This is a genomic window from Pseudomonas sp. RA_105y_Pfl2_P56, from assembly GCF_963970845.1.
GTDB lineage: Bacteria > Pseudomonadota > Gammaproteobacteria > Pseudomonadales > Pseudomonadaceae > Aquipseudomonas > Aquipseudomonas baetica_A.
This window is the reverse complement of the sequence record NZ_CAXAPL010000034.1, coordinates 1-57,671: the sequence shown is the minus strand read 5'-3', so window position 1 is coordinate 57,671 and position 57,671 is coordinate 1. Positions and strand designations below refer to the sequence as shown.

Sequence of the window (57,671 nt, the reverse complement as noted above, 5' to 3'; positions counted from 1 at the left end):
GGGGAGCAGGCTCTGGAACTGACGTCGTCCGGCACCAGCGGCCAGAAAAGTCGCATGCGCTATGACGAACGCAGCCTGTCTGCGGCCCAATTCATGGTCGCGCAGATCTTTCGTCACTACGGCTGGGACACCCCGAACACACCGTGCAACTACCTGCTGCTCAGTTATGAGCCGCAAGGTCGCATCACACTGGGCACCTCATTCACTGATCAGTTTCTATGCCGTTTCGCTCCAGCCAATCGCGTGGTCTACGCCCTGCGCAGCAGCGGGGACGGCCATCAGTTCGATCTGTTTGGTGTCATTGCCGCCTTGCAGGCGTTTGCCGAAGAAGGTCTGCCAGTTCGCATCCTCGGTTTCCCGGCATTTCTTTGGCAAGCCCTTCAACAGATGCAAGGCAGTGGTGCGGCAAATCTGCAACTGCCCATCGATTCGTTGGCATTTTTTGGTGGTGGCTGGAAAACCCAAGCGGCCCAAGAGATACCCAAACAGCAGTTATATGCGCGCATCCAACGGCAATTGGGCATCGCAACGTCGCGCTGTCGCGATGGTTATGGCGCTGTCGAACATGCAGTGCCTTATATCGAATGTGATCACCACCATTTCCATGTGCCGGTCTATTCAAAGGTGCTGATACGCAACCCGGCGGACTTTTCTCTTCAGCCTTATGGCCAGCAAGGTTTGCTGGGATTTGTCTCGCCCTATATCTCGTCCAGCCCCGCGCACGCAGTGGTCATGAGCGATCTGGCCACGCTGCACCCTGGCGCGAGTTGCGGCTGCTCACTGGCCACGGACTGGTTTGAATTACACGGCCGGGCAGGCACGTCGGCAAGCAGGAGCTGCGCCATGGCGGCCTCCGAATTACTGGGAAGTCACTGATATGTACTTGATCAACGGACAACTTCACGCCGATTGCAACCTCGACAGTGCTCTGCACTTGCTCCAGCGAACGCTGGCGCACCATCTCGATACGCCACTGGAAAGTGCCACCGTCATTACCGCTGCGCAGATTTTTGCCCAGCAGTTGGAAAGCAACACAGCAGCGGTGAATGTGGATGACGAACAACGCCGAGCGCTACGCGACTTCTGTCAGCCTCAAGCGTTACGAATAAAGCTTGAACGAGAACTCGGCAAACAACCCCATTCCTTGCGGCGCATCAACTATCGACAAGCACATTTTGAAAGCTGGCGCCCGTTGGGATTGGTCGTGCACATCACGCCCGCAAACGCACCACTATTGGGGTTCTGCGCAATGATCGAAAGCCTGTTGGCCGGTAACGTTAACTGGTTGCGTCCCAGCAGCAGCGACCAAGGCCTGACAGCGCACTTGCTCAACGCATTTCTGATGTGTGACCCCAGCGGTCAACTGTGTCACTACGTTGCGGTATTACCAGTGGCGACGTCGCAGATCGGTGTACTTTGCAGTTTGGCCAACGGCGTTGCGGCTTGGGGTGGAGAAACGGCGCTGCAAGCCATTCGCCAGCAGATCCCGCCCGGATGCCGCTGGATCGATTGGGGTCACCGCATCAGTTTTGTCTACCTGACACCGGATGCTGCATCGGACCAGGTTCTGGACGCGCTGGCCGATGAAGTCTGTCGCCTCGATCAGCAAGCGTGCTCCAGCCCGCAGTGGTTATTGGTGGACAGCGACAACCCGGCCATCCTCAGCGACATCGGAGCAGCCTTGGCTAACGCTTTCGAACGTCGGGCCGGGCAATGGCCTGCCCTGACGCCGACGCTACAGGAGTGGTCGCAAATCACCACGCATGTGGCGATGACACGTTTGGACAAGAGTTTTTCCGGACAGAGCGCAGAAATCTGGAGCGGCGCGCGATGGCGTGTAATCTGGAGCCACGACCAGGAACTGACGCCCTCGCCGCTGTTTCGCACGCTACTGCTCAAACCGCTGCCGCGTGCTCAGATCACCCAAACCCTGCTGCCGTGGCGCAACGTCCTGCAGAGCTGCGCACTGACATGTAGTGCATCGCAGACGGGCGAGCTGTCGCGAGCGCTGATCGCTGCGGGGGTTACGCGCATCGCGCCGCTGAATGCAATCCACTGCGGCTACGACGGCGAACCCCATGACGGGGTCTACGCGTTGCAACGCCTGAGCCGTCGCGTATCGGTGAGTGTCTCGGCGACACAATTGCACACCCACATGACGCTTGATCGACCGCGCTGCGCCCCGCCGCTGGCGGACCTTTCGATCATCGATAAGCAGACGCTTATCAAGCAGCCTGTCGCCCCGACGGCGCAGTTGTTTTTCCGCTCTGGTGGCAGCAGCGGCACACCGACACTGTCGGCCTTCAGCTATCACGACTTCGAGCGGCAGATGCGGGCAGCGGCCGATGGTTTGTTCGCCGCAGGCCTGAACCCGAATCGAGACAAGGTGATGAATCTGTTTTACAGCGGCGGGCTGTACGGCGGCTTCTTCAGCTTCTCCAAAGTACTGGAAATACTGGGCGCCACACACCTGCCAATGGGTGCACCCGGCGACGATGACTACAGCGAAATTACGAAAATGATCGTCGAACAACGCGTCAACGTACTGATCGGTATGCCGAGCACGCTGCATCGATTGTTCCTCAACGAACAGCAAACACTGCGCTGCTATGGGGGACTCGAGAAAGTCTTCCTCGGTGGCGAGCACCTCAGCGAACACACTCGCGAACTGCTGCAAAGTTGCGGCGTTACCTGCATTCGCTCGGCGCTTTACGGCAGCGTCGATGCAGGGCCGTTTGGGCATGCCTGCGCATCAACCGCCGATGGCGAGTTTCATTTGATGAGCGAAATCCAGCATCTGGAAATCGTCTCTTTCACGGCTGACATACCGGTCACAGGCCGTGAAGTCGGACGGCTGTTGTTCACCTCGACAGCACGCGAGGCCCAACAAATTCAGCGCTACGACGTCGGCGACAGCGGACGCTGGTTGACCGGTGAGTGTGCCTGCGGGCTGAAGACTCCGCGCTTTGAGTTACGGCAGCGGCACGGCAGGCTGGTGCGTATCGGCACTGACTTTATTTGTCTCGATGAACTGGCCCGGCACCTGCAAGTCCCGTTTCAGTTATTCCTTGATCACGCCGCCGATGGCTTGGAGCGCCTGCGATTGCGCACTCCCGATCAACCAATGCTGATCAATGCACGACTGCAGAACTATCCAAAGTTGGCCGAATTGATCCTGGCCCGGTTACTCACTATTGAAGTTGAAGTGTGCCAGCCCGCGCAGTTCTGCAAAAACAAGCACAGCGGAAAAACGCCACTGTTAATCGACTCCCGCCGTTGATCCCTGTCACATTTCAAGAGTTACGTATGAACATCACCCAAGAATTAAATAAGTTGGTCAGCTTTGTCCGACTGCACTCCAGTTATTACGCCAGGCTTTACCAGAACGTTGCACAACACCTAACAACACTTGAAGAACTGCCTTTGGTTGATCCGACAGCGTATTGGCAAACAAGCCAGAACATCAATCAATGGCCCGTACTCACCGCTGCGGTAGAGAGTGCACTGATATTTAAAACAGGTGGAACAACTACCGCCGGCAAACTCTCCGTCTTCACCCGTAAGGAGTGGCAGACATTCGTGAGCGACTTTGGAAGTTTTCTCACCACGCAACTCAATTCAGGAGATCGGTTCGCCAACCTTTTTTTTGTCGGGGATCTGTATGCCAGTTTCATATTCATACACGACGCATTGGCCCACGAAATAGCAGGCGTCACCGAGTTCCCTTTTACGGGCAATGTCGATTCTGCCGTATTGGCCGATTCGATCGTGCAGCACCAGATCAACGTTCTGGCCGGGGTGCCCGCGCATCTGCTGACGTTTGCCAATTGGCTGGAGAGCCAGTCACGCACCCTCGACGGTGTCGAAACCCTGCTTTATGGCGGTGAAAGCCTATTCAGCGGACAACTGCAGACGCTACGCCGGGTATTTCCCAATGCCCGGATCGCCTCAATCGGTTATGCCAGCGTCGACGCGGGGCTCATCGGAGGCACGGCTCGCGACTGTGCGCTGGGTGAACACCGCATGCTGGAACAGCACAGCGTGTTGGAGATCCTTGATGAGCACACCGGCAAAGTGATCGACGACTGCGGCCGTACCGGCCGGTTAGTGATCACCAACCTCACACGCTACCTCATGCCCCTGATCCGCTATCCGGTAGGCGACCTTGCCTGCTGGCAAGAACCCGACAAGACACCGATGCGCAAGTTTGCCCTGATGGGACGATGCGCGAACAGCCAACGTGTCCGGGTGGGCATTCTGACACTGATGATGGATGACATAGACGCGATCGTACAGCCCATCACTGGTAGCCATGACTGGCAATTGGTAATCGACCAGTCTGCAAGCCGGGACGTTTTGAACCTCAAATGGCTGCCTGATGCGCCAGACCGCGAGACAGCCCGGAAAAACACAACGCTGCGCGCGGCACTTGTCCGGCGCTACCCGTTGATCGAGCAACTCGCCGCTGATCACCTGCTCGATCTGCACGTTGTCGATTGCACGGCCGATGACCTGATCCGCCATCCGCGCTCCGGCAAGCGTCAGCGGATAGCGGACCTTCGCCGCTACGACATTCCCAACCCGGAGCAACGTCCATGGACGACCTGACGCTGCGCAGTTATCGCAATACCGATGCTGGCGCCGTCAGTCGTCTGTTCCGGGAAATCTACGGTGACCACTACGTTCAACCCCACGTGTATCTGCCGCTGATGATCAGCCAGAATCATCACGACGGCCGCTGGCACTCGCTGGTAGCCGTGTCGGGTAAAAAACTGGTAGGGCATGCGACACTGTTCAGGAGTGCGGGAGCAGACACCGCCGAGTTGGCGTTGAGCGTGGTTCATCCGACGACCCGAGGACAGAACGTCGCTACACGACTGGGCAGGCATTTGCTGATTCATGCGCAGGCACTGGGTTGCCGAGGTGTGACAATCAAGCAAGTCACGCAACACCCCTACACTCAGCGCATGGCAGACACGCTTGGTTTCTGTAGCACCGGTGTGTTGCTTGACTATGTGCCTTCACCTTTTGGCGAACCACTGCCCGAGTCGATCATCATCGGCTATACCCCCATCAATGACTACCATCGGCCACTTCCGGCTCTGGAATGGCCAGAGAGCAACCGCGTCTTCATGCAGCATTTGTGCAGTATTTTCGGAACCCAGGAAAAGGAAGTTCGCTGGATTGGCCCAGCGCTACGTTTTGAACACGTGATGGGACGTTATGACGTGGTTCTTGAGAAACTCGACAGGCAACTGGTAAGACAGCTGCGCCAATTGCCGCGACACTGGATGATTTCACTCAAGCTCAGGCTGGCTCAAGGTCTTGCGAGCGCGATGCAGGATTTGTCGACGATGGGGTTCGTCTTCACCGGCATTGCCCCGGATGACCGATGCGAAGGATGGGTGGCGCTGTTTCATCGGGGTTACCGCCCGCGCAAGCTGACATTGCACTGCCCACACATGCAGCGGCTGCATGATCAGGCTCAACAACATGAGCGTTGACTGAGTGCAACACTCAATCCCGTGCGACAAACGAATGTGGCCCGCTCGACTGTGTAGCGGGCCTCTATATCCGCCTCTCATCAAGCCTTGGTCTGGAAAGCGCCGTCGTTCGCAATCGGCGCGTTACCTTCGCCGTAAGTCTTCAGATTCTGAAGAACGTAAATGGCTTTTTTATATTCAGGGATCAAATTCTTGCCGTAAGCGTTGCCATTGAGGCCGTTATTCTGAATGGCGTCGAGTTGAGTGGCGAAGTACTCCAGTGCGTTGAATTTGGCATCAACGTCGTTTGTCACGCCAAAACGATCGAACTTGTCACCGGCATTCATCAGCGTGAAGGACGTGATCTCGGAGATCAATCCTCGACCGCGCAAGAAAGCGCTCAGGTTGCCCAACTGCTTCGCCGAAACGTTTGCAGGGTCGAAGCCCTTGATCTGCTTACGCAGATTCTGCTTGTCCATTTCAGCCGTGTTCAGCGCGTTCGGATCGTTGCCGACCATGGTCAACATCTGCTGCACCTTGACGCTCTGGGACACCTGCTTTTTTGCGCCCGTATTGCGTACCAGAACCCCAGCCTTACTTTCCCAGCCGCCGGCAAACCCGATTGTCATGAGAAAACTCCCTGCAAAATGACCATGAAATGTCCCTGTTGAACGATTTGAGTGGAGCAAGTATCCGCCTGACAACTAATGGCACCAAGCTTTTAAATCCATGCACTTACAATTTATGTACATTTTCGATACAACCCGGAATAGGCCTACAGCGATTTGACTTGGCTACGTACGTCGAATCTTGGCGAATGGTTTTTTGCTCGAATTATTAGGTTCGCCAGCTTCTTTGTATCTCACCTGATACTTGCCGCTGGTCGATTCAGGTTTTTCTTGCACGAAAGTACCTAAAGCTTCGCAACTCGCCGACGATACGCTGGAATAGCCCCGCCACTTTTCCGCCCCCACAACAAGAAACGCAGCTCAAGGACCGGTCTCCATGCCCGCATTGCGCACTATTCAGGCCCGCTACACACTGTTTCTGGTTCTATTCATTCTGGCGTTATCGATACTGACCGTGGTCGGCATCAGTCAACTGGTCGCCCCCAAACTGCGTCATACCGAAGAACAGGTTGTGCTCAACCGTATCGCCGAAGTCGCCGAGCAGATTCAGGGCGAGTTGAACAAGGTTCAGGCGCAACAGCGCAGCATCACCCAAACCATCCCGTTGCTCGACAGCGCTGCCATCGATACGGTATTGCCAGGCCTGGTGGATCAATACGGCGAGCCGAAAGTCTTCGGCGGCGGGATCTGGCCGCTGCCGGGGCTGCGTGAGGCCGCGCGCAACAAATTCAGCACCTTCTGGCACCGCGATGCCTCGGGCAAACTGGCGGTCAACACCTTCTGGAACAGCGACGCCGCGCCCAACTATTACGACCAGAGCTGGTACAAGGGCGGCATGCAGACCCCGCGCGGTCAGTGCGCCTGGGCCGCGGCCTATAAAGACGATGCCAGCGCCGAACCGCGCACCAACTGCGCCATGGCCATCCAGAAAAACGGCAGTGCCTGGGGCGTGTCGACCATCGACGTGACCCTCGGCTTCTTCAATGATCTGGTCGCCCGCAAGGAAAAAGACCTCAACGCCGAGATGCTCATCGTTGAGGCCGACGGCAAGATCATCAGCAACAGCTCGCGCATCAGCGGGCCGATCGTGCTGAAAAACATCAGTGAACTGGCCGCCAGTTCGACCTTCGCCAGCCAGGTCAAGGCTGGCCTGCAAAACCGCGATCAGGCGCAGAGCGTCGAGTTCGACAACAACGGTCAGGACAGCACCTTCTTCATGCGGCCGATCGAAGGCACCCCTTGGTTCCTCGCCACCGCCCTGCCGACCAAAATGCTGACCGCCCAGCGTGATGACGTACTCAGCACACTGAGCCTGCTGCAGATTCCGCTGGTGCTGCTGCTGGTGCTCTTGCAGGTTTATGCCATCCGCCAACTGGTTTCGCGCTTGAAGGCGTTGAAAGCCAACATCGACTTGCTGTCCAGCGGCGATGCCGACCTGACTCGCCGCATCACCATCCGCGCCGAAGACGAACTGGGTGCCATCGGCCACTCGGTCAACACCTTCATTGCCTATCTGCAAAACATGATCGGGGAAGTCACGCAGGCCACAGGGGCCATGGCCTCAAGCCTCGACAACCTGCAACGTACCTCGGCGCATACCAGCCAGATCCTGCTGCGCCATGCCTCGGAAACCGATCAAACCGTCACTGCTATCACCGAGATGAGTTCCACCGCGGAAAGCGTGGCGCAAAATGCCGCCGAAACCGCAGCGTTTACACAGCGTGCCAACGAAAACGCCGATCGCTCTCGCGTAGTGGTGGGCGAAGCGACCAACAGCGTGGTTGCACTGATTGACGAAGTGGCCAGTGCCACACACAAAGTTGAAAACATGCAGCAGGATGCTCAACGCATCACCGAGATTCTCGGGGTCATCGGAGCGATTGCCGGTCAGACCAACCTGCTGGCGCTAAACGCCGCGATTGAAGCGGCCCGCGCCGGCGAGCAGGGTCGTGGTTTTGCAGTGGTCGCTGACGAGGTACGCGCCCTCGCCGCCCGTACCCAAGCCAGTACCTCGGAAATCAACGAAATGTTGACCCGTCTGACCCAAGGGGTGAGCTCATCGGTCAGCGCGATGGAAAACACTCAGGCCAGTTGCCAGTCCGCCGCTGACGCTACGGCGCGGGTCAACTCCGGGCTGGACGAAATGGCTGGCTCGGTCAGCCACATCAACGGCCTCAGCACTCAGATCGCCACTGCCGCCGAACAGCAAAGCGCAGTGACCGAAGAGATCAACCGCAGCATGGTGCAGATCCGTCACATGGTCGATGAACTGGTGAAAAGCGGCCAGGCCAGCGAACTCAACACCCGTCAGTTGCTGGAAGCCAACAGCCAGGTGAGTGCGATCATGGGGCGGTTCAAGGTGCGCTGACAGGCCTGTGGCGAGGGCGATTGCGGCCTCGCCACCTCGGGTGTCTACCGCCCTTGCCCGGCGGCTCAACTGACAGATTTGTAATCTCTCGCTCATCGGGCTGTCAGCCTTGATCTACGATCATGCTGACGGTCTGCCTCGTAGCAACTGGAAACAATCCGTTGATGCCTGCCAGGAAAAACCGGTCAAAATGCGTTCTTTTTTGACCGTCAATCCGAGTCGAGAAGCCATCATGCGAACCCCTTTGCGTCTGGTCGCCCTGAGCGCCCTGTTCATCTCCTCCCTCGCCCAGGCTGGCGACCTGATCCCGATCGAAGTCCATCGCGACGCCAACTGTGGCTGCTGCAAAAAATGGATCAGCCACCTGGAAGCCAACGGCTTCAAGGTAGAAGATCACGTCGAAAGCGACATGAGCAGTTTCAAGCAACAGCATGGCGTGCCGCCGCGTCTGGCGTCGTGTCACACCGCGATCATCAACGGCAAGTTCGTCGAGGGCCATGTGCCGGCCGAACAAGTGCTGGCTCTGAGCAAGCGTGACGACTTGCTCGGTGTCGCTGCGCCGGGCATGCCGATGGGCTCGCCGGGCATGGAAATGGACGGCATGAGCGATGCTTATCAAATCATCGGCCTGAACAAGGACGGCGCTGACGTGGTGGTGGCAGACTACCCGGCCCATTGATGGGCGCGGCGTATATCGGGCTGTTCTTCGCCGCATTCGGCGCCGCAACATTGCTGCCGTTGCAGTCAGAGGCGTTACTGGTTGGCCTGATCGTCAGCGATCGTCATTGGCTCTGGGGGTTGCTGGCGGTCGCCACGCTGGGCAACGTCCTCGGTTCACTGGTCAACTGGTGGTTGGGATGTCGACTTGAACGGTTTGAGCATCGGCGCTGGTTTGCGGTCAGCCCCAAACACATGGCCACGGCGCGCAAGCACTACGAACGTTACGGGCATTGGTCGCTGTTGCTCAGTTGGCTGCCGATCATCGGTGATCCGTTGACCCTGATTGCCGGCGTGATGCGCGAGCCTCTGGGGCGGTTTCTGGTGATCGTCAGCCTCGCCAAGGGCGCCCGCTATGCCGTGCTGGCAATGCTGACACTGGGCTGGCTCGGTTGAACGTTCGGGCCTGGGCATTGCCTGTGTTTAACATCGCCCTAATCCGGTCGTTCCAGCATCAGCCGATTTTCACTGGAGTTTGCACCCATGTCCGTTACGTTTTCCCGCTGGCTGCCCAGCCTGCTTTTGAGCGCTGCGCTGCCACTGCTCGCCCAGGCCGAAACAGCACCTGCGCCAGAAGGCCCCGAATACGGCCCGCAACTGGAAGGCTTCGAATACCCTTACACGCTTAAACACTTCGCCTTCCAGTCCCAAGGTAAATCCCTGCAGATGGGATATATGGACGTCGCCGCCCACGGCAAGGCCAACGGTCGCACCGTGGTGTTGATGCACGGCAAGAATTTTTGCGGCGCCACCTGGGATAGCTCGATCAAGGCTTTGAGCGAGGCGGGTTATCGGGTGGTCGCGCCGGATCAGATCGGTTTCTGCACGTCCAGCAAACCCGACAACTATCAGTACAGTTTCCAGCAACTGGCGACCAACACTCACCAATTGCTCAAAGCGCTGGGCATCCAGAAAGCCACCCTGCTTGGCCATTCCACCGGCGGCATGCTCGCCACCCGTTATGCGCTGCAGTTCCCGGAACAGGTCGATCAACTGGCGCTGGTCAACCCGATTGGCCTGGAAGACTGGAAAGCCCTCGGCGTGCCCTATCGCACTGTAGATCAGTGGTACCAGCGCGAACTGAACGTCAGTGCCCAAGGCATCCGCGAGTACGAACGCAAGACCTATTACGAGGGTCGCTGGAAACCCGAGTTCGACCGTTGGGTGGACATGCTCGCCGGTCTGAACAAAGGCCCGGGCAAAACCCAAGTGGCGTGGAACTCGGCGCTGATCTACGACATGATTTTCACCCAGCCGGTGTACTACGAATTCAAAAACCTGAAGATGCCGACCCTGTTGCTGATCGGCACCAGCGACACCACCGCCATTGGCAAGGACATCGCGCCGCCCGAAGTGAAAGCGAAAATCGGCCACTATGACGTGCTCGGCAAACAGGTGGCCAAGCTGATCCCGCAGTCGACGCTGGTGGAGTTTCCCGGCATGGGCCACGCGCCGCAAATGGAAGAACCCGCGCAGTTTCACAAAGCGCTGTTGAGCTGGCTGGGCAAAAACAATCCCGTTCGTTGATGAGGTAAGGCTGATGGCGGTGCAGATTGCAGTGATCGATGACTGGCAGGACGTAGCCCGAGACGTGGTCGACTGGTCCGCCCTCGATAGCGTCGGTGAGGTGACGTTCGAGCATGAGTATCCGGCGGACAACGCCACGCTGGCCGAACGTCTGGGCAAGTACCAGGTGATTTGCGTGATGCGCGAACGCACCCGGTTCGACGAAGACTTGCTCAAGCGATTGCCCAAGCTCAAGTTGCTGGTCACTGGCGGCCTGCGCAACGCGGCGCTGGACATGCAGGCGGCAGCAAAACTGGGTATCAAGGTTTGTGGCACCGACAGCTATAAACACGCGGCACCGGAACTGACCTGGGCGCTGATCATGGCGGCGACCCGTAACCTGGTGAACGAGGCGAACTCGTTGCGCGCCGGCACCTGGCAAAAAGGGCTGGGTGGCGATCTGCATGGCAAGACCCTGGGCATTCTCGGCCTGGGCAGCATCGGCCTGCGTGTGGCGCAGTTCGGCCAGGTGTTTGGCATGCGGGTCATCGCCTGGAGCGAAAACCTCACCGCCGAGCGCGCCGAACAGGCGGGCGTGACGTATGTCAGCAAGCAGCAACTGTTCGAACAGGCCGATGTGCTGTCGGTGCACCTGGTGCTCAGCGACCGCAGTCGCGGGCTGGTCGATGCGCAAGCGTTGGCGTGGATGAAACCGACAGCACTGTTGGTGAACACCGCACGCGGGCCGATCGTCGACGAGTCAGCGTTGATCAAAGCCTTGCACAAGCGACAGATCGCCGGGGCCGCGCTGGATGTGTTCGAGCAAGAACCGTTACCGGCGTTGCACCCGTTTCGCACGCTGGACAATGTGCTCGCCACGCCCCATGTGGGGTATGTCAGTCGGCAGAACTATGAGCGGTTTTTTTCACAGATGATCGAGGATATTCAGGGCTGGGCGGCAGGAGCGCCCCTTCGATTACTGAATTGAGTCCGAGGGCTGCGTTGCTCCAGCCTGCGTCTTCGCGAGCAAGCCTGCGCCCACAATGATGCGTGTCCGACTGATCACCAGTGGAGCGCTTGCTCGCGAAGGGGCCATGAAAGCCCCTGCTACAAATTGCCCGCACCACAACAGTGCGTCCCGCCTTTCCGCTAGCACACATTCGTGACCGACCAGTCACTGCTTTGGCTCTTCCCCGCAAAAAAACCTGCACTTCGTCGGTGCGTTTACCCTGCCTGATCACGGTTTTCATTAAAGGAAACCGATTGTCGAACAATTTAGCCATTTGTTGTGGCCCGCTCTAGGATCTGGCCTAGACTGGTTTTCGCGGGTCAAAACCTGCCGGTCACACACCCGCAAAATAATCGAAACTTTTGCTGACGGCGGTGGGTCATCTGAAAGGCAGGGGAACGCGGCTGGTTCATTCCTTGCAATGGCCTCTTCACCCATTCTGCTTGCGCGTGTCGGGTAGCGTTTGCTCAGCGATGCGTGGTGCGTTTGCGCCCGGCCACAGGACGTTGGCCATGGACATCGCCTGCTAAAGACAAGAATCAGATCAACAAAACGGGAGTTTCATATGATCAGTGCGGCATTGGATATTCAGGGAGAACGTGCTCAGCAATCGATAGGTGAATCGAGCACCGTCAGCGTTCCCGGCAGCCGATCGATCAACGCCCCCGGCACCAAGACGCTGGCTCCGGTAGCGAGTCAGAATCCCAACAAGAAAAAAGTGTTGTTCGTGACCTCGGAAATCGCCGACCTGGTGAAGACCGGCGGTCTGGGTGACGTTTCCGCCGCCCTGCCCCGCGCCATGGCACATCTGCACGATGTGCGCGTGCTGATCCCCGGCTACCCGCAAGTGATGCACAGCGAAAACCCGATTCACATCATTGGCGAACTGGGTGGCCATGCCGCACTGCCACCGTGCAAGATCGGTCGCATGGACATGCCTGACGGGCTGGTGATCTATGTGTTGATCTGCCCCGAACTTTACGAGCGCGAAGGTTCGCCTTACGGCGCCAACAACGGCCGCGACTGGCCGGACAACCACATTCGCTTCGCCCGCTTGGGTCTGGCCGCTGCGGACATCGCCGCCAACCTCGCGCAAATCCACTGGCGCCCGGATCTGGTGCACGCCCATGACTGGCCGGCCGGACTGGCACCCGCTTATATGCATTGGCGCGGGCAACGCACGCCGACGCTGTTCACCATTCACAACCTTGCCTACCAAGGCGTAACCAGCCTGGGTTCCTGCCCGGAACTGGGCATTCCCAACCATGCCCTGCAACAGGAAGGCATGGAGTTCTACGGCAAGATGTCGTTCCTCAAGGCCGGTATGGCGTATTCGAGCCACATCACCACGGTCAGCGCCACTTACGCGCAGGAAATCACCACCCCGGATTTCGGTTGCGGTCTCGACGGATTTCTTGCCGCCAAGACCCAGCAAGGTTTGCTCAGCGGCATCCCCAACGGCATTGACGAGAGCTGGGATGCGGCCACCGATCCGCACCTGTTTGCACCTTTCGCCATTGGCGATTGGGAAGGCAAAGCGGTCAATGCCGCGCATGTTCGCGAGCTGTTCGGTCTGGACCACTCCGAAGGGCCGCTGTTCGCGGTCGTATCGCGCCTGGTTTACCAGAAAGGTCTGGACCTGACCGAAGCCGTCTCGGAGTTCATCGTGCAGAACGGCGGCCAGATCGCGATCATCGGTCGTGGCGAACCGGAGGAAGAACAAGCCATGCGCGAACTGGCACTGCGCTTTCCCGGCCAGATCGGCGTGCGGATCGGCTTTAACGAAACCGACGCCCGCCGGATGTTTGCCGGCAGTGATTTCCTGCTGATGCCATCACGGTACGAACCGTGCGGCCTGAGCCAGATGTACGCCCAACGCTTCGGCTCGCTGCCGGTGGCGCGCAACACTGGCGGACTGGCCGACACCATCGAGAACGGCGTCACCGGTTTCCTCTTCGACGAATCCACACCAGACAGCTATCGCGAGGCCCTGAGCCGCGCGTTCAAGGTGTTCGCCTTTCCGGAGCTGCTCAACGCCATGCGTTGCCGAGCCATGGCCGCGCCTTTCAACTGGTGCAAAGCGGTTGAACCCTACGCTGAACTGTATGAACAACTGGTCGCCAAGGCGCTGGGTAAAGCCGTCCACAAATAATCAGGGAGTTTCAACAATGCCGTTACGGACCCAAGAAACCTGGCCCCACGGCGCAATCATGCTGGATGCCGAACACACGCAGTTCGCGCTATGGGCGCCGGATGCGTTTTACGTCAGTGTCGAACTCGAAGACGGACGTTCTGTGCCGATGCTGCCTCAGGCCGATGGCTGGTTTGTGATCCAGACCCACTGCCCGGCAGGCAGCCGTTACCGCTACAACATCGATGGCGAACTGGAGGTGCCGGACCCGGCCTCCAGAGCGCAGGATGGCGACCTTGATCGCCAGAGCGTGGTAGTCGACCCCCTCGCCTACCCATGGCAACACAGTACCTGGCACGGCCGGCCCTGGAGCGAGGCGGTGATCTACGAGTTGCACGTCGGTGCGCTCGGGGGTTTCGCTGAAGTCGAGCAACATCTGGAGCGCCTCGCCGCGCTGGGCATCACGGCCATTGAACTGATGCCGCTGGCGCAATTCCCCGGTGCGCGAAACTGGGGGTATGACGGTGTCCTGCCCTACGCGCCGCAAGCCTCCTACGGCACCCCGGAACAACTCAAACATTTGATCGACAGCGCTCACGGCCATGGCTTGGCTGTGATTCTGGATGTGGTTTACAACCACTTTGGCCCTGACGGCAATTACCTGCACCGCTACGCCAAAGGATTCTTTCGCGAAGACAAACACACGCCATGGGGCGCAGCGATCGACTTTCGCCGTTCCGAGGTCCGTGATTTCTTTATCGAAAACGCCTTGATGTGGCTGCTCGAATACCGTTTCGACGGCTTGCGTCTGGACGCGGTACACGCCATAGACAGTCCGGATTTCCTCCCCGAACTGGCCCAGCAGGTACGCCAGCAAATCGACCCGAGTCGCCATGTCTGGCTGACCGTCGAAAACGAGCTGAATCAGTCCAGCCTGCTGGAAGAAAATTACGATGCGCAGTGGAATGACGACGGCCATAACGCCCTGCATGTGCTGCTGACCGGCGAAACCGACGCCTATTATGCCGACTACGCCCAACAACCCACCGAGCAACTGGTGCGTTGTCTGAGCCAGGGTTTCGTGTTCCAGGGGCATATCACTCGCCACGGCGAACCCCGGGGTGAGCCGAGCGAACATTTGCCTTCCACCGCATTCGTGCTGTTTTTGCAGAACCACGACCAGATCGGCAACCGCGCCTTCGGCGAACGCCTGCATCAGCTTGCTGATCCACGCGCGCTGCAAGCGGCAACGGTGTTGCTGCTGTTGTCACCGATGATTCCACTGATGTTCATGGGCGACGAGTTTGCCGCCGAGCAGCCGTTCCTGTTCTTTACCAGCCATCACGACGAACTCGCGCAGTTGGTGCGCGAAGGCCGGCGCAACGAGTTTGCCGCGTTCAGCGCCTTCACCGACCCACACAAGCGCGAGCAAATTCCCGATCCCAACGCCTTGCAAACCTTCCACGCTTCACAGCCACGTTTGACAGGCAACGGTACTGCCAAACAGCAGGAAACCCTCGCGCTGTATCGGCAACTCCTGCAATTGCGCCATCAGCACATCATTCCCCACCTTCCCGGGACGCAAGCGTTGGGCGCGCACCTGCTCGGCCACGGCGCCGTCAGCGCACGCTGGCGCCTGGGCAATGGCAGCGAACTGCGAATTGACCTGAACCTCAGCAATACGGCGGTGGTCAACCCTCCACGAACCGACGCAGTGTGGCTGTTTCAACAGCCCGGTGCCGTCGAGTTATCGGATGAGGGCCTGTTGCCCCCGTATTGCGCGCTCGTCAGCCTCACGGCCGCAACCCCTTTGCAACCTCTGGATGGAGAGCGCCTATGAGCGATGCGCAACTGGAAATTCTTGCAAGCCGCGCCGGCCTTGCCGTCGACTGGATCGACGCCAACGGCCGCCCGCAAAAAGTCGCTCCGGCGGTGTTGCGCAATGTCCTGATCGGGCTCGGCCACCCTGCCAGTACGACGCAGGAAATCGACGCCAGCCTGCTTGAACTGCAACAAGTCCAGCAAGACCGTCACCTGCCCCCGTTGCTGACCAGCGATGTCGGCGCTGGCGTTGATCTGGCGCGCTATTTCGCACCTTTAACGCCTTGTGAGATTCACCTCGAAGACGGTTCGCGACTGAACCTGAAACTGGATGCGCAAGCGATACTGCCCGGGCTGATTCCGGTCGGTTATCAGCAAGTGCACATCGGCGATCAATATTTCACGCTGGCCGTCGCCCCCGAACGCTGCTTCAGCGTCGGCGATGCGGTGGACAACCCGATCCCGCGTGTGTGGGGCCTGAGCGTGCAACTGTATTCGTTGCGCCGCCCAGGTGACGGCGGCTTCGGCGACACGCAAGCCTTGGAAGCACTCGCTCGCGTAGCCGGTGAACGGGGCGCCGAAGCCTTGGCGATCAGCCCGCTGCACGCGATGTTCAGCGCCGACACCGGACGCTACAGTCCTTATTCGCCATCCAGTCGCCTGTTCCTTAACGCCCTGTACGCCGCACCGGGGGCGATTCTCGGCGAGCGCGCCGTGCGTGATGCCATCGACGCCGCGGGTCTGGCAGAGCAATTTACGCAACTGCAAGACCTGAAACTGATCGACTGGCCAGCCGCCGCCGACGCCAAACAGCAATTGCTGCAAGCGCTGTACGAAGGCTTTGTCGCCGGCGAGCACCCCTTGCATCCGGACTTTGCCAGTTTCCGTCATGCCGGTGGCGAAGCGCTGGAAAACCACTGCCGCTTTGAAGCGATCCAGGAAATGCGCGCCGCCCGTGGCGAAAGCCTCGACTGGCGCGAATGGCCCGAGCACTGGCACGACCCGCGTGGCGCTGCCCTGGAAGCCTTTGCCGAGGAATACGCCGAACGCATCGCCTACTTCGCCTTCTGCCAATGGCTGATCCACCGCTCGCTTGAGCGCGCACAAAGCGCCGCCCGCAGCGCCGGTATGGGCATTGGCCTGATCGCTGACCTTGCGGTGGGTGCCGACGGCGCCGGCAGCCAAGCCTGGAGTTTTCAGGATGAACTGCTCGCTTCACTGACCGTGGGTGCGCCGCCCGATATCCTCAATCGCGCAGGACAAGGCTGGGGGATTTCCGCGTTTTCCCCCGAAGGCCTGATCCGCAATGGTTTTCGTGCGTTCATCGAAATGCTGCGCACCAACTTTGCCCACGCTGGCGGCCTGCGCATCGATCATGTCATGGGCCTGCAACGTCTTTGGGTCATCCCCAACGGCGCGGCGCCGGCCGACGGCGCGTACCTGTATTACCCAGTCGACGACCTGCTGCGCCTGCTAACCCTCGAATCCCATCGCCATCAAGCCATCGTGCTCGGTGAAGACCTCGGCACCGTACCGGAGGGGCTTCAGGAAAAACTCATTGCTCGCTCCATTCTGGGCATGCGCGTGCTGCTGTTCGAACAGGACAACACCCGTTTCAAACCGATCCTCGACTGGCCGGACAATGCGCTGGCCACTACCAGCACCCATGACCTGCCGACACTCAATGGCTGGTGGCATGGTCGCGACATCGACTGGAATGCGCGATTGGGTTTTGTCGATGCCAATGGCGAAATCGAATGGCGTCATCACCGTCAACGTGAACGCGAAGGCCTGCGCAGCGCGTTGAGCCAGGACCCGCAGAATTTTCGAGAGGAGTCCCACGAGGCCGACCAAGTGATCGATGCCAGTGTGCGTTTCCTCGGCCATACCCGCGCACCGCTGGTGTTGCTGCCTCTGGAAGATGCGCTGGGCATCAATGAGCAGGCGAACTTGCCCGGCACGATCGATACCCACCCCAACTGGTCGCGGCGCTTGCCGGGCAACAGCGAAACGTTGCTCGATGGCGCAGATGCCGCGCGACGTCTGGAACTCCTGGCGTGTGCACGTCTTCAGGCTGCCGAGCGTGACCAATGAATCAAACGCTCATCCAACCGCTACGCGCCACCCTGCGACTGCAATTTCACAAAGGTTTTACCCTTGAACAAGCGGTGCCCCTGGTGCCGTATTTCGCCCGGCTCGGCATCAGCCATATTTACGCTTCGCCGCTGCTCGCCGCGCGGGCAGGCTCCATGCACGGTTACGACGTGGTCGACCCGACTCAAGTGAACCCGGAACTGGGCGGCGAACCAGCCCTGCGGCACCTGGTCAGCACCTTGCGTGAACACAAGATGGGCTTGATCCTCGACATCGTGTCCAATCACATGGCCGTCGGTGGCAGCGACAACCCGTGGTGGCTCGACCTGCTGGAATGGGGGCGATTGAGTCCCTATGGGGAATTTTTCGACATTCAATGGCACTCGCCTGACCCGCTGATGGAAGGCCAGTTGCTGCTGCCGTTTCTGGGCAGTGATTACGGCGTCGCGTTGCAGGAAGGCACCCTGAAGCTGCATTTCAACGCACAAACCGGCAGCTTCCACGTCGAGCATTACGACCATCACTTCCCGATCTGCCCGAATGATTACGGCGAGCTGCTCAAGCCTGATGAAACACTGAAAACCCTCGCGGATCGTTTCAGTGCCCTCAGCTATCAAACCGACGCCCATTCGCTGGCGGCTCCACTCAAGGAAGAGTTGCAACAGCGAGCGAGTGATCCGCGGACACTGGCAGCGATCCACAGCCATCTGGCGCATTACGACTCCACCACCGAAGAAGGCTTTCACAAGCTGCATGAGTTGCTGGAGCGCCAGAGTTATCGCCTGGCCAGTTGGCGCACCGCCGCGGATGACATCAACTGGCGGCGTTTTTTCGACATCAACGAGCTCGGTGGTTTGCGTGTCGAACGGCCGGCCGTGTTCGAGGCCACCCACGGCAAAATCTTCCAGTTGGTCGCCGAGGGGTTGGTCGACGGCTTGCGCATCGACCACATCGACGGCCTCGCCGACCCACGCGGTTATTGCCGCAAGCTGCGCCGACGTCTGGATCGGTTGGCGCCGGGAAGGCATTTGCCAATCTACGTCGAGAAAATCCTGGGCGCCGGCGAAACCCTGCGCCGCGACTGGGCAGTGGACGGCACCACCGGTTATGAGTTCATGAATCAGTTGTCCCTGCTGCAACACGATCCGGATGGCGAACACGTGCTCGGTGAGCTGTGGCAGCGGCGCACCGAACGCCCGGCTGCGTTTATCGAAGAGGCGCAGCTTGCCCGTCAGCAGATCCTCAACGGTTCGCTGGCCAGCGATTGCGAAAGCGTCGCTCAGGCGTTGCTGCAAGTGGCCCGCGATGACCTGATGACCCGCGACTTGACCCTCGGCGCAATCCGCCGGGTCTTGCAGGCGTTGATCGTGCATTTCCCGGTGTATCGCACCTACATCAGCGCGATGGGTCGTTCGGCGCAAGACGATGAAATTTTCCAGCATGCCATGGACGGTGCCCGGCAGACGCTGGGCGAAGGCGACTGGCCGGTGCTCGACTGCGTGGCGGCCTGGCTCGGTGGCACGCCGTGGCGACGCAAGCCCCGCGGGCGCTCGCGCAAAATCCTAAAGCATGCCTGCGTACGCTTTCAGCAACTGACGTCACCGGCGGCCGCCAAAGCCGTGGAAGACACTGCGCTGTACCGCTCAGCCGTGCTGCTGTCGCGCAATGATGTGGGCTACAACACCGAACAGTTCAGCGCACCGGTCAGTGATTTCCATGCGATCAATCAGCAACGCCTGACCGAGTTTCCCGACAACCTGCTGGCCACCGCCACCCACGATCACAAACGCGGCGAAGACACCCGCGCACGCCTCGCGGTGCTGAGCGAGCGCAGCCACTGGTACGCCGAACAGATCGAGTTGTGGCGCGCCCTCGCCCGCCCGGTGCGCCTTGATGATCAAATGCCGTCGACCGGCGACGAACTGATCCTCTACCAGGCGCTGATCGGTAGCTGGCCGCTGGATTTACAGGATGACGATCAGGCCGGTTTCGCCGACTACGCCAAACGCATCTGGCAGTGGCAACAGAAAGCCCTGCGCGAGGCCAAGCTGCAAAGCAGTTGGAGCGCGCCCAACGAAGCCTATGAAAACGCCACGCAGGCGTTCACCGAAAAACTGCTGACCGGCGATGAAGGTGAGTTGCTGCGCGCTGCACTGAGCAAGACCGTCAACAGCATCGCTGCTGCTGCCGGCGCGCTCAACGGCTTGGCGCAAACCTTGCTGCACATGACGGTACCGGGGGTGCCGGATCTGTATCAAGGCAACGAGTTCTGGGACTTCAGCCTGGTTGATCCGGACAACCGCCGGCCGGTGGATTACGCCGCTCGCGAGCAGGCCTTGCCGGCACCCGCGCCGACCTCGGCGCTGCTGACCGATTGGCGTGACGGGCGTATCAAGCAAGCCTTGATCGCTCAAGTGCTGAACCTGCGCGCTGAACACGCGGAGCTGTTTCGGCGTGGCGCGTACCAGGCCCTTGAGGTACTGGGCAGCCAGGCGCACAACGTACTCGCGTTTGCCCGCGATCACGATGGCCTGCAGGCCATCGTGATCGTGCCGATCCGTTGCGCAACACTGCTGGAAAACAGTGCTGTACCTCAGGTCGATGCGCTGCGCTGGGGCGACACTCGGGTGGTTTTACCGTTCGCCGCCTCTGACGCAAACCTGAAGGGACTTTTTTCAAGCAGCGCAGTCACAAAAAACAGGGAGCTGAATGTCAGCGACGCGCTGGGGGATGTCCCGGTGAATCTCTTTATCCAACACTTAACGTAAGCACGAGTTCAGTTCAGGAGCATTACGATGAGCACCGACGATAAACGCATCCGCGAATTCGCCTATCAGATCTGGGAATCCGAAGGTAAACCCGAAGGTCATGAAGCGCGTCACTGGGAGATGGCGCGTAAATTGGCCGAGGCTGAAGCGCTGGCACCGAAGAAATCGCCGAAGGCTGCCGGCAGCAAGACTGCTGCCGAGACCGCCGAGGTGAAAGCGCCGGCAGCCAAGCCCAAAGCCCCGGCCAAAGCCAAGCCAGCGAGCGCCGCAAAAGTCGTCCCGCCGGGCGAAAAAACCGCCGAGAAAAAGCCGCGCGCACCACGCAAGCCTCCGGCGAACTGACACTCTCGCGATTATTGAACTCAATGATCCTGCGGCGGGCTTGCTCGCCACAGAGGGGGCGCTCGCCCTCAAGAAACATGCACAACCCCGCGTGTCAGCCCAGAATTCATCCGTTTTGCAGGAGCAATCATGACCCATCCAAAGAAAGCCGAGCCCACACAGCACGCCGAACCCTCGAGAATCCGCGAAGGCCTGCCCTTCCCGCTCGGCGCGACCTGGGATGGTTTGGGGGTGAACTTTGCCCTGTTCTCCGCCAACGCCACCAAAGTTGAACTGTGCATTTTCGATGATGCCGGTGAAGTCGAGCTCGAACGCATCGAACTGCCGGAATACACCGACGAGATCTACCACGGCTACCTGCCCGACGCACATCCGGGGCTGATCTACGGCTACCGTGTCTACGGCGCGTATGACCCGGCCAACGGCCACCGCTTCAACCACAACAAGTTGCTCATCGACCCGTACGCCAAACAGCTGGTCGGTGAACTCAAGTGGTCGGAGGCGCTATTTGGCTACACCATCGGCCACCCCGACGCCGACCTCAGCTTCGACGAACGCGACAGCGCCCCCTTCGTGCCCAAGTGCAAAGTCATCGACCCGGCGCACACCTGGGGCAACGACCAGCGCGTCAGCGTGCCGTGGGACAAGACCATTATTTATGAGACCCACGTGCGCGGCATCAGCATGCGGCACCCCTCGGTTGCGGAAAACGTACGCGGCACTTTCGCCGGGCTGATGAACGACGATGTGCTCAAGCACATTCGCAGTGTCGGGGTTTCGAGCGTTGAGCTTTTGCCAATCCACGCGTTCGTCAATGACCAGCACCTGCTGCACAAGGGCATGACCAATTACTGGGGCTACAACAGCATCGCGTTTTTCGCCCCCGACCCGCGCTATCTGGCCAGCGGCAAGATCGCCGAATTCAAGGAGATGGTCGCGCACCTGCACGAAGCCAACCTCGAAGTGATCCTTGACGTGGTCTACAACCACACCGCCGAGGGCAACGAACAAGGCCCGACCCTGTCGATGCGCGGCATCGACAACGCCTCCTACTACCGCTTGATGCCGGATGACAAACGCTTCTACATCAACGATTCCGGCACCGGCAACACGCTGGATCTGAGCCACCCGTGCGTGCTGCAAATGGTCACCGACTCGCTGCGCTACTGGGCCAGCGAAATGCATGTCGACGGTTTCCGCTTCGATCTGGCGACCATTCTGGGCCGCTACCACGACGGGTTCGACGAGCGTCACAGCTTCCTTGTTGCCTGCCGCCAGGATCCGGTGCTGCGTCAGGTAAAAATGATCGCCGAGCCCTGGGACTGTGGCCCCGGAGGCTATCAGGTCGGCAACTTCCCGCCGGGGTGGGTGGAGTGGAACGACAAGTTCCGCGACACCGTGCGTGCGTTCTGGAAAGGTGACGACGGCCAGGTGGCCGACTTTGCCAGCCGCATGACCGCTTCGGGCGAGATGTTCAACCAGCGCGGACGACGGCCGTATTCGTCGGTGAACTTCATCACCGCTCACGACGGTTTCACCCTCAACGATCTGGTGTCGTACAACGACAAACACAACGAAGCCAACGACGAGAATAATCAGGACGGCAGCAACAATAATCTGTCGTGGAACCACGGCGTCGAAGGCCCGACTGACGACCCTGACATCAACGCCCTGCGCCACCGGCAGATGCGCAACTTCTTCGCCACCCTGCTGCTGGCCCAAGGCACGCCGATGATCGTTGCCGGTGACGAATTCGCCCGAACCCAGGACGGCAATAACAACGCCTATTGCCAGGACAGCGAGATCGGCTGGGTCAACTGGGACCTGAGCGAAGACGGCCAGGCGTTGCTCAAATTCGTCAAACGTCTGATCAAGCTGCGTCTGGCGTATCCGATCCTGCGCCGTGGACGTTTTCTGGTCGGCGAGTACAACGAGGACATCGGCGTCAAAGACGTGACCTGGCTCGCGCCGGACGCCACCGAGATGACCACCGAGCATTGGCACGACGCGCACAACCGCTGCCTGGGCATGCTGCTCGATGGCCGCGCACAGGAAACCGGCATCCGTCGCAAAGGTGCTGATGCGACGCTGCTATTGGTGGTCAACGCGCACCACGACATCGTCAACTTCACCTTGCCGGAGGTTCCTGAGGGCAGTTTCTGGACGTGCATGGTTGATACCAATCAACCGTCGATTCGTGGCCAGGAACGCTTCGAGTTCGGTCATGAATACTCGGTCACTGGCCGTTCACTGCTGCTGTTTGAATTGCAACGCGAAGAAGAAGACTGACATGGACTTGCAAAGCTATCTCGCTCGCCGTCCGCCGGACTACGCAGACACAGCCTCGCTCGGCCTGTGCCTGCGGGCGATGGTCGAGGCCGGGCTGGACCGATTGCCGTTACCCGGCAGCGGCAGCACGCTGGAGCGATTTCAGCGTCTGGCCGATGTTGGTGGGCATGATCTGGGTTTGTGCAAACTTTACGAGGGCCACACCGACGCGTTAGCGATCATCGAGCAACTGGCAGGCGCGCCAACGCCCGGCAGCACGTGGGGCATGTGGGCGGCAGAACCGCCGCAAGCGCGGGTGCAGGTGCGACCCGCCGGGCATATGGTGGAACTGAACGGCCGCAAGGCCTGGTGTTCCGGCGCCGCGGTACTCAGCCATGCGCTGCTCACCGCGTGGGACGCTGATGATCAGCAGCAACTGGTTGCCGTGGCCCTCGATCAACCCGGCGTGACCATCACCGATCAAGGCTGGCAGGCGGTGGGCATGGGCGCCACGGGCAGTGTCGAGGTGCTGTTCGACGGCGCCGAAGCTCAAGCCATCGGCAATCCCGGCGATTACCTGCAACGGCCAGGTTTCTGGCAAGGCGGGATCGGCATTGCTGCCTGCTGGTACGGCGCCGCGCGGCAGATTGCCGAACGCCTGCGCCAGCCATGTGCGCAACGGCAGGAGCCGCATGCCCTCGCCCATCTGGGCGCGGTCGATAGCGCCTTGCAGGCAGCCGCCGATGTCTTGCGTTTCAGCGCCCTGCAGATCGACGCGCATCCGCAAGCCGATACTCAGTTGCTGGCCCGGCGTGCCCGGGCCGTGGTTGAACAGTCTGTCGAACAGGTGATCCGCGAAGTCGGCCGCGCCTTGGGGGCCGGGCCATATTGCAAGGATCGGCACTTCGCCCGGTTGATCGCCGATTTGCCGGTGTTCCTGCGCCAAAGCCACGCCGAACGGGACCTCGCCGCCCTCGGCCAAATGATTGCCGCGCAACCTGACGGAGCATGGGCGCTATGAAAACCAATCCCATCGTCGGCCAAGGCACGTCCTTGCAGCAATGGCAGAGTTCACAGCATCTGGCGGACATGCAAAGCATCAATATCCTCAGTCTGGTGCCTCCGGGTGCTCGCGCGGTGATTGTCGCGCCGCACCCGGACGATGAAGTGCTGGGCTGCGGCGGCCTGCTGCAAGTGCTCGCCGCTGCCGGCCGCTCGTTACAACTGATCTCGGTCACCGACGGCAGCGCCAGCCACCCCGGTTCCACGCGCTGGCCGGTGGAGCGCCTGAGCGTGATCCGGCCACAGGAGTCCGCTGAAGCGCTGCGGCGCCTCGGTCTGCCGATGCATCGTTTGAAATGGCTGCGCGGCGGTTTCAGCGACACGCAGGTGGCGGCGCGAGAATCCGAGCTGAGCGCGTTTATCGAACACCATCTGCGCCCCGATGACGTCATTTTTACCACGTGGATCGAGGACGGTCATTGCGACCACGAAGCCGTCGGCCGCGCCAGCGCTGAAGCGGCGCGCAGAGTCGGCGCGACGTGCCACGAACTGCCCGTATGGACGTGGCACTGGGCAACGCCCGAAGACGCGCTGGTGCCCTGGCAGCGGGCGCGCAAGATTCTCCTGTCACCGGTTCAAATCGCCCGCAAACGCCACGCCGTCCATGCCTTTGCCAGCCAATTGGAGGGTGATCCCGAGGCAGGGCTCGCGCCGGTACTGGCGCCCTATGTGCTTGACCGCTTACTGCAACCTTTCGAGGTGGTATTCCTATGAGCGTTGAAGATCGTTATTTCGAAGGCTTGTTCGCCGGCAACGACGACCCGTGGGCATTTCGTCAGCGCTGGTACGAACAGCGCAAACGGGCGATCACCCTCGCCGCACTGCCTCGTGCGCACTATCGGGCGATCTTCGAACCGGGCTGTGCGAACGGCGAACTGAGCGCCGAACTGGCGGCGCGCTGTGATCGACTGTTGTGTTGCGACACCGCCAGCGCGGCAGTGACACTGGCGCGAACCCGTTTAAGTCTTTTTGACCACGCCCAAGTGCGTCAAAACCGTCTGCCCGGTGACTGGCCGGAAGAAAAATTCGACCTGATTGTATTTAGCGAAATCGGCTACTACCTCGACGGCAAGGATCTGACAGAAGTGATTCGCCGGATCAGTGATTCCCTGACCGCCGACGGCCAACTCCTCGCCTGTCACTGGCGCCCGCCCATCGACGGCTGTCCGCTAAACGCCCGACAGGTTCACGACCTGATCCATGAGCAGTTGAATCTGCCACGCGTGGCACTGCATCAGGAGGCTGATTTCATTCTTGAAGTATGGAGCCGCGAGCCGCGCTCGGTGGCGGCGTTGGAGGGTTTGCGATGATTGGCATTTTGATCCCGGCGCACAACGAAGAAGACCTGCTCGACGAATGCCTGAGCGCGGCCATGCGCGCCAGCCGGCACGGTTTGCTCGCCGGTGAGCGGGTCGAAGTGTTGGTGGTGCTCGACAGTTGTACCGACCGCTCGGCGCAGATTGTCAGCGGTTATCCGGTGCTGAGCCTGAATATCGACGCACGCAATGTCGGTCAGGCCCGCGCCGTCGGCGCTCAGGTGCTGCTGGAGCGCGGGGCACGCTGGATCTCCTGCTCCGACGCCGACAGTCGCGTCGCCGACGACTGGCTGGTGGCGCAAATCGGGCTGGGCGCGGATGCGGTGTGTGGCACGGTCACCGTCGAGCACTGGCATGAATCATTCGATGAAGCGGCGCAAATTCGCTATCACCGGCACTATCGGGCCAGTGAGGGCCATCGGCATATTCATGGCGCCAATCTGGGCGTCAGCGCCGATGCCTATCGGTGGGCCGGAGGCTTTAAACCGCTGGCGTGCGACGAAGATGTGCACCTGGTGCGGGATCTGGAACTGACCGGTGCGAACATCGCCTGGAGCCATCGTCCGCAAGTCCACACCAGCGCTCGTTTCGACAGCCGGGCCCGGGGTGGATTTGGCGACTACTTGCGAAACCTGGCACAGATGTAATAAAAAAAACCGTATCAGATTGATCTGTGGCGCGACGAACGTCACTTCATGAGCAATACTGTGCTGCGCGGCAATCCAGGGTTCGGAGCGTCGTATGGCAATCAACCAGCCTTCACGGGTCGGCCGCGTCACAGGTTTATGGCTGTGGGCACGATTGAGGGCGAAACAACACAAGGACGTCGCACCCATGAAACCGTTATCGCTCATCGAAAACAGCCCGTCGGCGCAAATCTGGAACAGCGCCCCGCAACTGCACAACATTCCCGTCATCAACACCCGCAGCCTGGTGCCACCCGGTGCCCGCGCCGTGGTGATCGCCCCTCATCCCGGCGATGAGGTGGTGACGTGCGGTGGCCTGCTGCAATTACTCTCAAGCCTCGGTCATCCGCTGCAACTGCTCTCGATCACCGACGGCAGCGCCAGCCATCCCGGTTCACGACAATGGTCGGAAAAACGCCTGAGCGTGTTCCGCCCGCAGGAAAGCGTCGAAGCCCTGCGCCGCCTCGGCTTACCCATGCACAGCCTGAAATGGGTACGCGGCGGTTTCACCGACAACGCACTGAGCGATCAGCACAGCCAATTGGCCGGGTTCATCGGCCGTTACCTGCGCCCCGGCGACGTGGTATTCAGCACCTGGCGCGGCGATGGCAACGACGATCATGAGGCGGTCGGACGTGCTGCCGCCGAAGCCGCCGAACTGGCCGGGGCGACCTTCCACGATGTGCCGGTCTGGGCGTGGCACTGGCCTGAGCGCGATCAAAAACTGATCCCCTGGGATCGCGCACGCAAACTGCGCCTCGACACCTGGACCGTGGCGCGCAAAAGCCACGCCACCCACGCCTACGCCAGCCAGCTCAAGGGCGAACCGGCGATTGGCATCGCGCCGATGCTGCCGCCGGTGATTCTGGAACGGATGCGTTTGCCCTATGAAATCGTTTTCGTCTGAAGGCCACAGGTAGCACCTTCGCCAACATCTTTCGTGGGCGGGCTTGCCAGCGATCGCGGTGGGTCAGCCAATCAGATGCTGAGTTGCGTACCCTCATCGCTGGCAAGCCCGCTCCCCTAGGGGCTAACCCGTGTGTCTGAGGGAAGATTTTCCCCTTCCCGACCGCGTAACCATTCGTCCGGAAACCGCGCGCACCTGTCAGATCTGACAGGTGACAAACATTGCTGATTAGCGTCACCTGTCGCCATGGCATTTTCCTATTCAGCCTGGAGTTGGCGATGACCAGCACCCGCACGATTGACCCCTTTGCACTGCCCCTTCCGAAAGCACCCAAGATGATCCCCCTCGTCCCTGCCAGTGAGGGAGTCCACGGTGGCGTTGCCTTCGACGACGCGAGTGAGGAAGAGGGATTTCAGATACTCATGCTGGCGTATGACAACCAATCAGAAAACGACAAAATCACGCTTTGGTTGAACGATGAAAAGGCGGATGACACCACCATTGCCAAAGGCAAGGAGCGTGACAACACGCCACTTTACATTCCGCCGGAATGGTTTCAAAAAGGCCTGAACAAAATCAAGTTCAGCGTCAAACGTACTTCCGGCAACTGCGATTTCACCGATGAACTCATCCTGCTTCACCGCACCTCGCCACCCGGCGACACGCCCCCGGTCCTGAACCTCAGCGTCAGCCACTCCAGCATCGGCCCCGAGCAAGCGAACAAGGTTTCGGTCACGGTCAACTACAAGAACATGAATTGGTACGACACGATTTCTATTTATTGTAATGGCGCGCGTGTCACCCACACATTGACACCAGACAGCACGTCTCCCCTACCGCCGGTTCCGCAAAGCGTGGTGATCCCGATCCCTAAAGAGAAGCTGGAACAAGGCGGCGACGATTCCGACTTCGAATTCAAATTCCGCGTGGTCGACTATCTGACCAATCCGTCCGGCCCTCCGACCTGGTCGGATGTAGTGACGGTGGACGTGCATTTGAATCGCCTCACGTTGCCCGCCCCAACCGTCAAGGGCCAGACCGGCAACAACTTCAGCCCGACCCAACCGGAAGTCCGGGTGCTGGTGCCGCAGGGTTCGCTGCTGCCTGACGATAAGCTGAACGTAATCTGGCAAGGCGCAGCCGAGACACCGGCTGCGGGCACCTACACCAGCCCTCAACGGCTTGTCAGCGCCGGTCTGGAAATCGCGGTGCCGCGATCAGTCCTGGCTTACAGCCTTGGCAAACCGGTGACCGTCATCTATGTCATCGAACATAATGGCGCCTCCAGTAATTCCCTGCCGCTGTCTCTGAACATCCTGACGCTACCGGCGACGGCGCTGATCCCGCCGAAGATCGTCGAGGCCGATGCCAACAACGTCCTGGACGTGAACGCGTTGGGCAGCAAAAACGCGACCCTTCACGGGTTGCTCCACACACTGATCGAGGCGGGCCAACAGGTCTGGATGAGCCTGGAAGGTCAGAAGGCCGACGCCAGCCCTCACAACCTGACAATCTGGAACGGCGGAGACGCCAATGTCAATGCGACGTGGGTCAGCCAGGGCTTCTGGCCCGCAGCACTGGCCAACAGTTACCTCAAAGAACTCGGGCACGGCACCACGCTGAAAATCAAGTACAAGGTGTCGATGGACAAGAGCGACAACCCGGCAACGGCCACGGTGTTTCCGGATCGAACTTACAGCATCAAGTCGATAGAGCTAGTGGTGCCGACGCTGGTGAATGTGCTGGATGCGAGCAATAAAGAAGTGCCGGAGGGCACGTCCACCATCAGCACCACGCTGAAACTCAAAGGCAAGGCCAGCAAAGGCCAGACCGTCGAGATTTTTGATGGCAACGGTGCGTCTGCCGTGTCCAAAGGGACTGCGCCCGCCCATGAAACAACAGGCGAATGGGAGAAAACCATCGCCGTACCAGAGGGTAGTCGCCGGTTGTATGCAAAGGCACTGTATGCCGTAAGCCCGGTGTATTCGAATGTTCGGTTACTGACCGTTATAGCCGCCACCGCACCGACGATCACCTCGGTCAAAGGCTCGCCGAGCGGCGTGGAAATCCCACCCGGCGGCACCACCGCGGAAACAGCCGTGACTCTGACCGGCAGTGCCGCCAAGGGCCAAAAAGTCGATATCCTCGATGGGATCACGTCCAAAGGTCAACCCGACACGGATCAAGCAACAGGGATCTGGACATTAACCGTTACAGGCCTGAGCGTAGCGGCGCACAGTTTTACCGCCAAGGCGTTGTATGGCGATGGTGCGACGTCGGCAACCCGGATGCTGATCGTTGTCGAACCGCTTTCAATCGACCCCTCACCGATGGTTTTGAATGGTGTCAAGCTTGTGCAATCATTTGGTTGGACTTCACGAGACGTAACCGGCAACTCGGACAGTCGCTATCCAGTCGGGGGAATTGGTCCTCACACCTACACCTCAGAGAATCCGGAGGTTGCAACCGTTGATAACAAGGGGTTAGTCAAAGGAATTAAAAATGGTGAGACTCGAATCATCGTGAGCAATGCTGCAGGAGGCGGTTCAATCGCTTACCCGGTACATGTCTCAAATATCTATCGAGTGGTCAAAAACGATGCATACCTAAGCGCTAACGAAGCAAAGGCTTGGCTAAACTCTGTAGGCGCGATCAACTATCCGAACCCTGTCATTGGGACTAATGCTGCTTTACCAGCATTCATTGCGAACTTTACCAACTATCAACAGCTCGTTCCGCTCAACCCCTCCAATGGACGGGACAAGTACCGTATGGTGGCGACGCACGACTTCTATGGCAACTTCCCTGTAGCAGGACTGGGCTTCGGGTTTAAGGACGATGTGAGTCTTGCATTCAAGTATGATCTCGGTCTGCCTAATTGGGCTCCTCTGGATCGAATACGCGTCTATGCATTGGTGCCAGAGAACGCGAAATGATGACGAAACTACCCAATCAAACGACGCAATCCTCAATCCCATGGTTTCGTGCAGTGCGATGTTTTTATCGGAGCCATGTAACACCGCCCACCTTGTGGGAGCGGGCGTGAATCGAAGATTATTCAGAAGGAACCGCCACCCCCACCCACCAGTCGCATGAATACGCACTCAGGATTCACAGGAGTCACCGTGTCCAGCGCCCCCAATCGTCACGTCGTCGACGATTCAGTCATCCATCGCCTGCGCGTGCTGACGGTCAATACCCACAAGGGTTTCACCGCACTCAACCGACGTTTCATTCTTCCGGAGTTGCGTGAAGCCGTACGCAGTACTTCGGCCGATCTGGTGTTTTTGCAGGAAGTGGTGGGTGAACACGAACGGCATTCGAACCGCTACAACGAATGGCCGCAAACCTCGCAATACGAATTTCTCGCCGACAGCATGTGGAGCGATTTCGCCTATGGGCGCAACGCGGTTTATCCCGATGGCCATCACGGCAATGCGCTGCTGTCCAAATACCCGATCCGCGAGTACCGCAACCTCGACGTGTCGATCACCGGCCCCGAGCGCCGTGGCTTGTTGCACTGCGTGCTGGATGTGCCGGGGCATGCCGAAGTCCATGCGGTCTGCGTGCATTTGAGTCTCCTGGAAAGCCATCGCCAATTGCAGTTGCAACTGCTCTGCCAGTTGCTTGAATCCTTGCCTGATGACGCGCCGGTGATCATCGCCGGAGACTTCAACGACTGGCAGCTTCACGGCAACGTCGCCCTCGCCCGGCGCGACTATTTGCACGAAGCCTTCGAGCGCCATCATGGCCGCCCTGCCAAAACCTATCCGGCGCGTTTTCCATTGCTGCGACTGGACCGGATCTACCTGCGCAACGCCAGCAGCCATGACCCGCAGATCCTCGGCAACAAGCCGTGGACGCACCTGTCGGATCACTTGCCGCTGGCCGTTGAAGTGCATCTGTAGCTGCCGAACGGACAAGCCTGCTTTTCGGCTCTGCGTGATGACTCACCTGGACGTTTCGCTCCGGGCGATTGTCGTAACTCACGCCCTTGGTATCCGGCTAATATTCGAAATATTGACAGCAACGGCTTATGCGGTGCGTTCGGCAATGTCGGAACCTGGATCAACCGAAAAACCGTCCGTCAACAATACATTCCCTCTGCATCGGGGTTTTCACTGCCGCGACCCACACAAACAACCACTTGGTTATATTCAAATAAACAAACAGTTACAAAACCTAAATAACACCGACCACTCATCGATCAATTTCTTGACGCATGCCTGTGGTTCTTCTTATCTCAACCTTACTACCCCCGGAATAACCCTCCGGGCCGAACCATCGGACACTCGCGAAATCGAGCGGCCATGGATCTGCCCGCTCCATTCGGTCGCCCCTCGTTCGGGGTAGGAGAGACGCCACATCGAGATGCCGCATGCGCTTGCAAGGTAGGCCTCCATGAGAACTTCAATCACCCCACGCGAGATCAAAATTACTTTCTGCACAGTCTCGAGTTTTCTCTTGCTGTGCTCATCCATGGAGGCGCAGGCAGCCCCTGCGGCGGATGAAGCGACACCGTGGTATCGAGAGAACGTCCCCGTCATCACATTGCCTGCGACGGTCATCACCCCGGACCGGCAACGGTTCAATCCCCTATCTGATCGGCAAATTGCGAGGCTGATCACCGAAGAACTCGCGCCAGGCGCCTGGGACCTGCTCTACGGACAAAGTGCCCGAAAGGCGCAAACCGATGTGGTGTCTTCGGGTTTCGCGATGCCCGGCGGCTCTGACTGGAAGGGCCCCGCCGTACTGACTCTGCAAAGCGGCGGCGGCCCTACGCAGAAAATCGGCCTGATGGGCGGTCCGAACCAGATTCAAGCCAATGGCAATGGGCAAATCATCAGCCGCGCCCTGGCCGACCCGACCACCGACACCCTCAACCTGCAAGGCCAACGCCTGGGGGCCTATTACAGCCTGATCGGTGCACGGGGATGGCACGTCGACTTGTCGGCCAGCGGTGGACGAGTCAGCGGATTCAGCCGCGATCAACGAGGTGCTCGGCAGGCCACAGAAGGCAGCGCCATGACGTTCTCGGTCGAAGGCGGTTTCCCGATTGGTTTGAATGAAAACTGGGTGATCGAACCCCAGGCGCAATTGGTCAACCAGCGCATCACCCTCGACACCCCCAACGCTGGCTCAGGCCACGCAACGTCCAAAGACCTCTCAGCCTGGAGCGGCCGCGTCGGAGCACGCTTGAAAGGTAGCTATCACTTGAGTGGTCTGCCGGTCGAGCCGTACCTGCGCACCAATCTCTGGCACACGGTCTATACCGGCAGCACGGTGACTCTGGATAAGGTCGACAAGATCAGCAGCAGCCGCAAATCATCGACCGTCGAGTTGGGACTGGGGCTGGTGGCTCGGGTGACGCCGGCGGTGAGCCTGTATGTGAGTGCCGATTACAGCAGTGATGTCGATGACAATGATTTGAATGGCTTGATTGGCAGCCTCGGCGTACGGATGCTTTGGTGAGGCTTCGGTTTCCCGGCGTCTGAGCTGACACCTTCGCGAGCAAGCCCGCTCCCACATCTGGAATGCATTCCTCTGTGGGAGCGGGCTTGCTCGCGAAGGCAGCGACTCGGTGTGGGATCAACCCTCAGGCTTGAGGATCAACACCGCCAGCGGCGGCAAATTCAGCTCCAGCGACAACGCCTGGCCATGGCTCGGTACTTCTTCGGTAAACGCCCCGCCACCGTTGCCATAGTTGGAACCGGCATAGGTATCAGCGTCGCTGTTGAGCAACTCGCTCCAACGCCCGGCGAACGGCACACCCACACGATAGGAATGACGCGGCACGGGGGTGAAGTTGGCCACCACCAGCACGGGCTTACCGTCCTTGCTCCAACGCAGCCAGGCATAAACGCTGTTGATCGCATCGTCGCCAATCAACCACTGGAAACCCTGCGGCGCGTCATCCTGATCGTGCAATGCCGGCTCTTCGCGATAGAGACGGTTGAGGTCGCCCACCAGTTTCTGCACGCCTTTGTGCTCGGAATACTGCAACAGATACCAATCAAGCTGTTGGTCGTGATTCCACTCGCGCCACTGGCCGAACTCGCAGCCCATGAACAGCAACTTCTTGCCAGGATGGGTCCACATGAAACTCAGATAAGCCCGCAGGTTGGCGAATTTCTGCCAGCGATCGCCGGGCATCTTGTCGATCAACGAGTGTTTGCCGTGGACCACTTCATCGTGGGAGATCGGCAGAATGAAACGCTCGGACCAGGCGTAGACCAGGCCGAAACTCAACTCATTGTGGTGATGGGCGCGGTACACCGGGTCCTGCTGAATGTAATGCAGCGAATCGTGCATCCAGCCCATGTTCCATTTGTAGGCAAAGCCCAGACCGCCCTGCTGCGTGCTCTGACTGACGCCCGGCCACGCCGTGGATTCCTCGGCGATTACCAGTGCACCCGGGGCCTCCAGGTCGACCACGTCGTTCAAGTGCCGCAGAAAATCGATGGCTTCAAGGTTTTCCCGCCCGCCATGCCGGTTCGGCACCCATTCGCCGGCCTTGCGCGAATAGTCGCGATAGAGCATCGAAGCCACCGCATCGACTCGCAGGCCATCGATGTGGAAATGCTTCAACCAATGCAGCGCCGACGCCAGCATGTAACCGTGTACTTCGGTGCGCCCGAGGTTGTAGATCAACGTGTCCCAATCCTGATGGAAACCCTCCAGCGGATTGCCGTACTCGTACAGCGCGGTGCCGTCAAATTGCGCCAGGCCGTGGGTATCGGTGGGGAAATGCGCCGGTACCCAATCGAGAATCACGCCGATATCGGCTTGGTGGCAGGCGTTGATGAACTCGGCGAATTGCTCCGGCGTGCCGTAACGGGCGCTCGGCGCAAATTGCGACAACAACTGATACCCCCAGGAACCACCGAACGGGTGCTCCATGATCGGCATCAACTCAATGTGGGTGAAACCCAGTTCCTTCACATACGGAATCAATCGCTCTGCCAATTCCGGCCAGGTGTACTGGCGCGCTACTTCACCCAGATCGTCCAGTTCACACTGCCAGGAACCGGCGTGCAGTTCATAAATAGACAGCGGCGCCGAATGTTGCTGCCGCTCGCGACGGCTGCTCATCCAGTCCTGATCCTGCCAGTCGACGTGCAGCGGCGCGGCGACTTTCGACGCGGTATCCGGCGGCAGGCTGGTGGCGAGCGCCATCGGGTCAGCCTTGAGCGGCAGAATCCCGTGAGTGCCAAGAATTTCGTATTTGTACAACTCCCCCGCTTGTAGGCGCGGGATGAATAACTCCCATACCCCGGACGGATGACGCAGGCGCATCGGGTGCCGGCGCCCGTCCCAGACGTTGAAGTCACCGACAACCGAGACCCGTCGGGCATTCGGCGCCCACACGGCAAACCGCACGCCGTCGACGCCATCCACGGTGGTCAGTTGCGCGCCGAGGCACGAACTGAGGTCGCGGTGATTGCCTTCGGCAAACAGATACAAATCCATTTCGCCCAGCAACTGACCGAAGCTGTAGGGGTCTTCCGCCACCTGCTCGCCACCGGCCCAACGGGTACGCAATTGATACGACCGCGCCTGATCGAAGTGGCCGACAAACAGCCCCGGCGTTTCAGTCTGCTCAAGCGCGCCGCGCTCTTGCCCGGTCTCTTTGTCCAGCACCGAAACATTCAACGCACCGGGCAGAAAAGCGCGAATGAATTGTCCGCCGGCGCCATCGCCGTGCGGGCCAAGAATGGAAAACGGATCGTGATGCTCAGCACGGACCAGGGCGTCGATGTCCTTCGCCGTGGGCAGCAATGCGTCTTTGACTTGACCCTGTTCCTTGTTCGAGAAACTCATGACTGCTCTCCACCAAGATCGGAAAAGGGTTTAAGCCCCGTCAATAACCCATACAAACCGTGCAACGGCACGGGCAGCCACGCGGGGCGATTTTCGGCTTCATAGGCCACTTCATAGGCCGCCTTCTCCAGGCCGAACAACGCCAGTGCGGCGTCGGCGCCTTCAGGATCTTGCCAAGCATGATCAAGACTAGCTGCCGCCCGGCGATATGCCTGAACAAATGCCTCTCGCGCCTCCTGCAAATAGCGATCCGCCACACGATGACGTGAGGCTTCGGATTCGGCGCTGTGGTCGACGTTGTGCACGTTGATGGTCATGGCTGCCGCGTAATCGAAAGAACGCAGCACACCGCTGACATCCTTGTACGGGCTGTGTTTGCCGCGACGTTCGCTCAATGGCCGTGCAGGTTCGCCCTCGAAGTCGATCAGAAAGGCATCGCCCTTGATCACCAGCACCTGACCCAAATGCAGGTCACCGTGGACACGGATCCGCAAACCGCCGACAGCTTTTTTCGCCAGATCCTGCACATGGGCAAGGATGGTTTTTTTCTCGTCGATCAGTCGTTTAACCCGCTTCTGATCCGCCGCGCTGAGTTCGCCCTGATGCTGTTTGAGCAGTTTCAGCGCCTGTTCGACCTGAGCGGCGACGTCCTTGCCGGTGGCCTGCATGTCCTTGGCCGTACTGATTTGCGGTGCAAAGTCGGGATTGTCGGTCGGCGCCGCCAGCACCTGATGCATTTCGCCCAGGCGCTGACCGAGCATCCCGGCAAAATCCTTCAACTCCCCCAAGGCGTTGTAATGCTGTTCCTGCTCGGACATGGCATCGGCCAGCTCATCGCGCAATGCTCGTTCGAGGTTGTTTTGCGTCCATTCCCACGCATCGCCCTGATTGCTCAGATAGCCTTGGGCGATCATCAACAGATTGTCTTCGCCCTGCGCATCATGGCGGATCACCGAGCCCAGCAGCGGGGAGATATTGGCAAATCCGGCAGCGGTCAGGTAAGCGCTCATCTCCAGTTCCGGGTGTACGCCAGAAGCGACTTTGCGGATCAGCTTAAGGACTACGCTGTTGCCAACGACCACCGAACTGTTTGATTGCTCGGCCGACAGATAACGCACCTCGGACTCACTGCCCAACCCCAGTTTCTCCAACAGCGGCGTTGGCGCGAAACGGATTTGACCGTCCGCCGATTCGAGCACCGTGTTGTTCTGCATACCCTGCAATACCGCGCGGATAAACGCTTCGAGACTGAATGCGTCTGTAATCAAACCGACCTGACGCACCCGACGCACGCGGGCCAATGCCAGTTGCTGAGGCAGCGCCGCGCCGACCTGATCCTCTGAGATAAAGCCAAACGGCAGTTGATAACGGTGGGTCTGGCCGCCGCTGGTGACTTCGATCTCGCTGAGCAGCACCGGATGCTCGGCGTCGCCGAACCGCACGCCGTAGGCCAGATGCACCTTGTCGGTGGCAGCATCCTTGCCGGCGAACCAACGGCGGTTTTGCAGCCAGCTCGGCAGAATGCCCTGCTCCAGGGTCGCGCGGGCTGGCGCCTCGAGCAGTTCCTCCATGCGTTTTTTCAACACCAGGGTGGTGAAATCCGGCAGGCTCTGCGCCGGTTCCACATGCCAGCTCGGCATCTGGTTTTCCGCCGCGAGGGCGAACCAGTAAAAACCGTACGGTGCCAGGGTCAGGAGGAAATTCAACTGACCGATGGGTGGGAAGGCGTTACCGCCGAGCATCTCCACCGGGACCATGCCGACGTAGGCCGACAAGTCGAGTTCCGCCGCCTGGGCGCTGCGCGACACGTTGGCCACGCAGAGAATGATTTCGTGTTTGCCATCGGCGTCGGTGAATTCGCGGGTATAAGCCAGAATCCGTCGGTTGCTCGGCGAGAGCATTTTCAACGTGCCACGGCCAAACGCTTTGGATTGCTTGCGCACGGCGAGCATGCGCCGCGTCCAGTTGAGCAACGAATGCGGGTCGCCGGCCTGAGTTTCGACGTTGACCGACAGATAGCCGTATTGCGGGTCCATGATCGGCGGCAACACCAGGCTGGCCGGGTCGGCGCGGGAGAATCCGCCGTTGCGGTCGATGGACCACTGCATGGGCGTGCGCACACCGTCGCGGTCGCCAAGATAGATGTTGTCGCCCATGCCGATTTCATCGCCGTAATACAGGGTCGGCGTGCCCGGCATCGACAGCAGCAGACTGTTGAGCAACTCGACGCGGCGACGGTCACGCTCCATCAACGGCGCCAGCCGCCGACGAATGCCGAGGTTGATCCGCGCCCGGCGATCAGCGGCGTAGTAGTTCCACAGGTAATCGCGCTCCTTGTCGGTGACCATCTCCAGCGTCAGCTCATCGTGGTTGCGCAGGAAAATCGCCCATTGGCAGTTGGCGGGGATTTCCGGGGTCTGGCGCAAAATATCGGTGATCGGGAAGCGATCTTCCTGAGCCAGCGCCATGTACATGCGCGGCATCAGCGGGAAGTGAAAGGCCATGTGGCATTCGTCGCCATTCAAGCCGTGCGCGTCGGTATCGCCAAAATACAACTGGGTGTCTTCCGGCCATTGGTTGGCTTCGGCCAGCAGCATGCGGTCGGGGTAATTGGCGTCGATCTCGGCGCGGATCTGCTTGAGGACGTCGTGGGTTTCCGGCAGGTTTTCGTTATTGGTGCCATCACGCTCGATCAGGTACGGAATCGCGTCGAGGCGCAGGCCGTCGATGCCCATGTCCAGCCAGTAGCGCATCACTGACAGCACGGCTTTCATCACTTGCGGATTATCGAAGTTCAGATCCGGCTGATGGGAATAAAAACGGTGCCAGAAGTATTGGCCGGCGACCGGGTCCCAGGTCCAGTTGGACTTTTCGGTGTCGAGAAAGATGATCCGCGTGCCGTCGTATTTCTGGTCGTCATCCGACCATACGTAAAAGTCCCGTGCGGCCGAGCCCGGTTTGGCTTTGCGCGCCCGTTGAAACCACGGATGCTGGTCGGAGGTGTGGTTGATGACCAGTTCGGTGATCACCCGCAAGCCACGCTTGTGCGCCTCGGCGATAAAGCGCTTGGCGTCGGCCATGGTCCCGTAATCGCTGTGCACGCCACGGTATTCGGCGATGTCGTAGCCGTCATCGCGACGCGGCGATGGATAGAACGGCAACAGCCATATGGTGTTGACGCCGAGTTCGGCGATGTAATCGAGTTTGGCGATCAGGCCGGGAAAGTCGCCGATACCGTCGTTGTTGGAGTCGAAAAACGATTTGACGTGAACTTGATAAATCACCGCGTCCTTGTACCAGAGCGGGTCTTTGATAAAGGTGGCAGCCTTGGGTTTCTTCGCCATGTGAAACTCCTGTTCGATTCAGGAAAACAAATTATTCCCTGTAGAAACTGGTCACTGTGGAAGCCGGCAAAGCAGCGCCCACATCTGATCTTCGCCAACCTCAGGAGGCGGTTATCCGCCAAATCCCGAACGGCTGGTACGCGGGGTCAATCCGCATGAACTGGTACTTGCCGTACCACTCCCAGCGATGCCCGCTCATCAAGTCTTCGCCATGGGTGGTCGCGTCGTCCGGCAGGCCCATCTCCCAAAGCGGCAGCTCGAAATTCGCTTCCTGCACGTTGTGCGGGTCAAGGCTGACCGCCACCAGAATGAAGTTGCGGCCGTCCGCGCTGCGTTTGCCGAAATACAGGATGTTGTCGTTCCAGGCGTTGTAGACCTTCAGGCCCAGGTGGGTGTGCAACGCCGGGTTTTGCCGGCGGATGCGGTTGAGCTGGGCGATCTCGGCAATGATGTTGCCGGGGGCGTTGAAATCGCGGACACGGATCTCGTACTTCTCCGAATCCAGATACTCCTCTTTGCCCGGTACCGGCGCCGCTTCGCACAGCTCGTACCCCGAATACATGCCCCAAAGGCCCGAGCCCATGGTCGCCAGCGCGGCGCGAATCAAGAACCCAGGCCGGCCCGAGTCATGCAGGAACGCCGGGTTGATATCCGGCGTGTTGACGAAAAAGTTCGGCCGGTAGCATTCGCGCCACGGCGACTCATTGAGTTCGGTGAAGTAAGCCGCCAGTTCTGCCTTGGAGTTGCGCCAAGTGAAATAGGTGTAGCTCTGGGTGTAACCGACCTTGCCCAACCGCGCCATCATCGCCGGCGTGGTGAACGCTTCCGCGAGGAAGATCACCTCCGGATGCAGCGCGCGCACATCAGCAATCAGCCATTGCCAGAACGGCAGCGGCTTGGTGTGCGGGTTGTCGACACGGAAGATCTTCACGCCCTCCTCGACCCAACCGACGATGATGTCACGCAGCTCAACCCAGAGGCTCGGTAGCGCGTCGGGCGCGTAAAAATCAACGTTGACGATGTCTTGATATTTTTTCGGTGGGTTTTCCGCGTATTTGATCGTGCCGTCCGGCCGCCAGTTGAACCAGCCCGGATGCTGTTTGAGCCAAGGGTGATCCTGGGAGCACTGGATGGCAAAATCGAGGGCGATCTCCAGCCCATGATCGGCGGCAGCCACCACCAGCCGACGGAAGTCTTCGCGGGTGCCCAGTTGCGAGTGAATGGCCTCGTGCCCCCCCTCTTCGCTGCCAATCGCGTAAGGGCTGCCAGGATCCTGCGGCCCGGCGCTCAGGGAATTGTTGCGGCCCTTGCGATGGGCGCGACCGATCGGGTGGATCGGTGTGAAATAGAGGACGTCGAAGCCCATGTCCTGAATCATCGGCAACCGCGCATGCACGTCATTAAAGGTGCCGTGACGGTCGGGATCATCGGTGATCGAGCGCGGAAACAACTCATACCAACTGGCAAACTCGGCCAGTTCGCGCTCGACATCCATGGGAAATTCGGCGCTCACGCTCAAATAGGCGCGGTGATCGGCCTGGGCCATCAAATGCGCACTGCGTGAGTGCAGAAACAGCGCAACCTGCTCGGTTTCGAGCAGGCCGGACAGTTCATGGTGCAGCGCCGCGAGTTGTTCGCTGAGCGCACCTTCACTGCGTCCGGCAGCCTGTTGCACCATGCTGCGGCCCTCTTGCAGCTCAAGTGAGACGGGCACCGCCGCGTTGTGTTTCTTCTCCAGTTCATACTGAAAACTGGCGAAATGGTCGATCCACGCTTCGATGCAATACACATAACGGCCCTGATCTTCCGGGCGGAAGCGGCCTTGCCAGCCGTTGTTGCCCAGCTCCGACATGACCTCGCTTTGCCACGTCTCTTTGCCTTCCTCGCGCCAGCGAATGCGCACCGCCAACTTGTCGTGACCGTCGGCGAATACCTTGCTGGTGACCTCCACATCGCGCCCGACAATGGATTTGACGGCAAATTGACCGCCATCGAGAGTCGGCATGGTGTTTTCAATGACGATGCGCGGCAGCAGCAAAGCTTGCGACAGCGGCATGTGCGGGTTGTAGTTCAGTTCAGAAGGTTTTTCAGCAGTCATTGAGCATCTCTCCTTAACGCCCCAAGGACGCTCTTGTGCCGGATCAGTGTTCACAACGAGGCACCTGCCCCGATATGAACTCACTTAAGTTCCGAGCGACCGGCGCCGGGAAAAGTTCACAGGGATTTGCCTGAGCAAAAAAGCGGATCGAATCCGCTGCGAGGTGGTCAACTCACTTAAGCACTTCTCACGCCATGTGCCACACGGAGGTCATCAGATGAGTATCCCGATTCCGGCCGAAACGCCTGATCCGAACATCGATAAACCCACTTTGCCCGAGACCGAGCCGCAGCCGATTCCCGATCAGGAACCGCCGGGCACGACGCCACCGCCCAGGGAGGAACCGCCAACGACCATGCCGCCAGTGATTGTTGCGCCTGATTGATGACGGTCCGTCATCGGTGATCCCTATCAAAGGGTTTTGCGATGCGTGGCATCACGTTGAAGAGCGCCGCCATGAGCAGGCGACCATTAATCGGTTGCGCAGAACGACCAGCAAAGCCTGCGCCCTAACCTTTCAGGCAACTCTGAAAAAGGACCGTCCCATGCCCGTTCGAATCGAAAACCAGACCTGTTTTTTCACCACTGAAAACGGCGAAGAAATCCGCCTGTGCGGCGACTTGACCGTGATCACCGACAGCGAGAAAGCCATGTCGGCCGTGGAGATCGAAGGCCAGCGCCTTTACCTCACCGAAGCAGAAGCCGACGCATTGACCGTTGCAGGCGCCAAGGACGGACGCAAGCATTTGAAGGCTGACGAGAGTGATTCGGTGATTTGACTGACCTTGATCAACACAGCGCGCAAACCCTTGAGATAGGGGTTTGCGCCTGCGCCTGCGGGCTGCTTCAAGTTGTCGCAGGCAGGCCGGCAAACACCATCTGATACGCTTTTTATTGAAATAGCTGAGTCTGTTATGCAAACAGATCGGCGCTCATAGTGCATCGGCCTGATGGAGGCTGATGAGCGAACGACCATGAGCGAACAAATCCCCGTCCGAACCGTAGAAGTTGAACCACCCCACATAAAAAGTGTGCCGGGTCGCCCAATGAAGGCGAGAAACAAGTCCAGCGATAACCAGATCCACACCCGCAGCTTCACCGGCCTGTTTCGAACCCTGCGCATGAGTGGCGCGGGGTTCCTGTTTTTGCTGTTTTTCGGCACCGTGTGGCTGAACTGGGGTGGGCGTCAGGCGGTTCTCTGGGACCTTGGCGAAAGCAAGTTCCACATCTTTGGCGCGACCTTTTGGCCGCAGGATTTCATCCTGCTGTCTGCCCTGCTGATCATTGCCGCGTTCGGCCTGTTCGCCATCACAGTGTTCGCCGGCCGCGTCTGGTGCGGTTACACCTGCCCGCAGAGTTCGTGGACCTGGATCTTCATGTGGTGCGAGAAGATCACCGAAGGCGAACGTAACCAGCGGATCAAGTTGCAAGCCGCGCCGTGGGGGCTGAACAAACTCGCCCGCCGCGCCGCCAAACACACGCTATGGCTGGCGATCAGCGTGATGACAGGCCTGACATTCGTCGGCTACTTCACCCCGATCCGACCGTTGGCCGAGGAGTTGCTGACCCTGCAAATCGGTGGCGTCAGTCTGTTCTGGGTACTGTTCTTCACCGCCGCCACCTACATCAACGCCGGCTGGCTGCGCGAAGCGGTGTGCATGCACATGTGCCCTTATGCGCGGTTCCAGAGTGTGATGTTCGACAAGGACACCCTGGCCATTTCCTACGACGTGGCCCGTGGTGAGAACCGTGGCCCGCGCAAACGCGACGTGAAACCGGCCGAGGCCGGGCTGGGCGATTGCATCGATTGCCAGTTGTGCGTGCAGGTCTGCCCGACCGGCATCGACATTCGCGACGGTTTACAGATGGAATGCATCGGTTGCGCGGCGTGTATCGACGCCTGTGATTCGATCATGGACAAAATGAACTACCCACGCGGATTGATCCGTTACAGTTCCGAGCGCGAATTGCAGGGTGGCAAGACCCACCTGCTGCGGCCACGGCTGATCGGCTACACCGTCGTGTTACTGCTGATGATCGGAGCGCTGGCCCTGGCGCTGGTCGAGCGGCCGATGGTGTCGCTGGACGTGACCAAGGATCGCGGCCTGTTCCGCGAAAACGGTCTGGGCCAGATCGAGAACATCTACACCCTCAAAGTCATCAACAAGACTCAACAGCGCCAGGACTACAACCTGAGCCTGGTGGACGGCGACGGCTTCCAGTTGCAAGGCAAGACCGAACTGAGCCTGGCCCCCGGCGAGATTGTCGATGTGCCGGTGTCGGTGGCCATGACCACGGAACGTCCGAGCAGCAGTTCACAGGCCCTGAGTTTCAAGATTGCCGACAGCGATGAACCTGAGGTTTACAGCGTGTCGAAGAGCAGGTTTGTGGCGCCGATGAATCGCTGATCCCTTAAACTGCGGCGCGGCCATTGGCGAGCAAGCCCGCCCTCACATTTGGAATGCATTCCTCTGTGGGAGCGGGCTTGCTCGCGAATGTAAGCAACGCGGTCTTCCAGAATGAAATCAATCCGGACCCAAGATGAAACGCTACGAAAAATTCGCCGACGACATCGCTGAACTGATCCGCTCCGGCGTCCTTGGCCCCGGTCAGCGCGTGCCCTCGGTGCGCTATGCCAGCCAGACTTACGGCGTCAGCCCGTCCACTGTGTTTCAAGCCTATTACCTGCTCGAACGCCGCGGTCTGATCCGCGCCCGCCCGCGTTCCGGCTACTTCGTCAATACCCACGCGCCGAGTCCGTTCTCGGAGCCGGTGATCAGCAGTCACGTCAACGACTCCACCGAGGTCGATGTCAGCGAACTGGTGTTCTCGGTGCTGGACTCGATCAAGGATCCGAGCACAGTACCTTTTGGCTCAGCGTTCCCCAGCCCGACGTTGTTCCCGCTGCAACGCCTGTCGCGTTCCCTGGCCAGTGCGGCGCGGGAGATGGACCCGCGCATGGTCGTCACCGACATGTCGCCGGGCAACCCGCAACTGCGCCGGCAGATTGCCCTGCGCTACATGGTCGGCGGGCTGATGCTGCCGATGGAAGAACTGCTGATCACCAACGGTGCCCTCGAAGCGCTGAACCTGTGCCTGCAAGCCGTGACCGAACCGGGTGATCTGGTGGCCATCGAAGCCCCGGCGTTCTACGCCAGCCTGCAAGTGCTGGAACGCCTGAAACTCAAAGCCGTGGAAATCCCCGTGCATCCGCGTGACGGCATCGATCTGGGTGTACTTGCGCAGACCCTCGAACGTCACCCGATCAAAGCCTGCTGGTGCATGACCAGCTTCCAGAACCCGATGGGCGCGACCATGCCCGAGGCGAAGAAACAGGAACTGGTCGAACTGCTGCGCCGCCACCAGGTGCCGCTGATCGAGGACGACGTCTACGCCGAACTCTATTACGGCCAACAAGCGCCGAAACCGGCCAAGGCCTTCGACACCGAAGGGCTGGTGATGCATTGCGGTTCGTTCGCCAAAAGCCTGGCCCCCGGCTACCGCATCGGCTGGGTCGCTGCCGGACGTTACGCGCAGAAAATCGAACGGCTGAAACTGATGACCTCGCTGTGCGCCTCGATGCCGGCGCAGGCAGCAATTGCCGACTATCTGCAACACGGCGGCTACGACCGGCACTTGCGCAAACTGCGGTATGCGCTGGAGGAACAGCAAAGTGCGATGCTCGCCGCGATTGCCCGTTATTTCCCGGCACAGACACGCGTCAGCCAGCCGGCCGGCGGCTACTTCCTGTGGCTGGAATTGCCACCGCAGATGGATTCGTTGAAGTTGTTTCAGATGGCGCTGGCGCAAGGCATCAGCATCGCGCCGGGGCCGATTTTTTCACCGACCCAACGCTTCAGGAACTGCATTCGCTTGAATTACGGCAGCCCCTGGACTGAGGACTCGGAGAAAGCGATGGAGACGTTGGGGCGGATTGTCCGGTCGTTCTGAGTTTTTTATGTTGATTGAACGGGTTCCATCGCAGGCTTGCCAGCGATGGAACCCGCCCAGACGCTTGAGTCCCTGAATTCAACGCCCGCCGCCGAGATCAACAAAGGTCCCGGTGGCATAAGAAGCTTTGTCCGACAGCAACCAGACAATCGCCTCAGCCACTTCGTCCGGCCGCCCGCCTCGAGCCATCGGAATAGCCGACTCAAGCTTGCTGACCCGATCCGGATCGCCGCTCAGCGCATGGAAATCGGTGTAGATGAAGCCCGGACGCACCGCGTTGACCCGAATCCCCTCGCCCGCCACTTCCTTGGACAAACCGATGGTGAACGAATCAAGTGCGCCTTTGGACGCGGCGTAATCCACGTATTCGTTAGGCGACCCCAGGCGCGATGCGACCGACGACACGTTGACGATACTGCCGCCCTGCCCGCCGTGTTTGGGCGACATGCGCAGGATCGCGTGCTTGGCACAGAGAATCGGCGCCAGGACATTGGTTTTCATGGTTTTGAGAATGCGGAATTCGGACATTTCGTCGACCCGCGATTTATGCCCGACGGTGCCGGCATTGTTGACCAGTGCGGTGACCCGTCCCAGTTCGGTATCGACCCGATGAAACAGCGCGACCACTTCGTCTTCAATGCTGACGTCGGCGCGCACCGCGATGGCTGTTGCGCCAAGCGCTCTGACTTGCTCCAGCACGCTTTGCGCGGCCTGTTCGTCTGACTGGTAGTTGATGCAGATCCGATAGCCCTTCCCGGCAGCCAACAAAGCCGTAGCGGCGCCAATCCCGCGCCCGCCACCGGTAATCACAATGACTTTATCCATGCCGGCCTTTCCCCCAAATTCACACGTAACAGTCGGGGAGAAGAATAACCGCCATTGGCAGGTTTTGCATGAGCCGTGTCAAAGGCTAGGTCTGCGACCACAGCAATGGCGAGGCTGAAGATGTTCTTGTGAGGGTTAACTCAGACGGCCGCCTGCTTCTCGCCCCGGGCAATGTCCTGCATGAATTTGTCTGCCGGCATCGGATACCCCAGCAGATAGCCCTGCAACGAATCACAGCCCAGTTTTGTCAGGAAGTCCTGCTGCACACCGGTCTCCACACCCTCAGCCACAATCCGCAGCCCCAGCGCCTGTCCCAGCGCAACAATTGCCGAGACAATCGCCGCATCGTCGCTGTCGTGCTCCAGATCCCGCACAAACCCACGGTCGATCTTCAACTCATTGGCGGGCAGACGCTTGAGGTACATCAGGCTCGAATAGCCGGTGCCGAAGTCGTCGATCGACAGGTCAACGCCCATGTCCGACAACTCCTGCAACACCGTCATGCTCGCATCGGCATCGCTCATGGCCGTGGTTTCGGTGATCTCCAGGGTCAGGCTGTTCGCCGGCAAATGGTGCGTCGCCAGCGCCTTGGCGACGCTTTGCACCAGGCCGGCATGACAGAACTGCAAGGCCGACAGGTTGACCGCGATACGCCAGTCGGTATAGCCAAGCACATACCACTCGCGCATCTGACGGCAGGCCTCGTTAAGCACCCACTCTCCGATCGGAATGATCACGCCGGTTTTCTCGGCCAGATCGATGAATTTGTCCGGCATCAGCAAACCGTGGATCGGGTGTTGCCAACGCAGCAGTGCTTCGGCACCGACCGGGCGCCCATTGGCAGCGTCGAACTTGGGCTGGTAATGCAGGGTGAACTGGCTGTGCTCCAGGGCCGCACGCAAGTCCTGCAGTAACTGCAACTGCTTGCGTGCGTTGCTGTTCATCGACGCGTCAAAGAAGCTGTAACCGTTCTTGCCGGCACCCTTGGCGTGATACATCGCCGCATCGGCGTTCATCAGCAGTTCCTGAGCGGTCCGGCCATTGCCGGGGTACAGGGCGATGCCAACACTGGCGGAAATCTGCAAGTCATGCTCGGCAACGCGAAACGACTGCGCAACCAACCCGACCTGACGTGCCGCCAGCCCCACTGCGTCGTTGGGTTCGGTCAGGCGCACCAGCAGCACAAACTCATCGCCGCCGATCCGCGCCAGCGTGTCCTGGCTGCGCAAGTCTTCCCGCAGGCGCACACCAACTTCGCGCAACAACTGATCGCCCATGTGATGGCCGAATGCATCGTTGACGGGTTTGAACCCATCCAGATCGATGAACATCAAGGCAAAACAGCCGCCCTGTTCATCGACCTTTTTCATCGCCTGATTGATCCGGTCGTCAAGCAACATGCGGTTAGGCAGACCGGTCAAGGTGTCGTGCAGCGCCAGTTGCGTGAGTTCGCGGTTGGCCACGGTCAACGAATGCGCCAGCCCGGCGGTGCGCGTTTCAAGCCGAGCGTCGAGAATCGAGGTCAGCAAGGCAATCGACAGCACCGCCAACGTGGTGATCAGCACCAGACTGTCGAGCCCGTTGCCCTTCAGGCCATTGAGCGTCGCGCCGCAAAAACTGCCGTCAGGGAATTGCGCGGCGGCCATGCCGGTGTAATGCATGCCGACGATGGCGATGCCCATGATCACCGCGGCACCACCGCGAATCAGACGAACATGGGGCGAATGCTGGCGCAGGCGGAAAGCGATCCACAACGCCGCCGCTGAGGCACCGACAGCGATCAACAGGGACGCACCGAACAACGCAGGATCGTAATCGATCCCCGGCGTCATTCGCATCGCCGCCATGCCGGTGTAATGCATGGCGCTGATGCCGGCGCCCATGATCAGCGCACCGAACGCTAACTGAGCAATCGGTAGTTTCGGCTGACTGACCAGCCACAAGGCGAAACCGCAGGACAGCACGGCGATCAGCAGCGACAGCGCCGTGATGTTGATGTCGTAGCCCAGATCGATCGGTAGCCTGAAGGCGAGCATGCCGATGAAGTGCATCGACCACACGCCAACGCCCATGGCCAATGCACCACCAGCGGTCCAGAAATGCACGGAACGGCCTTTGGCAGTGGCGATGCGTCCGGTGAGATCGAGCGCGGTGTACGACGCGAGGATCGCCACACACAACGAAATGAAAACCAAAGTGGAGGAATAGCTACCAATGAGCATAGGGATTCTCGTCGTCTCCCTAACCGGACTGCATCGATTCTCGGTCGGGCAAAATCAGCGATTGTACTGATTGCGCAGAAGAACGCACTGACAAAGTAACCAAATTGCCATCAAGTCAATGAAACGCTTGTTCGATCGTTCTGAAAGGCTCTGGGTCGACGCTCGTTTGCTGCGGGCTTGCTCGCGAAAACAGTGTTTCAGGCAGTGAAATGCCAAAAGTTGCGACGCTTTCGCGAGCAAACCTACCGGTCTAACGGCTGTCGCTGACATCGAGTTGCCCATCCCAACCACCGCCCAGCGCGGCAATCAACTGCACACTGGCGATCAATCGACTCTGCAATAGGCTCAGCACGCTGCGCTCGTTGCTCAGTGCAGTGGCTTGCACCACGACCACGTCGATGTAGGCAATCAACCCGGCCTTGTACTGGTTTTCCGTCAGGCGCAGCGAATCGCGCGCCGCATCGAGTGCTTCCTGACGCACAGCCGCTTCGTCCTCATACACTTTTAGCTGCACCAGATAGTTTTCCACTTCACGCAAGCCATCGAGTACGGTCTGCCGGTACTTGGCAACGGTCTGGTCGTAGACCGCCTCGGTGCGGTCGACTTCAGCCGAGCGTATGCCGCCGTCAAACAGCGGCAAGTCCAGTTTCGGCCCTACCGACCAAAAGCGGTTCGGCAAGCTGATCAGGTCTTGGGACTTACTGCTGCTGTAGCCGCCACTCAGGCTCAGGGACAGATCCGGGTAGTACGCCGCTTTCGCCACACCTATTTTGGCGTTGGCGGCAATCACCGAGCGTTCGGCCGAGGCGATGTCCGGACGGCGCTCCAGCAACTGCGATGGCAGGCTCAAAGGCACTTGCGGCAGATCGGGAATGGTTTGGGTTTGCGCGATGCTGAAATCCGCTGGCGCTTGCCCGGTCAGTACGGCGATGGCGTTTTCGAACTGCGCGCGCTGCCAGATCAGGTCGACCAGATCGGCCTGGGTACTTTTGAGCTGTGTCTGTGCCTGAGCCACCGCATCACGCCCGGAAACACCGGCGCGGTATTGGTTCTGGGTCATTTTCAGCGAACGCTCATACGCCGCAACAGTGGCTTCGAGCAGACGTTTCTGTTGATCGATGACCCGCAATTGCAGGTAGTTCTGCACCAATTCCGATTGCTGGCTCAGGCGCATTGCCGCCAGATCGGCGAAGCTCGCCTGGGCACTGGCCTTGTCAGATTCTAGCCCTCGGCGCAATTTGCCCCAGATATCCGCCTCCCAACTGACGCCCAGTTGCGCGTTGTAGGTGTCGCGAATACCGCTGGCGGAACTGCTCAGACTCGAACTGCTACTGCCGGTGCCCTGACTCGAGCGGGTCTTGCCCAGACTCAAGTCGACACTTGGATAAAAAGCGCCACGCGCACTGCGCACCAAGGCTTGGGCCTGTCGGTACTGGGCTTGCGATTGCGCAACCGTCTGGTTGGAACTGTTGAGCTTCTCGATCAGCCCGTTGAGTTGCTGATCGCCATACAGCTCCCACCAAGCGCCACGGGCCAGCGAATCGCTCGGGTTGGCCTGACGCCAGCCTTCGGCTTCCTTGTATTGCGCGATTTCAGCCGTCTGCGGGCGCTGATAGTCCGGGCCGACAGCGCAAGCACTGAGCATCGCCACGCACAGCGAAAGGCTCAACAGACGCGAGCCGCGAACAGTGGCCAGATTGATAAGCGAACGGTCAGTCATAGCGGAGTTTCCAGAGCGGCGTCAGTACGCACGCCACGCCATTTATTGAAGCGATGGCGCAGCTTGTCGAGATAGAGGTAAACCACAGGCGTGGTGTAAAGCGTCAGCACTTGGCTGAAAATCAGCCCGCCGATGATGGTCAGGCCCAACGGCTGGCGCATTTCCGCGCCTTCGGCCCGGCTGAGCAGCAACGGCAAGGCACCGAGGATCGCTGCCAGTGTGGTCATCAGAATAGGTCGCAGACGTTGCAAGCAGGCACTGCGGATCGATTCCTGCGGCGTCATGCCTTGATGCCGTTCCAGTTGCAGCGCCAGGTCGATCATCAGGATGGCGTTTTTCTTCACCACACCGATCAACAGAAACAGCCCGAGCAGTGAAATCAGGCTGAACTCGCCGCCCAGCGCATAGATCGACAACAGCGCGCCGACTCCGGCAGACGGCAGCGTCGACAGAATCGTCAGCGGGTGGATGTAACTTTCGTACAGCACACCCAACACCAGATACACCGCCAGCAACGCACCGAGAATCATGAACGGCTGGCTCTTCTGGGTCGCGGCGAACGCGTCGGCGGTACCGGCCATTTTCGCAATCACGTCTTCCGGCAAACCGAGTTTGGCAATCGCTCGTTCGATGGCGGCACTGCCCTGCTCTACCGTCACGCCTTCGGCCATGTCGAAGGAAATGTCTTCCGAAGCAAACTGCCCTTCATGGCTGACCCGGTCGTCTTCCAGGCTGCTCTCGTAGTGAGCGATGGTCGATAGCGGGATCCGCGCACCGTCAGCCGTGATCACTTGCACCTGCTTGAGCGTCACCGGGTCCTGAGCGTACTTCGGATTGACCTCCATCACCACCTGGTACTGGTTGAGGCTGTCGTAGATCGTCGAGATCTGCCGCTGGCTGTACGCGTTATTGAGCACCGAGGTGACCATGTCCATGTCCACACCCAAGCGTTTAGCCTGATCGCGGTCGACGATCAATGTTATTTGCTGCGCGCCCTTGCCTTCACGGGCATCAATTGCGGTCAGCTCCGGCAGTGCGCGCAAAGCAGCCACCACTTTCGGATACCACTGGCGCAGCTCGCCCAGATCACCGCTTTGCAAGATGTAGCTGTACTGCGAAGTGGTCTGTTCGCGGCCACCGCCAAATTGCAGGTCCTGATCGGCCATCAACATCAATCGCGCGCCAGGCACTTGCGGCATTTCCTTGCGCAGGCGCTCGATGACTTTCTGTGCCGACAGGTTGCGCTCCTTGATCGGTTTCAGGCGCACCAGCATGAAGGCGTTGTTGGTGCCGTTGTTGCCGCCAATGAAACCGGCGACGCTTTCAACCGCTTCGTCCTTGAGCACAGCGCGACGGAACATTTCCATTTTCGGCTGCATCACGTTGAATGACAGACCGTCGTCACCGCGAACGAAACCGATCAACTGACCGGTGTCCTGCTGCGGCATGAAGGTTTTCGGCACCACCACATACAGGGCGACGTTGACGCCAACGGTCACCAGCAAACTGAGCAAGGTCAGACGACGATGGCGCAACACCCAGTCGAGGCTGGTGGCGTACCTGGCGACCATCCAGTCGTTGGTCTTGCGGCTCCAGCGTTGCAGGCGGTTTTCCTGCCCGGGCGTGTGCGGCTTGAGCCAGCGGGCGCAGAGCATCGGGGTCAGCGTCAGCGAGACCACCAGCGAGACGACAATGGCCGCTGCCAACGTGATGGAGAATTCGCGGAACAGACTCTCGATGATCCCGCCCATGAACAGAATCGACAAGAACACCGCCACCAGCGACACGTTCATCGACAGCAAGGTAAAACCGACTTCCTTGGCCCCGAGATACGCGGCCTGCATCGGTTTGACGCCGTCGTCGATGTGCCGGGAAATGTTCTCCAGCACCACGATGGCGTCGTCCACCACCAGCCCGGTGGCCAGAATCAACGCCATCAGCGACAGGTTGTTCAGCGAGAAACCATAGAGGTACATCACCGCGAAGGTGCCGACCAGCGACACCGGCACTGCCAGCGTCGGAATCAGGGATGCACGGAAATTACCGAGAAACAGGAACACCACCAGAATCACCAGTGCCACAGCGATCAGCAGGGTCATTTCCGCTTCGTGCAGTGTCGCCTTGATCACGGGGGAGCGATCCATGGCCAGGTTCAGCTTCACGCTGGCCGGCAGCACCGCTTGCAGCGCGGGCAATTGCGCTTTGATCTCCTTGACCGTTTCGATGATGTTGGCACCGGCCTGCCGGTTGATCACCAGCAACACCGCCGCGTCATCGTTGAAGAAACCGCTGTTGTAGCGATCTTCGACGCCGTCGCTGACCTTGGCCACGTCCTTGAGACGCAACGCCGCACCGTCAGCGTAGTGGATGATCAGCGATTCGTAATCCTTGGCTTTCTCCAACTGGTCGTTGGCCTGGATCTGCCATGACCGCTGCCCGTCCTCGACCGAACCTTTGGGTCGGCGCACGTTGGCGTCGGCAATGGTCTTGCGCACATCGTCGAGTGCCACGCCGTACTGGTTCAGTGCCTGCGGTTCGAGTTCGATGCGTACTGCCGGCAGGGAGCTGCCGCCGATCTGCACCTCACCCACGCCCTGCACCTGCGACAGACTCTGGGACAGAATGGTCGAGGCCAAATCGTAGAGCTGCCCCTTTTCCAGCACATCCGAGGTCAGCGACAGCACCATGATCGGCGCCTGCGACGGGTTGACCTTCTTGTAGGTCGGCATGCTGCGCATCCCGCTCGGCAACAAGTTGCGCGAAGCGTTGATCGCGGCCTGCACTTCCCGCGCGGCACCATTGATGTCGCGGTCGAGGTCAAATTGCAGAATGACCCGGGTCGAACCCTGGCTGGAACGGCTGCTCATGGTGTTGACGCCAGAAATCGCGCCGAACGAGCGCTCCAGTGGCGTCGCCACCGTAGACGCCATGACTTCCGGACTGGCACCGGGCAGGCTCGCCTGCACAACGATTACCGGGAAGTCCATTTGCGGCAGCGGCGATACCGGCAGCAGACCGAAGCTGACACCACCCAACAGCATGATCGCCAGGCTCAGCAGCATGGTCGCGACCGGGCGTTTGATGAAAGGGCCGGAGAGGTTCATGGCTGCTCTACCGGCTCCACGGCCGAAGGCGCCCGCCCCCAGCGACGACCGAGACGGTCGAAATACAGGTAGATCACCGGCGTGGTGAACAACGTCAGCACCTGGCTCACCAGCAAGCCGCCAACCATCACCAGACCCAGCGGTTGGCGCAGCTCAGCGCCGGAACCGGTGGCGAGCATCAACGGTACCGCGCCGAACAATGCGGCCAGCGTGGTCATCAGGATCGGCCGGAAACGCAACAGCGCCGCCTGATAGATCGCCTCCTGCGGCGCCATGCCCTGATTGCGCTCGGCGTCGAGGGCGAAGTCGATCATCATGATCGCGTTTTTCTTGACGATACCGATCAGCAAGATGATGCCGATGATCGCGATCATGCCCAGGTCATTGCCGCTCAGCAGCAACGCCAGCAAGGCGCCAACCGCCGCTGACGGCAGAGTCGAGAGAATGGTGATCGGGTGAATGTAGCTCTCGTAAAGCACGCCCAGCACGATGTACATGGTCACAACCGCCGCCAGAATCAGCAGCAAGGTGCTCGACAGCGAGGCCTGGAACGCTTCGGCTGCGCCCTGGAATTGTGTCTGCACGCCAACCGGCATGCCGATGTCTTTCTGCACCTGTTCGATGACATCAACCGCATGCCCCAGCGCCACACCCGGCGCGAGGTTGAACGACATCATCACCGCCGGGAACTGGCCGATGTGAGTGATCGCCAGTTGTGCCTGACGCTGTTCGACATGGGCCAGACTCGACAACCGCACCTGCGCGCCATCGGTGGTTTTAACGTGAATCTGATCCAGCGCCTGCGGGCCGATCTTCTCTCCGGCCTGGGCTTGCAGGACCACGCGGTATTGGCTCGCCTGGGTGTAAATGGTCGAAATCTGCCGCTGGCCGAAGGCGTCGTACAGGGCATCAGTGATGTTTGCCACCGAAACGCCGAGCCGCGAGGCCGCATCACGGTCGATCACCAGGTAGACCTGCAAACCTTTGTCCTGCAAATCGCTGGCAACATCGGTCAGTTCCGGACGCTGCGCCAGTGCCTCGACCAGACGCCCGCTCCACAGGCTCAGCAGTTCGGAGTCCGGCGATGACATGCTGAACTGGTACTGGGTGCGGCTGACCCGGTCCTCGATGGTCAGGTCTTGCACCGGCTGCATATACAGGCGGATACCGACCAGTTTGGCGAGTGGCGGTTGCAGCCGTGCGATCACTTCGGTAGCCGACAGATCGCGCTCGCCGTGAGGCTTGAGATTGATCAGCAAGCGACCGCTGTTCAGCGTGGCGTTATCGCCGTCGACACCTATGTAGGACGACAGGCTTTGTACCGCCGGATCTTCAAGAATCACCTTCGCCAGTTCCTGCTGACGCTCACTCATGGCGGCGAAGGAAATCGATTGCGGCGCCTCGGAAATGCCCTGAATCACCCCGGTGTCCTGCACCGGAAAGAAACCCTTGGGCACGACCAAATAAAGGAACACAGTGAGCGCCAACGTGCCGATGGCTACCATCAGCGTCAGCGGCTGATGCTTGAGCACCCACTGCAATTTGCGCCCGTAGGCCGCAATCATCCAGTCGATGCACGCGCCGCTGGCTCGATAAAAACGCCCCTGTTCATGGGGCTCGGGTTCACGTTTGAGCAAGCGTGCGCACATCATCGGCGTCAGCGTGAGCGAGACAACAAGCGAAATCAGGATCGCCACGGCGAGGGTGATAGCGAATTCGCGGAACAGTCGCCCAACCACGTCCGCCATGAACAACAGCGGAATCAGCACCGCGATCAGCGACAACGTCAGAGAGATCAGGGTGAACCCGATCTGCTTGGCGCCCTTGAGCGCAGCTTGCAGGGGGCTATCGCCCTCCTCGATGAAACGCGCGATGTTTTCCAGCATCACGATCGCATCGTCGACCACAAAACCGGTGGCGATGGTCAGGGCCATCAAGGTCAGGTTGTTGACCGAGAACCCGGCGAGGTACATCACGCCGAACGTACCGATCAGCGACAGCGGCACGGCCACCGATGGAATGATCGTCGCACTGGCACGGCGCAGGAACAGAAACGTCACCATCACCACCAGCGCGATGGCGATCAGCAGTTCGTGCTGCACGTCGGTAACCGAGGCACGAATGGTTTGGGTGCGGTCAGTCAGTACCGTTACATCGAGCCCGGCCGGCAGGTTGTCGGTGATGCTCGGCAGCAGCGTCTTGATCCGGTCGACCACCTCGATCACGTTGGCGCCCGGTTGACGCTGGATGTTCAGCAAAACCGCCTGATTAAGGTTGGCCCACGCCGCCAGACGTTCGTTTTCTGCGCCGTCGACGATTTGCGCGACATCCTTGAGCCGTAACGGCGCGCCGTTCTTGTAGGCGAGGATCAGGTTGGCGTAGTCCTTCGGCGAGGTCAGTTGATCGTTGGCGTCGAGCATCGACACCCGCGTCGGGCCGTCGAAGTTGCCTTTGGGCTGGTTGACGTTGGAGGCGGCGATCAGGGTGCGCACGTCCGACAGGTTCAAGCTGTTGGCAGCCAGAGCCTGCGGGTTGACCTTGATCCGCACGGCCTGACGTTGACCACCGGCAATACTGACCATACCGACCCCGCTGATCTGGGCGATTTTCTGCGCCATGCGCGTATCGACCAGATCATTGAGTTTGGGCAGGAGCATGGTTTTCGAGGTAATCGCCAGGGTCAGCACCGGGGTGTCCGCCGGGTTGACCTTGTTGTAAACCGGTGGCGCCGGCAAGTCGCTTGGCAACAGATTGGTCGCGGCGTTGATCGCGGCTTGCACCTGCTGTTCGGCGACGTCCATGTTGATGTCGAGGCTGAAGCGCAGGGTCAGCACTGAGGCGCCGCCGGAACTGGTTGAAGCCATTTGAGTGAGGCCCGGCATTTGCCCGAACTGACGTTCAAGCGGCGCAGTGACGGCACTGGTCATCACGTCCGGGCTGGCACCGGGATAGAGGGTCATGACGCGGATGGTCGGGTAGTCGACCTGGGGCAGCGCCGACACGGGCAGCAAGCGGTAAGCGATCAGGCCGGCCAAAACAATGGCCAGCATGCTCAGGGTGGTGGCTACCGGACGGAGGATGAACAGCCGCGAAATGTTCATGCGCCCTTCTTGGCCTTGTCGGTGGCAGCGGCGTCAGCAGGCGTGGCAGCGGATTGGCCTTGCAAGTGCAAGGTCGGGGTGGTGGGCACCTGATTGCTGTCGTTGACCACCTCGACCTCACTGCCCTCTTTCAGACGGTCGGTGCCTTCGAGCACCACACGATCACCAGCGGCGAGGCCTTCGGTGACAACGGTGTTTTCGCCGTCACTGGCGCCGACCTTCAATTGGCGAATAGTGACGTTCTTGTCGCCATCAAGCGCGTAAGCGAAGGTGCCGTTAGTGCCGAATTGAACGGCGGCGGACGGTACCAGCACCACACCTTTAAGGGTGTCGGCCAGCAAGTGAACGTTGACGAACTGGTTGGGAAACAGCGCCTGATCACGGTTATCGTAGCGGGCCTTGAATTTCAGAGTGCCGGTGGCCACGTCGATCTGGTTGTCGAGGCTTTGCAGTACGCCGCTGGCTTGCAGTTTGGTATCGCCGCGATCCCAGGCCTCAGCCGGCAGTTTGGCGCCGCTGCGGTAACGGGCAAGCACGGTTTCGAGGCTGTTTTCCGGCAGCGTGAAGGCGACGCTGATCGGTTGCGTCTGGGTGATTACCGCGAGGGACGTGGTGTCGTTGGCGGTCACCAGATTACCGACGTCTACCTGACGCAAGCCGACACGACCGGTAATTGGCGCACGGATCTTGGTGAATTCGAGATTGAGTCTGGCGTCGTTGACTGCCGCCTGATTGGTCTTGACCGTGCCCAGATACTGGCCGACCAGCGCCTCGGCGGTGTCCAGGGTCTGCTTGGCGATGCTGTCTTCTTTGTACAACCCACGATAACGCTCGACATCGACCTTCGCGTTTTTCAGTTGCGCCTGATTTTGCAGCAAGGTGCCCTCGGCCTGGAGCAAGGCGTTCTGGTACGGACGCGGATCGATCTCGGCCAGCAAGTCGCCAGCCTTGACCATCTGGCCTTCTTCAAAATTGATCTTGACCAGTTCGCCACCCACCCGGCTGCGCACGTTGATGGTGTTGAGCGCGGTCACCGTGCCCAAAGCCTTGTAATACAGCGGGAAGTCGCCCGTGACGACCGGCGCCACCCGCACCGGAACAGGCCCCGTGCCACCGCCGAAGCCCGGTCGCATCATCCCGGAACGCCCGGTATGACCGGCCGCCGCTTTCTCGTCGCCCTCCTTGTGGGCTGAACCGGCAGGCCAGAATTTCCAGCACAGGACGGCGATAACCAACAAGACAAGCAGGCTGATCAGCCAGCGACGGGCGTTGCGTGGGGACGATTGCATGGAGTGATTAACCATTGGGCGCGTGGGCTTCTTTTACGGGAGGCTGAACGATAAGCACTGGTGGGGATTTAGCAAAGCAGCTTTACCGGCAATTTACCTTCAACTTACGTTTCAAGGTGTGAGGCAAAACACTGATACACAAATGAAAACGGCCTGGACAGTGCCAGGCCGTTAACAATTGTAAAGCGCTTGTTTCAGAACATTTATTTCAAGACGGCCAGGGCCGCTTCGTAATTAGGCTCTTCAGCGATTTCCTTGACCAGTTCGCTGTGCAGAACGTTGTCGTTTTCGTCCAGAACCACCACGGCACGAGCGGTCAGGCCTTTGAGTGGGCCGTCAGCGATGGCCACACCGTAGTTCTCGATGAACTCGACACCGCGCAAGGTCGACAGGTTCTGGACATTTTCCAGACCTTCAGCGCCGCAGAAGCGAGCCTGAGCGAACGGCAGGTCAGCCGAGATGCACAACACCACGGTGTTGCTGATGTCGTTGGCCTGAGCGTTGAACTTGCGCACGGAGGTGGCGCAGGTCGGTGTGTCGACGCTTGGGAAGATGTTCAGCACTTTGCGCTTGCCGGCGAAGTCTTTCAGGGTGACATCCGACAGATTGCCGGCAACCAGGGAAAAGGCTGGCGCCTTGGAACCGGCTTGTGGCAACTGGCCGTTGACTTGAACCGGATTGCCTTTAAGGGTGACTTGAGCCATGACTTAGTCCTTCTGAACGTTGTTGTTGAGCATGCAAGAGGCCGAAGTTAAGCACGAAATTGTCCGACGACCTATGCCTTGACTGAAATTGTCATGTGCCGAAACGCAAAACTGCATACAACCCAAGTACTCAGTAGGCAGCTACACCGTTCCTGTTGAAACTGAAATCGTATTGAGGAATGTTCCCGCATTCTTCAGCGAGTCTTCCTACATAGATTTTTTTCTGCCCTTGTTACCGTGCCCGCCAGTCTTCGCGAACACAAACCAGGGACGGTTTCGACATCGCGCTCTTTTCCTCTTTGCTTAAGGATAAGCGTATGTTCCGGCCGGCCAATGCGGCGCATTTCTCGTTGCAGATTCCTGCGATCCGTCACGACTTCAAGGT

General features: G+C 59.7%; 38 protein-coding genes and 2 pseudogenes (1 of these 40 running past the window's edge). 28 read left to right on the top strand and 12 right to left on the bottom strand.

Annotation, left to right across the window (positions count from 1 at the left end; genetic code table 11):
• The 4 genes in view from AACY11_RS21110 to AACY11_RS21095 are tightly spaced (at most 26 nt apart) and all read left to right on the top strand, a layout consistent with a single transcriptional unit that may run on beyond the window.
• On the top strand, positions 1-876 hold the 3' portion of the coding sequence (locus tag AACY11_RS21110) for a LuxE/PaaK family acyltransferase (RefSeq protein ID WP_339495657.1). It extends 255 nt beyond the left edge of the window; 876 of the gene's 1,131 nt are visible here — the last part of the coding sequence; its start codon lies off the left edge, out of view; its stop codon occupies positions 874-876.
• 1 nt (position 877) lies between these two features.
• Positions 878-3,280 carry an acyl-CoA reductase gene (locus AACY11_RS21105; protein ID WP_339465770.1) on the top strand — a complete coding sequence of 801 codons (2,403 nt, stop codon included), beginning with the start codon at positions 878-880 and terminating at the stop codon, positions 3,278-3,280.
• A gap of 26 nt (positions 3,281-3,306) precedes the next feature.
• The gene (locus tag AACY11_RS21100) at positions 3,307-4,608 is read left to right on the top strand and encodes an AMP-binding protein (protein WP_339495656.1); all 1,302 of its coding nucleotides are present in this window, start codon (positions 3,307-3,309) and stop codon (positions 4,606-4,608) included.
• Positions 4,596-5,504 carry a GNAT family N-acetyltransferase gene (locus AACY11_RS21095; protein ID WP_339465772.1) on the top strand — a complete coding sequence of 303 codons (909 nt, stop codon included), beginning with the start codon at positions 4,596-4,598 and terminating at the stop codon, positions 5,502-5,504. Before AACY11_RS21100 ends, AACY11_RS21095 begins: the two co-directional genes overlap by 13 nt.
• Before the next feature lie 80 nt (positions 5,505-5,584).
• Here the strand turns inward: AACY11_RS21095 and AACY11_RS21090 are convergent, their stop codons facing one another.
• Positions 5,585-6,112, bottom strand: coding sequence for a hypothetical protein (locus AACY11_RS21090; RefSeq protein ID WP_339465774.1), 528 nt, complete (start codon positions 6,110-6,112; stop codon positions 5,585-5,587).
• 376 nt (positions 6,113-6,488) lie between these two features.
• Between AACY11_RS21090 and AACY11_RS28485 the strand changes: the two are divergent.
• From AACY11_RS28485 to AACY11_RS20995, 20 genes and pseudogenes are all read left to right on the top strand, one after another.
• Positions 6,489-7,619 (top strand): annotated as a pseudogene (locus AACY11_RS28485) (HAMP domain-containing protein); the annotation flags it as partial.
• A 333-nt stretch (positions 7,620-7,952) separates the two neighbouring features.
• Positions 7,953-8,480, top strand: a pseudogene (locus AACY11_RS28480) (methyl-accepting chemotaxis protein); the annotation flags it as partial.
• Between the two features lie 232 nt (positions 8,481-8,712).
• Positions 8,713-9,159: a DUF411 domain-containing protein gene (locus AACY11_RS21080; RefSeq protein ID WP_339465777.1), complete on the top strand. Its 447-nt coding sequence runs from the start codon at positions 8,713-8,715 to the stop codon at positions 9,157-9,159.
• On the top strand, positions 9,159-9,593 hold the full coding sequence (locus AACY11_RS21075; RefSeq protein ID WP_339495654.1) for a YqaA family protein: 435 nt from the start codon (positions 9,159-9,161) through the stop codon (positions 9,591-9,593). Before AACY11_RS21080 ends, AACY11_RS21075 begins: the two co-directional genes overlap by 1 nt.
• 87 nt (positions 9,594-9,680) lie before the next feature.
• Complete coding sequence (locus tag AACY11_RS21070) at positions 9,681-10,724, top strand: alpha/beta fold hydrolase (protein WP_339495653.1); 1,044 nt, start codon at positions 9,681-9,683, stop codon at positions 10,722-10,724.
• A gap of 13 nt (positions 10,725-10,737) precedes the next feature.
• Positions 10,738-11,691 carry a D-2-hydroxyacid dehydrogenase family protein gene (locus AACY11_RS21065; RefSeq protein WP_339495652.1) on the top strand — a complete coding sequence of 318 codons (954 nt, stop codon included), beginning with the start codon at positions 10,738-10,740 and terminating at the stop codon, positions 11,689-11,691.
• Between the two features lie 586 nt (positions 11,692-12,277).
• Positions 12,278-13,864: a glycogen synthase GlgA gene (gene glgA, locus AACY11_RS21060; RefSeq protein ID WP_339495651.1), complete on the top strand. Its 1,587-nt coding sequence runs from the start codon at positions 12,278-12,280 to the stop codon at positions 13,862-13,864.
• A 16-nt stretch (positions 13,865-13,880) separates the two neighbouring features.
• Positions 13,881-15,683, top strand: a complete 1,803-nt coding sequence (gene treZ / locus AACY11_RS21055; protein ID WP_339495650.1) for a malto-oligosyltrehalose trehalohydrolase — start codon at positions 13,881-13,883, stop codon at positions 15,681-15,683.
• Complete coding sequence (gene malQ, locus AACY11_RS21050; RefSeq protein WP_339495649.1) at positions 15,680-17,758, top strand: 4-alpha-glucanotransferase; 2,079 nt, start codon at positions 15,680-15,682, stop codon at positions 17,756-17,758. Before treZ ends, malQ begins: the two co-directional genes overlap by 4 nt.
• Positions 17,755-20,526 carry a malto-oligosyltrehalose synthase gene (locus AACY11_RS21045; RefSeq protein WP_339495648.1) on the top strand — a complete coding sequence of 924 codons (2,772 nt, stop codon included), beginning with the start codon at positions 17,755-17,757 and terminating at the stop codon, positions 20,524-20,526. The genes malQ and AACY11_RS21045 overlap by 4 nt, the downstream gene beginning before the upstream one ends.
• Before the next feature lie 27 nt (positions 20,527-20,553).
• Positions 20,554-20,868, top strand: a complete 315-nt coding sequence (locus tag AACY11_RS21040) for a DUF2934 domain-containing protein (protein WP_339495647.1) — start codon at positions 20,554-20,556, stop codon at positions 20,866-20,868.
• Between the two features lie 129 nt (positions 20,869-20,997).
• The gene (gene glgX / locus AACY11_RS21035; RefSeq protein ID WP_339495646.1) at positions 20,998-23,157 is read left to right on the top strand and encodes a glycogen debranching protein GlgX; all 2,160 of its coding nucleotides are present in this window, start codon (positions 20,998-21,000) and stop codon (positions 23,155-23,157) included.
• A 1-nt stretch (position 23,158) separates the two neighbouring features.
• A complete protein-coding gene (locus AACY11_RS21030; protein ID WP_339465791.1) occupies positions 23,159-24,157 on the top strand; it encodes an acyl-CoA dehydrogenase in 999 nt (332 codons plus the stop codon).
• On the top strand, positions 24,154-24,912 hold the full coding sequence (locus tag AACY11_RS21025; protein ID WP_339465793.1) for a PIG-L deacetylase family protein: 759 nt from the start codon (positions 24,154-24,156) through the stop codon (positions 24,910-24,912). The genes AACY11_RS21030 and AACY11_RS21025 overlap by 4 nt, the downstream gene beginning before the upstream one ends.
• Entirely contained in the window at positions 24,909-25,508 is a 600-nt protein-coding gene (locus AACY11_RS21020; protein WP_339495645.1) for an SAM-dependent methyltransferase, read from the top strand. Before AACY11_RS21025 ends, AACY11_RS21020 begins: the two co-directional genes overlap by 4 nt.
• Positions 25,505-26,161 carry a glycosyltransferase gene (locus tag AACY11_RS21015; protein WP_339495644.1) on the top strand — a complete coding sequence of 219 codons (657 nt, stop codon included), beginning with the start codon at positions 25,505-25,507 and terminating at the stop codon, positions 26,159-26,161. The genes AACY11_RS21020 and AACY11_RS21015 overlap by 4 nt, the downstream gene beginning before the upstream one ends.
• 187 nt (positions 26,162-26,348) lie before the next feature.
• Entirely contained in the window at positions 26,349-27,107 is a 759-nt protein-coding gene (locus AACY11_RS21010; protein ID WP_339465796.1) for a PIG-L deacetylase family protein, read from the top strand.
• A 278-nt stretch (positions 27,108-27,385) separates the two neighbouring features.
• Positions 27,386-30,043, top strand: a complete 2,658-nt coding sequence (locus AACY11_RS21005) for an Ig-like domain-containing protein (protein WP_339495643.1) — start codon at positions 27,386-27,388, stop codon at positions 30,041-30,043.
• A gap of 156 nt (positions 30,044-30,199) precedes the next feature.
• Positions 30,200-31,015, top strand: coding sequence for an endonuclease/exonuclease/phosphatase family protein (locus tag AACY11_RS21000; protein WP_339495642.1), 816 nt, complete (start codon positions 30,200-30,202; stop codon positions 31,013-31,015).
• A 493-nt stretch (positions 31,016-31,508) separates the two neighbouring features.
• A complete protein-coding gene (locus tag AACY11_RS20995; protein ID WP_339495641.1) occupies positions 31,509-32,579 on the top strand; it encodes an autotransporter outer membrane beta-barrel domain-containing protein in 1,071 nt (356 codons plus the stop codon).
• Positions 32,580-32,696: 117 nt separating this feature from the next.
• Here the strand turns inward: AACY11_RS20995 and glgB are convergent, their stop codons facing one another.
• The 3 genes from glgB to AACY11_RS20980 all read right to left on the bottom strand — a co-directional run bounded on the left by glgB (position 32,697) and on the right by AACY11_RS20980 (position 40,370).
• Positions 32,697-34,928, bottom strand: coding sequence for a 1,4-alpha-glucan branching protein GlgB (gene glgB, locus AACY11_RS20990; protein WP_339495640.1), 2,232 nt, complete (start codon positions 34,926-34,928; stop codon positions 32,697-32,699).
• Positions 34,925-38,272: a maltose alpha-D-glucosyltransferase gene (gene treS, locus AACY11_RS20985; RefSeq protein WP_339495639.1), complete on the bottom strand. Its 3,348-nt coding sequence runs from the start codon at positions 38,270-38,272 to the stop codon at positions 34,925-34,927. The genes glgB and treS overlap by 4 nt, the downstream gene beginning before the upstream one ends.
• A 100-nt stretch (positions 38,273-38,372) precedes the next feature.
• Positions 38,373-40,370: an alpha-1,4-glucan--maltose-1-phosphate maltosyltransferase gene (locus tag AACY11_RS20980; protein WP_339495638.1), complete on the bottom strand. Its 1,998-nt coding sequence runs from the start codon at positions 40,368-40,370 to the stop codon at positions 38,373-38,375.
• A gap of 217 nt (positions 40,371-40,587) precedes the next feature.
• On the opposite strand from AACY11_RS20980, the gene AACY11_RS20975 reads away from it, so the two are divergent.
• The 4 genes from AACY11_RS20975 to mapR all read left to right on the top strand — a co-directional run bounded on the left by AACY11_RS20975 (position 40,588) and on the right by mapR (position 44,321).
• Complete coding sequence (locus AACY11_RS20975) at positions 40,588-40,755, top strand: hypothetical protein (RefSeq protein WP_339465803.1); 168 nt, start codon at positions 40,588-40,590, stop codon at positions 40,753-40,755.
• 160 nt (positions 40,756-40,915) lie between these two features.
• Positions 40,916-41,149, top strand: a complete 234-nt coding sequence (locus AACY11_RS20970) for a DUF3203 family protein (RefSeq protein ID WP_339465804.1) — start codon at positions 40,916-40,918, stop codon at positions 41,147-41,149.
• 195 nt (positions 41,150-41,344) lie between these two features.
• On the top strand, positions 41,345-42,778 hold the full coding sequence (gene ccoG, locus AACY11_RS20965; protein ID WP_339495637.1) for a cytochrome c oxidase accessory protein CcoG: 1,434 nt from the start codon (positions 41,345-41,347) through the stop codon (positions 42,776-42,778).
• Between the two features lie 133 nt (positions 42,779-42,911).
• On the top strand, positions 42,912-44,321 hold the full coding sequence (gene mapR, locus AACY11_RS20960) for a GntR family transcriptional regulator MpaR (protein WP_007919188.1): 1,410 nt from the start codon (positions 42,912-42,914) through the stop codon (positions 44,319-44,321).
• Positions 44,322-44,399: 78 nt separating this feature from the next.
• Here mapR and AACY11_RS20955 read toward each other — a convergent pair whose 3' ends face one another.
• From AACY11_RS20955 to AACY11_RS20920, 8 genes are all read right to left on the bottom strand, one after another.
• Complete coding sequence (locus AACY11_RS20955) at positions 44,400-45,146, bottom strand: SDR family oxidoreductase (RefSeq protein ID WP_339465808.1); 747 nt, start codon at positions 45,144-45,146, stop codon at positions 44,400-44,402.
• 140 nt (positions 45,147-45,286) lie between these two features.
• Positions 45,287-47,368: a putative bifunctional diguanylate cyclase/phosphodiesterase gene (locus tag AACY11_RS20950; RefSeq protein ID WP_339495636.1), complete on the bottom strand. Its 2,082-nt coding sequence runs from the start codon at positions 47,366-47,368 to the stop codon at positions 45,287-45,289.
• A 250-nt stretch (positions 47,369-47,618) separates the two neighbouring features.
• Entirely contained in the window at positions 47,619-49,088 is a 1,470-nt protein-coding gene (locus AACY11_RS20945; protein WP_339495635.1) for an efflux transporter outer membrane subunit, read from the bottom strand.
• Positions 49,085-52,192: an efflux RND transporter permease subunit gene (locus AACY11_RS20940; protein WP_339495634.1), complete on the bottom strand. Its 3,108-nt coding sequence runs from the start codon at positions 52,190-52,192 to the stop codon at positions 49,085-49,087. The genes AACY11_RS20945 and AACY11_RS20940 overlap by 4 nt, the downstream gene beginning before the upstream one ends.
• The gene (locus AACY11_RS20935) at positions 52,189-55,293 is read right to left on the bottom strand and encodes an MdtB/MuxB family multidrug efflux RND transporter permease subunit (RefSeq protein ID WP_339495633.1); all 3,105 of its coding nucleotides are present in this window, start codon (positions 55,291-55,293) and stop codon (positions 52,189-52,191) included. The genes AACY11_RS20940 and AACY11_RS20935 overlap by 4 nt, the downstream gene beginning before the upstream one ends.
• Positions 55,290-56,597 carry an MdtA/MuxA family multidrug efflux RND transporter periplasmic adaptor subunit gene (locus AACY11_RS20930; protein WP_339495632.1) on the bottom strand — a complete coding sequence of 436 codons (1,308 nt, stop codon included), beginning with the start codon at positions 56,595-56,597 and terminating at the stop codon, positions 55,290-55,292. The genes AACY11_RS20935 and AACY11_RS20930 overlap by 4 nt, the downstream gene beginning before the upstream one ends.
• Before the next feature lie 188 nt (positions 56,598-56,785).
• The gene (tpx, locus tag AACY11_RS20925) at positions 56,786-57,286 is read right to left on the bottom strand and encodes a thiol peroxidase (protein WP_221734078.1); all 501 of its coding nucleotides are present in this window, start codon (positions 57,284-57,286) and stop codon (positions 56,786-56,788) included.
• Between the two features lie 194 nt (positions 57,287-57,480).
• Positions 57,481-57,671: hypothetical protein (locus AACY11_RS20920; protein WP_339495631.1), on the bottom strand; the 191-nt coding region annotated here is incomplete at its 5' end.

Bases quoted from the DNA above. Each gene is read 5' to 3' on its own strand.
- AACY11_RS21045 (WP_339495648.1), top strand. From the start codon at position 17,755: ATGAATCAAACGCTCATCCAACCGCTACGCGCCACCCTGCGACTGCAA.
- AACY11_RS21070 (WP_339495653.1), top strand. From the start codon at position 9,681: ATGTCCGTTACGTTTTCCCGCTGGCTGCCCAGCCTGCTTTTGAGCGCT.
- AACY11_RS21105 (WP_339465770.1), top strand. From the start codon at position 878: ATGTACTTGATCAACGGACAACTTCACGCCGATTGCAACCTCGACAGT.
- AACY11_RS20980 (WP_339495638.1), bottom strand. From the start codon at position 40,370: ATGACTGCTGAAAAACCTTCTGAACTGAACTACAACCCGCACATGCCG.
- tpx (WP_221734078.1), bottom strand. From the start codon at position 57,286: ATGGCTCAAGTCACCCTTAAAGGCAATCCGGTTCAAGTCAACGGCCAG.
- AACY11_RS21030 (WP_339465791.1), top strand. From the start codon at position 23,159: ATGGACTTGCAAAGCTATCTCGCTCGCCGTCCGCCGGACTACGCAGAC.
- treS (WP_339495639.1), bottom strand. From the start codon at position 38,272: ATGGCGAAGAAACCCAAGGCTGCCACCTTTATCAAAGACCCGCTCTGG.
- AACY11_RS21040 (WP_339495647.1), top strand. From the start codon at position 20,554: ATGAGCACCGACGATAAACGCATCCGCGAATTCGCCTATCAGATCTGG.
- AACY11_RS21080 (WP_339465777.1), top strand. From the start codon at position 8,713: ATGCGAACCCCTTTGCGTCTGGTCGCCCTGAGCGCCCTGTTCATCTCC.
- AACY11_RS21020 (WP_339495645.1), top strand. From the start codon at position 24,909: ATGAGCGTTGAAGATCGTTATTTCGAAGGCTTGTTCGCCGGCAACGAC.
- glgB (WP_339495640.1), bottom strand. From the start codon at position 34,928: ATGAGTTTCTCGAACAAGGAACAGGGTCAAGTCAAAGACGCATTGCTG.
- AACY11_RS20930 (WP_339495632.1), bottom strand. From the start codon at position 56,597: ATGGTTAATCACTCCATGCAATCGTCCCCACGCAACGCCCGTCGCTGG.
- AACY11_RS21090 (WP_339465774.1), bottom strand. From the start codon at position 6,112: ATGACAATCGGGTTTGCCGGCGGCTGGGAAAGTAAGGCTGGGGTTCTG.
- AACY11_RS20935 (WP_339495633.1), bottom strand. From the start codon at position 55,293: ATGAACATTTCGCGGCTGTTCATCCTCCGTCCGGTAGCCACCACCCTG.
- AACY11_RS20970 (WP_339465804.1), top strand. From the start codon at position 40,916: ATGCCCGTTCGAATCGAAAACCAGACCTGTTTTTTCACCACTGAAAAC.
- AACY11_RS21025 (WP_339465793.1), top strand. From the start codon at position 24,154: ATGAAAACCAATCCCATCGTCGGCCAAGGCACGTCCTTGCAGCAATGG.
- AACY11_RS21015 (WP_339495644.1), top strand. From the start codon at position 25,505: ATGATTGGCATTTTGATCCCGGCGCACAACGAAGAAGACCTGCTCGAC.
- AACY11_RS20950 (WP_339495636.1), bottom strand. From the start codon at position 47,368: ATGCTCATTGGTAGCTATTCCTCCACTTTGGTTTTCATTTCGTTGTGT.
- AACY11_RS21000 (WP_339495642.1), top strand. From the start codon at position 30,200: ATGAATACGCACTCAGGATTCACAGGAGTCACCGTGTCCAGCGCCCCC.
- mapR (WP_007919188.1), top strand. From the start codon at position 42,912: ATGAAACGCTACGAAAAATTCGCCGACGACATCGCTGAACTGATCCGC.
- AACY11_RS21010 (WP_339465796.1), top strand. From the start codon at position 26,349: ATGAAACCGTTATCGCTCATCGAAAACAGCCCGTCGGCGCAAATCTGG.
- glgA (WP_339495651.1), top strand. From the start codon at position 12,278: ATGATCAGTGCGGCATTGGATATTCAGGGAGAACGTGCTCAGCAATCG.
- ccoG (WP_339495637.1), top strand. From the start codon at position 41,345: ATGAGCGAACAAATCCCCGTCCGAACCGTAGAAGTTGAACCACCCCAC.
- AACY11_RS21065 (WP_339495652.1), top strand. From the start codon at position 10,738: ATGGCGGTGCAGATTGCAGTGATCGATGACTGGCAGGACGTAGCCCGA.
- AACY11_RS20940 (WP_339495634.1), bottom strand. From the start codon at position 52,192: ATGAACCTCTCCGGCCCTTTCATCAAACGCCCGGTCGCGACCATGCTG.
- AACY11_RS20975 (WP_339465803.1), top strand. From the start codon at position 40,588: ATGAGTATCCCGATTCCGGCCGAAACGCCTGATCCGAACATCGATAAA.
- glgX (WP_339495646.1), top strand. From the start codon at position 20,998: ATGACCCATCCAAAGAAAGCCGAGCCCACACAGCACGCCGAACCCTCG.
- treZ (WP_339495650.1), top strand. From the start codon at position 13,881: ATGCCGTTACGGACCCAAGAAACCTGGCCCCACGGCGCAATCATGCTG.
- AACY11_RS21075 (WP_339495654.1), top strand. From the start codon at position 9,159: ATGGGCGCGGCGTATATCGGGCTGTTCTTCGCCGCATTCGGCGCCGCA.
- AACY11_RS20995 (WP_339495641.1), top strand. From the start codon at position 31,509: ATGAGAACTTCAATCACCCCACGCGAGATCAAAATTACTTTCTGCACA.
- AACY11_RS21005 (WP_339495643.1), top strand. From the start codon at position 27,386: ATGACCAGCACCCGCACGATTGACCCCTTTGCACTGCCCCTTCCGAAA.
- AACY11_RS21095 (WP_339465772.1), top strand. From the start codon at position 4,596: ATGGACGACCTGACGCTGCGCAGTTATCGCAATACCGATGCTGGCGCC.
- AACY11_RS20945 (WP_339495635.1), bottom strand. From the start codon at position 49,088: ATGACTGACCGTTCGCTTATCAATCTGGCCACTGTTCGCGGCTCGCGT.
- malQ (WP_339495649.1), top strand. From the start codon at position 15,680: ATGAGCGATGCGCAACTGGAAATTCTTGCAAGCCGCGCCGGCCTTGCC.
- AACY11_RS21100 (WP_339495656.1), top strand. From the start codon at position 3,307: ATGAACATCACCCAAGAATTAAATAAGTTGGTCAGCTTTGTCCGACTG.
- AACY11_RS20955 (WP_339465808.1), bottom strand. From the start codon at position 45,146: ATGGATAAAGTCATTGTGATTACCGGTGGCGGGCGCGGGATTGGCGCC.